Consider the following 57,671-nt stretch of genomic DNA (forward strand, 5'->3'; position numbering starts at 1 on the left):
TTGCCGCTCGCTTCCTTCAGATTCCGCGTCACCACGGACACCCTTGCGTTAAGCTAACTGTTACTTCTGCCTTCACAGTTCGGGACTTACACCCTATAGATTACACCCATGCCAGGCGCACTAAAAAGAGCGAATGAATAAAATTTTTCATTCGCTCTTTTTCTTATTTCCTGGTTTTAAACGTAAAGTTGTTCGATTTTTACCGTTTCCCTAACTTTCCAAAAAAAAGCATCAAGTGGTAGCCATGTTTATTAATTTAGGATATTCTTTCCATATTGATTGCAAAATTCATTGAAAAAACGAATGCAGTCTTTTAAACCATTATTTTTATCAAGGTAATAGCGTTCAAATTCATCTTCTTCATGAAATAATTGATTATATGTTTCGCTCAACTCTTGTAAAAATTCTAAATTGCGTCCTTGAACATCCGGTAAACAATTTGCTGCATCATGAAAAGATTTTTTTATTTGCTCTTTTTGTTCCTCAGTCATTTCCTTTACAAGGTTCATATATGCAATTGTTTTGAAGTATATAATTTTGCTTACTATATCAATAAATAAAGACCAATACATATCGCTTTCCGGCAATCTTCCATCTTTTCTTTGCACATATTTTTTGAAGTAAGTAACCGATTCATCCAATAACTGTTTTAACTCTTCAAAAGCCAAATCCCATTTTTGCGAAGTATCAATATAATCGAAGAGAATCCCATCCAATTCTTCTTGAAGCTGGACTAAATTCAATATGTCATTTCTTATTTGAATTTTTGGCATAAAATACCCCCTTGTATGCTCGTATTAAGTTTTACTATATCAATAAAATCCTTATTATTTTGAATGAAATAATAAAACGTGAAAAAAATGTATTAAATCTGTTTTTTTAGCTTCATTAATAGCAATTTCCGAATATGGGGGTATTTATAAAAAAGTACGATTCGATAGAATTTAAAAGCTACCATTTTCTATTGTCTCTTCATTATGATTACACACACTCATTATTTTATTAGAAAAATTATTTCATTATTCATTCTAATTAGATAATTATTGTTTTACACGCTTAATTGGTATGTCTTTTAATACAGAGTTGATTACCCAGCTTGCACAAATAAGCCCACAAACGGATGGACAAAAAGCGTTTGATGATGGGGGCATTTTAGCTTTTCGGATGGACGCATCGGGATTCCCTACTTCTTCAACAACATCCGGTCTTACGACAATTGGTGATTCATCTGAAAAGACTACCGTTATGCCTTTTTTTATACCTTCTTTTCTTAATTTCGTACGAATAACTTTTGCCATTGGATCTGTATGAGTTTTTGAAATATCTGCAATGCGGAATCTTGTTGGATCCATTTTATTTGCAGCACCCATACTGGAAATAATCTGGATATTTCGCTTTAAACATTCTTTCATTAAATGAATTTTATACATGATTGTATCTGAGGCATCAATGACATAATCAATATCATATTCAAATAGTTTTTCATACGTTTCTTCGTTATAAAACATGTGTAAATGAATAACTTCACATTCTGGATTAATATCTGCAATTCGTTCTTTCATAACTTCTGCTTTTGGTCTTCCAATCGTTGATAAATACGCAACCAATTGGCGATTAACATTTGTGATATCTACCACATCTTTGTCTACTAAAATAATTCGCCCTACACCACTTCGTGCACATGCTTCCGCAGCAAAAGAGCCAACTCCTCCAATCCCTAAAATTGCAACGGTTGTATTTTTTAATTTATCTAATCCTTCTTTTCCTATCGCAAGTTCGTTTCTAGAAAATTGATGTAACATACCTTTCTGCCTTTCATTCGAATTTTTCACATCGGAATTATATCATAAGTGTTGGTTAGAAGTGTATACGTTTATATTTCCAAAGTATTAATAACAAACAAAAACTCCTCCATCAAAATGGAGGAGTTTGAAGCGTGACGAATCCCGAAGATGCCGTAGTGCGTCATTAACACCGTTTTGAACCCGCTATCTCGCAGGTGGGTGCCCTCACTGACTTTTTAAACGTCCCCTATACTTTTGGCGTTCTGATGGGGCATGTTTGCCAAGTCAAAATATTGAGCTCCCTTTTTATTGTTGTTCGGTCAAAACTGTTAATATGGCATTCACAAACACTTCAGGATTCGTGTTGGTATTATCATAACATTAGTTGAAGTAAATTTCAATGAATATAGATTAAATTGTGTTAATTTTTTGTTTATTTTAATTAGAATTTGATTTTTTGCGTGCAAAAAACAAAAGAAAAATCAAATCCATTTATATTTTTAATATGAAAGGGCCTAGAAAGTCGAAATCTTTCCAGAACCCCTCACTCTTCATAATCATGGTTTTTTATAAATCTTTGTTCCTGAGATAGTCAAAACAAGTTTCACTATTCTCATCATAATTTATCTGTAACTTAGCGTGGAAGACAGTAACAAAGTAGCCGTCTAAAAATGACTTTTCAGACGGCCCCTTTTCTATGCTTATTTATTAAATACATTCACTTTTAAATGTAATTCTTCTAGTTGTTTTGGTGAAACTTCGCTTGGCGCATCAGTCAGCAAGCAACTTGCAGTAGCAGTTTTAGGGAATGCAATCGTATCTCTCAAGTTGTTGCGACCTGCTAAAATCATCACTAAACGGTCTAATCCCATCGCAATTCCACCATGAGGCGGCACACCGTATTCGAACGCTTCAAGTAAGAAACCGAATTGTTCTTTTGCTTGTTCCTCTGTAAATCCAAGAAGTTTGAACATTTTTTCTTGTAAATCTCTCTCATAAATACGTAATGAACCGCCGCCTAATTCATAACCGTTTAACACGATATCATAAGCTTGTGCTCGAACTTGATCTGGATTTGTATCCATTAATTCAATATCCTCATCAAATGGACGAGTGAACGGATGGTGAGCAGCAGTATAGCGTTTTTCATCTTCGTCCCACTCAAGTAATGGCCAATCTGTAACCCAAAGGAAAGCAAATTGTGATTCATCGATTAAGCCTAACTCTTTTCCTAGTTTATTGCGCAATGCACCAAGAGAAGCGGCAACAATAGAAGCATCATCTGCTCCGAACAATAATAAGTCTCCAGGTTCAGCACCAGTCGCATTTTTGATATCTTCTACAATTTGACCTTCAAAGAATTTCGCGATAGGACCAGTGAAACCTTCTTCCGTCACTTTAATCCAAGCTAATCCTTTCGCACCGTAGATCGCCACAAATTCTGTCAATGCATCAATATCTTTACGAGTAAACTTGTCGTTTGCCCCTTTAACATTGATTGCTTTTACAACGCCGCCTTTTTCAACCGCGCTCGTAAATACTTTGAAGTTGCTATCTTTTACAATGTCCGTAAGGTTGATTAATTCTAAGCCAAAGCGAACATCTGGTTTATCGGAACCAAAACGATCCATCGCTTCTTGGTAAGAGATGCGTGGGAATGGAGTTTGCACTTCAATTCCTTTTACTTCTTTCATGACAGCAGCTAACATGCGTTCTGTCATATCGATAATTTCATCCATGGACATGAAAGATGTTTCAATATCCACTTGAGTAAATTCTGGTTGACGGTCAGCACGCAAATCTTCGTCACGGAAGCAGCGAGCGATTTGGAAGTATTTTTCGAATCCTGCCACCATCAATAATTGTTTGAATAATTGTGGTGATTGCGGCAATGCATAGAATTCTCCTTCATGCACGCGAGATGGGACTAAATAGTCTCGTGCACCTTCTGGAGTAGATTTTGTTAAAATTGGCGTTTCCACTTCCAAGAAACCGTCATTTTGCAAGAAGTTACGGATTGTACGCGTTACATCGGAGCGTAATTTAAATGTGTTATACATAACAGGACGTCTTAAATCTAAGTAACGGTATTTTAAACGTACATCTTCATTGATGTCGACATAATCCTCAATGGCAAAAGGAGGTGTTTTAGATGTATTAATAATTTTAATATCCGTTGCGACAACTTCTATTTTACCAGTTTCGATGTTTGGATTTACTTGGCTTGGATCACGAAGTACAACTTTTCCTTCTACTTCGACTACAAATTCGCTTCGAATTTTATCTGCAATTTCGCGGGCTTGTGGCGCTTCATCACCAAATACAACTTGTACAATACCAGTGCGGTCACGAACATCTACGAAAATTAAACTTCCTAAATCTCTACGACGTTGTACCCAACCTTTTAAAACGACTTGTTGTCCATGATGTTCTTCTCTTAATTCTCCACAATGATGTGTTCTTTGAGCCATTTTCTATTCCTCCAATTTTTTAATCTAATCTATAGAAAGCTGTTGTTTCAGATAATTTACGATTTCATTAATTTCTACTTTTTCTTGGTTTCCTGTTTCCATTTGTTTCACAACTACAACTCCCTGTTCAAGCTCCGTTTCGCCGATAATCACGACAAATTTCGCTTGAAGACGGTCAGCAGATTTCATCTGAGCCTTCATTTTACGCATCAAATAATCCATATCTGCAGAAATGCCTTTTAAACGGAAAGAGCTAATTAATTCCACAGCTTTTAATTTAGCTTCATCACCAAGGGCAATGACATAAACATCAAGCGCGTCATCTAACTCTAATTCAACCCCTTCTGCTTCTAAAGCAAGGAGCAATCTTTCAATCGATAAGGCAAATCCAATACCTGGAACATCTGGGCCGCCAATTTCTTCTACTAGCCCATTATATCTTCCACCACCGCAAAGAGTTGTAATTGCTCCAAAGCCTTCTGCAGTGCTCATTATTTCAAAGGCTGTGTGAGTATAATAATCTAAACCTCGAACAAGATTTGGATCTACTTCATATTCAATTCCTAGAACTTCCAAATATTTCTTCACTTGTTCAAAATATTCTCTTGATGTCGGTGTTAAGTAATCCGTTAATTTAGGAGCTGTTTGCATGAGCGGGTGCTCGCGGTCTAATTTACAGTCTAAAATGCGTAGTGGATTTTTTTCCAAACGATTTTTACAATCATCACAAAACTCATGAATGTGCGGTTTGAAATGATTGATTAGTGCTGTTCTGTGGGTATCTCTCGTTTCTTTATCTCCTAAAGAATTAATCATTAATTTTAAATCTTTTAAACCTACTGTTTGGTAAATGTCCATTGCAAAAGCAATGACTTCTGCATCGATAGCAGGGTCAGCACTACCAATCGCTTCAACACCAAACTGAACGAATTGACGGTATCTTCCAGCTTGTTGACGCTCATAGCGGAACATTGGACCCATGTAGGATAGTTTAATTGGTTGATCAGGTGCTCCATACATCTTATGTTCGACATAGGCACGAACCGTTGAAGCAGTTCCTTCTGGACGCAACGTTAATGAACGGCCACCACGGTCTTCAAATGTGTACATTTCCTTCTGAACAATATCCGTTGTGTCCCCTACACTTCGTTGAAATAACTCCGTATGTTCAAAAATAGGTGTGCGAATTTCTTTATATCGATAAACGCGAGCTAATTCTCGTAAAATGGATTCAATTTTTTGCCATTTAGGTGTGTTTTCAGGCAAAATATCCTGTGTGCCTCTAGGTACTTTAAAAGCCATTTCCTATCTCCTTTCTATAAACAAATTTTGGAACAAAAAAATGCTCTCATCCCTTATAACAAGGGACGAAAGCATATCACTTCCGCGGTTCCACCCTAGTTGATGTGTATGAACACACCCACCTCATAACGGATAACGGCCGTTTCCGTTTTTCCCTACTTAAATTTCAGGAAAAAGCCTCCCAAGTGTTCTTCGCAAATACCTTCTGTAGGAAAGATTGCAGCCAAAGTCTTTCCCTCTCTGAACATACAGTAAATGCTACTCTCTTGTTCAAAGGCTATCGACACATTTTCACATTAATTTTAATCATAATTGTGCAACGAAAAGTTGTCAACTATTTTCAAAAAAGTATAGATTTATACATGGATAACATTTTACAATAAATAAAGAGATTTTCACATTATTTGTTATTTGAAAGTTGGATGTTTATGAAGCGCAATATACTTATTCTTTGTATAGTAATACTCATTTCTTGTATAACTACATATTTTTCAGGCTTCGTATTAGCCAACAATGAAGAATCTCGCATTGTTTTTGCGGAGAAATTGCATTTGAGAGAAGGACCTGGTTTGTCGTTCGATATTATCGATACCCTTGAAAAAAACAAAAGATTGAAGGTATTGGATCGTCAAGGTGATTGGTTATATGTAGAGGTTAATGAGAAAAAAGGATGGGTCGCATCCTGGCTAACTCAATCAGAACAAATAAATAACGTCGAAAAATATGCTATCGCCCAAGTTAATCATTTAAATATTCGTTTGGAGCCGTCACTTTCTGCTCCTGTACTAGGTCAGTTACATACTGGAGAGCAAGTGGTGGTATTAAATGAAAGGAATGAGTGGGTTCAAATCCAGCATCAACAATTGACGGGATGGGTTTCATCCGAATTTATCACGATGAATGAAGGTACTATCGATGAATTAAATAACACGGTGAGTGAAAAAACCGAATCGGCTGAAGTAAAAGAATCAAATCATTTTACAATCGTTGTCGATGCTGTAATCGTAAGACAAAAACCAAACTTAAAATCGAAAAAATTAGGCATTGCGAAAAAAGGAGAACAATTCGCAATTCTAGCTCGAGACCACCATTGGATTCAAATCGATTTTAATGGAAAGAAAGGTTGGATTTATAGCTTTTACGGTACATTCGACAATTCTTCGATAGAGGAAGAAAAAGAAGAACAAACCATTACAATTATCTACAATGGGACAAATATTCGAAAAGAACCCACAACTTCATCGGACGTAATCATGAACGTCCAAGCTGGAGAACAATTTAAAATCATTAAGAAGGAACATGATTGGTATAAAATTCAACTTTCTGAAGATGCAACAGGTTATGTAGCAAGTTGGGTAGTTTCGACAAACGAACAATCCGTAAAACAAGATAAGAAAGATAATCGAAAGAAAGGCACTCTTAATGGCGTAACCATTGTGCTTGACCCCGGTCATGGAGGAAATGACCAGGGAACTGCTGGTCTAAGGAACACAATTGAAAAAGAAATTACATTAAAAACGGCGGAACTGTTAAAATCTAAATTGCAGCAAGCAGGAGCAGAAGTCTACTTAACAAGGGAATCTGATGTGTATGTGGGTCTACATAAGCGTGTATCACTCGCCCACCAACTTGCTGCGGATGCATTTATAAGCATCCACTATGACGCAACTGAAGATCGGACAATCTCAGGTTTTACCACATATTATTTCCACTCTTATCAAGAGTCACTTGCACAATTTGTTCATGATGGATTATCAGATCAGATCAAATTGCGGGATCGTGGCGTGCAACAAGGGAACTATTTAGTATTACGAGAAAATAAACAAAATGCGATATTAGTAGAATTAGGTTATTTAAGTAATCCAAGTGAGGAAAAAGTGATTAATACTGACCTCTTCCGTGAACAAGCAACAATGGGCATTTATGAAGGAGTACTCCAATATTTTGATGCACAGCTAAAATAAAAAATTGGCTTTCTGGAAAGTTCAATCTTTCTAGAAAGCCAATTTATTTTATTTCGATTCTAAAATAATTGTAACTGGACCATCATTCACAAGGGATACATCCATCATGGCTCCAAAAATGCCTGTTTCAACTTTTAAACCTTGTTCACGTAAGGCATCATTAAAGGCATTCCATAAAGGCTCTGCTTGCTCAGGTCGAGCTGCTTCTACAAAGCTTGGTCTTCTCCCTTTCTTCGTATCTGCATATAACGTAAATTGAGAAACAGATAAAATATCTCCGCCATGCTCTTTAATTGAGTGATTCATTTTTCCCTCTTCATCTTCATAGAGGCGAATCTCTGCTACTTTTTTTGCTAAATATCTCACATCTTCTATCGTGTCTGTATGTGTTATACCAACTAATAAAACATATCCTTTGTCAATTTTTCCCGTTACTTTTCCATCAACTGTTACTTTTGCTTCTTTACTACGTTGCAAGACCACTCTCATCGACAAACACACCTCAAACCAACTAATTAATAACCCGCTGTACGGAATAAATATCTGGCATTTGTTTAATTTTCTCTACAACTTTGTGTAATACAGAAATATTTGTAATAGCTATTGTTAAATGAAGCGTTGCAATTTTATCATGAGCAGCACGACCAGAAACAGCTAAAATATTCACTTTCGTCTCTGTAACCGCATGCATAACATCGTTTAATATTCCTGGGCGATCAAATGCAGATATTTCAATATCAACAGGATATTCTTTCTTCCCTTGTGCTTCACTATGCTCCCATTCCACTTCAATTAGGCGATCTTCCCCACCTGTTTGAACATTAGGACAGTCTATACGATGAACAGATACACCTCTACCCTTTGTAATAAATCCAACAATCTCATCTCCAGGAACTGGCGTACAGCAACGAGAAAGTCGAATTAACAAATTATCGATGCCTTTTACAATAACACCTAATTCACCATTCTGTTTCTTTTGTTTCGGGTTTTGCATTTCTTTTTGAATTTTTTCAAGAGCTTCTTCTTGCTCTCTCTCTCTCCGCTTTTTCTCAGCGAGGCGGTTCACCACTTGTTGAGGTGTAATTCCTCCTACACCTACTGCTGCATATAAATCTTCTTCATTTGTGAAATTTAACTTGTTCAAAACCCGTTGAATATTTTCTTCTGAAAGCACTTCTTTTACATCAAATTCTTGTGCTTTTATTTCTTTTTCAATTAAATCTTTTCCTTTGAGAACATTTTCTTCACGCAAGTGCTTTTTGAAGAATTGTTTAATTTTATTTCTCGCTTGAGAACTTTGAGCAATTTTTAACCAGTCTCTACTTGGCCCAAAAGATTGTTTAGAAGTTAAAATTTCAACAATATCCCCTGTTTTTAGTGGTGTATCAAGCGGTACCATTTTCCCATTCACTTTGGCACCAATTGTTCGATTTCCGACCTCAGTGTGCACTCGATAAGCAAAATCAATTGGAACACTTCCTGCAGGTAATTCAATAACGTCTCCTTTTGGTGTAAACACATAAACCATATCGGAGAATAAATCTAGCTTCAGCGATTCCATAAACTCTTCTGCGTTGGAAGATTCGTTTTGGAATTCTAAAATTTCGCGGAACCAAGTTAATTTTTGATCGATGCTTTCCTTACTTGGATTCAGTGATTTGCCTTCTTTATATGCCCAGTGTGCAGCAATCCCGTATTCTGCAATTTTGTGCATTTCCTTCGTACGAATTTGCACTTCCAATGGGTCGCCATAAGGGCCGATGACTGTTGTATGAAGGGATTGATACAAGTTTTGTTTCGGCATAGCGATATAATCTTTAAAGCGACCAGGCATTGGTTTCCAAAGTGTATGTACGATTCCTAGTACCGCATAACAATCTTTGATGCTATCTACAATGATGCGTACAGCCAATAAATCATAAATCTCATTAAACTCTTTATTTTGTAAAACCATTTTCCGATAAATACTATATATATGCTTTGGACGACCGTAGATTTCTGCATCAATTTCAACTTGATTTAATTGAGAGCGAATTTCGTCCATTACATTTTCTAAATACGCTTCCCGTTCCGTACGCTTTCTTTTCATTAAACTTACAATTCGATAGTATTGTTGAGGATTTAAGTAGCGAAGAGCCGTATCTTCCAATTCCCATTTCACCTTAGAAATTCCTAGGCGATGGGCAAGGGGAGCGAAAATTTCTAACGTTTCTTTCGCAATTCGACGTTGCTTTTCTGTAGATAAGTGTTTTAACGTACGCATATTGTGAAGGCGGTCGGCAAGTTTAATTAAAATCACACGAATGTCCTGTGCCATCGCAACAAACATTTTTCGATGATTTTCCGCTTGTTGCTCTTCCTTCGATAAATACTTAATTTTTCCTAGTTTTGTAACACCATCTACAAGCAAAGCTACTTCTTCACCAAACTCGGCTACTAAATCTTCCCGAGTAACAGAGGTATCTTCCACTACATCGTGAAGAAATCCTGCAGCTACTGTTTGTGGATCCATTTGAAGGTCCGCTAAAATTCCAGCAACTTGAATTGGGTGAATAATATATGGTTCCCCTGACTTTCGGGTTTGTTCTTTATGTGCTTCTTTTGCCACTTCATAAGCTTTTTTCACAAATTCGACGTGCTCATCATTCATATAAGTTTTTACTTTCGAAAATACATCTTCGGGCGTCAAAATTTGCTCCTTCGCCATGATTTGTCCACCTTCAAAAATTTTTCTGTTTTATATATAAAACTAATTGTAAAAAAGTATAAATAAAATGTAAAGCCAAGTCTTATCATATTGCGTTTATCTAACAAAATAATATACCGTTGTCAGATGAAAAAATATTTTATTAAAAAAATTTTCGCTTATTAAAGTAAAAGAATTCGCACAGTTATTCAAAGTGCGAATTCTTTTTGGGAAATCAATATTGAAGCAATGTTTTGATCGGGTAATTTCCAATTTTTTCGCGGCCATTTAATTCTGTTAGTTCAATAATGAATGCACAACCAGCAACGGTACCACCAAGTTTTTCAACTAATTGAATTGTAGCATCCACCGTACCACCTGTTGCTAGTAAGTCGTCAATAATTAACACTTTTTGTCCTGGGGAAATTGCATCTTTATGCATAGCAAGTACATTCGTACCATATTCTAATGCATATTCAACACTAACTACTTCTCTCGGCAATTTTCCTGGTTTACGCACCGGAGCGAATCCAATTCCTAATGCATACGCAACAGGACATCCGATAATAAATCCACGTGCTTCTGGCCCAACGATAATATCTGCTCCCACTTCTTTTGCAAATTCAACAATTTGATCAACCGCATATTTAAATGCTTCACCGTTATCCATTAACGGCGTAATATCTTTAAAACTAATTCCTTCTTTTGGAAAGTTTTGTACAATTGCAATATGTTCCCTTAAATCCATTCCATTTTCCTCCTTAGGAATAAGATAATTCCTTCATTCGATTATCAAACCATTGTTTTAACTCTGAATAAGTTGAGTATAAAAATTTTTGTTCCAATTCGATTTGCTGTTGTCGCAATTGATATGTGGTAGCTTCAGTTAAAGAACGTTTACTTGCAAATTCATTGACGGAAAGCAAACCATTTTCTATTGTAACAAAACCGAGCTCAAAAAACACCTTTGTCATAAACTTTATTGTATCCACATTTAAACCAAAATGTTTGGATAGTTGATGAATATGTTCGTTTAAGTTAAAGAATGGGCGATTTTTTAGAAATGTATAGTATTGAGCAAAATGCTTTCGTGTTGGCATGCCATTAAAATATTGGGAATTCGGTGTGTAAAATACCGCATAAATACGTTGCGGTTTTGCAATTTCAATTAGCTTTTCCATTGTATGAATACGTTTTGGTAAATCCAATAATACAATAAACGGTGAAAGAGAATTGTCAATTTCATCTTCAACTAATTGAATGGATGGTATGACTGCTTGAAAATATTGAATTGTTTCCTCACGAAAAGCAATAAAGGATGATTCTTCAATAGGAATGTTTCCCACCCAATGATTGACATTCACTTTTCCCCGATAATCAAATAACTGCCACTCAAGTGTCTGAACATCCGAAAGTAAAAATTGCGGTTTTTTTCTACCTTGCCATTCATTGATTTGCAAATCACCAACAATGGATAATTTCACTCCATAGGAAATTTCATTGAATAAATAACCTTTGTTAAAACCAACTGCATCAAGAATTCCATATGCATCTTCCAATTCCATTTTTATATGGTTCTCATTTGCACCGATTTTGCGCATTGAACGAATCGAAACTTGTTGTATAACAAAAATCGGCTTTTCAAATCCAACACCAAATGGTTTCAACTTCTGTAATTCTTCAATAGCTTCTACCGTTACTTCACTTAAATCGATAGGAACATCAATGTATAATGTCGGCGTTAATAATTCATCGGATAAACATGTTGTTGCTTGTTGATGAAGTCGTGCTCTCAATTCATCGATATGTTCAGCTGAAAGCGTCATACCCGCAGCCATTGGATGGCCGCCAAAATGCGGAAGAATATCCCGATTTTTTGCTAGTTCATTGTATAAATGAAATCCTTCGATGCTGCGTCCTGAACCTTTTGCTAATCCCAATTCTGAATCGATCGATAACACGATTGTCGGTTTATAATATTTCTCTACTAAACGGGAAGCAACAATTCCAATTACCCCCGGATTCCATCCTTCTTTTGCCACGACAAGCACTAAAGAATTGCTAATATCCGAATTATTTTCAATCATTTCTATTGCTTCTTCAGTAATCGAATTGACATACTCTTTTCTCTCATTATTTTTTTCATTTAGCAATTTAGCCCCCATTGTGGCACTTGCTAAATCTTCACTCATTAAAAACTCTACACCGGGTTTTGCATCACCTAGGCGTCCTATAGCATTTAATCGAGGACCAAAATAAAAACCGATAATTTCTTCATCGATTTCATGCTGCTTTACTCCTGATGCTTCACATAAAGCTTGAACCCATGGGTGATTTGACTTTCTCAATTTCTCTAACCCTTTACGAACAATGTATCGATTCTCTCCAGTTAAGGGGACAAGATCTGCGATTGTGCCAAGTGCAACGTATTCAAACAAATGCTCAGGCACCTCTCCATATAATGCGTGGGCAAGCTTAAAAGCTACGCCTACCCCTGCCAATTCACCAAAAGGATATTTCCCTTCTGGTACCCTCGGATGAATAATGACGTCTGCAGGCGGCAGCTCTTCCCCCGGTTCATGGTGATCTGTAACAATCACATCCATACCAAGCTCTTTTGCTATGCGTATCGGTTCGATGCCGCTAATTCCATTATCGACAGTAATAATCAGTTGGATTCCTTTCTCATGTGCCAATCTGAACAATTCTTCGTTTGGCCCATATCCATGTGTGAAGCGATTCGGAATCTCAAAATCTACATCTGCTCCTAAATCAAGCAATGTATGCAATATGACGGACGTACTCGTAATACCATCTGCATCATAATCTCCATAGATTAATATCTTTTCCCCTCGATGTAATGCTAATTCAATTCGTTCTACCGCTTCTTTCATCCCCGTTAACAAATAAGGATTATGTAGTTGGTCATCTTTCATATGTATAATATTTCTAGCTTCATCTAGTGTCTTCACTCTTGATGCTAATATTTTTGCAGTCAAACTAGAAATATGTAAATTGTTTTGTAATTGTTGAACAAACATTTCATCGGGAATTTGGATCTTCCATTTTTTTGATGATTGTATCATTACCTCACATCCTCACGAAGTCCATTATACCTAAATTTCATAAGTATTGGATAAAAAACTTATATTAATCTAGTAAAGTTTATCTTCCAATAATAAATAAAAGATACTCCCTAAACTAGAGAGTATCTGAAATAGATTATTAAACTACTGGCTCGTCTGAACCCCATTGCTTCTTCTCTTTTTTCTTCACTGTCGTACCTTTTTTGCTCATTTCGCGCACTTTTAGTGTATACCATAGTTGTGCTGCAATACAAATGGAGGAATACATTCCCGTTACTAATCCAATGAGTAAAGCGATTGAGAAATTTCGAATTGCTGGCGCACCAAAAATTAAGAGTGCAACAACAACTACGATTACCGTCAATACTGTATTTACGGAACGTCCCATCGTTTGACGGAGGGATTTATTGATGATTTCGGCAAGTTCTTCTTTCGATTTGATTTCGCCTTTATGGTCGATATTTTCACGAATACGGTCGAAGGTAACAATCGTATCGTTTATGGAATAACCGACAATGGTTAAAATTGCTGCAATGAAAGTTATGTCCACTTCTAAGCGCAATACGCTGAAAATTGCCACCATGAAGAATACATCGTGTAATAGTGAAACAATTGCACCTACACCCATTCTCCATTCGAAACGGAATGCCACATAAATGACAATACCAAGAGCGGCAAAACTTAGAGCGTAAATCGCATTTTTAACGAGTTCACGACCAACTGTTGGAGAAACTGTACTTACATTTGGTTCATGACCGTAGTCTTCCATCACTGCTGATTTTAAATCTAACGTTTCTTGTTGCGTGAAATCTTTTTTATAAGTGGCAACAGCAGTATCTTTATTTTCACCACTTATGACTAATTCATCTGCTGGGAATCCGATTTTCTCTAAATAATCGGCCATTTCTTCTTGGGTCGTCGGCTCATTTGAAAGTATTTCAACTCGCGTACCACTTGAGAAGTCAATGCCTAAGTTTAATTTAAAGATTCCAAGCATTACAACCCCGATCAACAAAATAATCATTGAAATAGCATAAAACTTTTTGCGGTTATGAACGAAATCAATGCGATCGAAGTTTGTTGTTAAATCTAATGTTTCTACACCTTCTGAAGCGTCATGAATTTTTGATTTTCGAACACCATAGAAGAATGGATTATCGAATTTGCCACTCTTAATGAGTAATCCAAGTAATACACGTGATAACCATACTGATGTTAAGAAACTTAATAAAATGGAAATAATTAACGTTGTCGCAAAACCTTTAACTGAGCTTGTACCAAAGTAGAAAAGTACAACCGCAGCTAGTAATGTTGTTAATTGTGCATCTATAATCGCGCTTAGTGATAGTTTAGATCCCATTTGGAATGCTTCTTTTGGTGATTTACCAACACGTATTTCTTCTCGAATACGCTCTGCTGTTAAAATATTCGCGTCCACAGCCATACCAATACCAAGTACAAGAGCTGCAATACCTGGCAACGTTAATACTGCACCAATTAAATTTTGAATAAGCAGTACTAAATAGGCAAATACCGTTAACGTGATAATCGAAATAAAACCAGGTAATCGATAGTAAAACAACATAAAGATGAAAATTAATAGAACACCAACAATACTAGCGAATACAGTGCTATTTAAAGCTTGTTCCCCAAACTGAGCGCCCACTGATGTTGCATAAATTTCTGTTAATTTTACAGGAAGTGCCCCCGCATTTAACATACTTGCCAAATTTTTCGTTTCCTCAACAGTAAAATTCCCTGAAATCATAACGTCTGTTGTATTTAAAGTTTCTTTTACAGACGCTGCTGAAATAAATTTCGGATCAGGCTTTGTTGCTTCTTCTTTATATGAGTCTTCTCCTTCAACAAAATCCATCCAAATAACAAGTAAGTTCTGACCTGGTGGCATTTGAGAAATTTTCGATGTAATGTCTGCAAATTTTTGTGCATCTTTTAACGTCAATGTAACGATTGGTCGATTTTGTTGGTCGAAGGAAGCCGCAGCACCGCCTTCTTTCAAATCAGAACCGTCTAACAGTAAATTATCGTTTACATCACGAAATGTTAAATTCGCCGTACTTGATAACATTTCCCGAGCAGATGATTGATCGTCTATTCCAGCAAGCTGAACACGAATCCGATTCTCACCTTCAACCTGAATACTCGGCTCGCTGACACCGAAAGCATCGATACGCTTTGATAAAGCGGTCGTCGTATCTGCTACGATACTTTGAGTAATTTTTTGCCCTTCTTTTAAGGGTTCAACTTCATACAAAACTTCAAATCCGCCTTGTAAGTCAAGTCCAAGTTTTACATCTTTTAATACTCCTTTTACTGTGAAGCCCATCGCACCAAAAAGTACGATTACAGCCAGTACAAAGGAAACGATCCGGCTTTTTGAATTCATTGATAAATCCTCCTTGATGCAATGTACAATAGCTTGTACATACATAAACACGTGCAAGCATATCTTTACAATAATCTCTTGAATTAGTACTCCGAAATTTTTTTCGTGATATTTCCACCAAATGAAGAATAAACTTGGAGTGGATAAGCTCAATCGAAATTATTGCAAAAATATACCTTTCCTTTTCTTATGTAACAAACTAATTATGAAACACGAAAGTCAACCTGTCAAACCGAATCTATACATTTTCTTTGTCAGAATTGTTATTATTTGTAGGATTTAATAATTCTCTCAATTCTTCTTGATTTACTTCAGAAAACCAATTTGTGCTTTGGAATTGTTGGATTTGCAAATAATTCACGATTTCTGAAGCTTTTAATGAAAAAATTGTTGATACGGCTTCATGAATTCGAATTTCATCCAAATTTTTCTTTCGCCACTTTTTTTGAAGACAATAATTCCAAATTTCTTCAATCGTAATACCTTCATACCCGTTTAAGTTCATTTCTTCTAATTTGCTCTTAAGCACAGGCAAAACTTTTGAAAATAAGCGCTCATGTTCGACCATAGGCAAATCACTCCATCGTTCTGTATTAACTGTTTTTAGGAAAGCATACAAATATTGTAACGAATAATAGAATAATTGAGAAGGGATTGTATGGATGGCATCATTTGTTAGAGGAACTATTTTTCTCACAGTTGTCATTTTTTTGTCAAAACTATTCGGTTTTATTTATAGAATGCAATTTATGAGGGTAGCTGGCGAAGAAGCTGTTGGAGTTTATATGACTGCCTATCCAGCGTATATATTCTTCGTTTCAGTATTACAGCTAGGCATCCCTATTGCTGTAGCGAAAGTAATTGCAGAACTATATGCAAAACGCCAAATTGGACAACTTCATTCCGTCATGAAAACAGCATTTAGATGGTCAATTTTATCCATTATCTTATTTACACCGATTCTTATATTATTTATTCCATATTTGGCAGAAACGCTATTACATAATAAAGGAACAAAAATTACGCTATATATTGCGTTAGGGGCTGTACCAATTATTGTATTTTCCGGTTTAATTCGAGGATACTTACAAGGTATTGCCATCATTTCAGCAACAGCCTGGTCCCAAATGATCGAACAGCTGGTACGCATCGTTTTAATCTCTTTAGCATTGCCATTTTTCGTTGTGCCGGACAACCCTGAATTAACGGCTGCATATGCAATGGCAATTACTGCAGTTGGTGAATTTATTTCGTTTATTTATTTATACATTCATTATTTCATGAAAAAGAAAAAACTAAAAAAACCCTCCTCACAAAAACCATATCCGGCAATGCCTTTACTGCGTATTGCCGTTCCAAGTGCAGGAAGCAGATTGTTTGGCACATTCACATGGTTTTTGGAACCAATCGTCTTTTTGAAGGCATTAACCATTGCAGGATTGACAGCTGCAGGAGCAACGACTTTATACGGAATTATTTCTGGTGTACATGTACCGTTATTATTATTCCCTTCTTTTATTCCTAATGCTTTAGCGATCGTTTTAATTCCAGCAGTGAGCGATGCTGTAGCAAGGAGTAATACAAGGTTACTGAATAATCGCATCGGAATAAGTTTACGCCTTTCATCCATCATTGGTGCCTACGCTGCGACATATTTCTTTTTGCACGGTGATGAACTTGCTATGCGGCTCTTTCACTTAGAGGAGAACCGTGGATTTATGAAAATTTTAGCTCCAATTTTCTATTTTTATTATATCCAAAGCCCTCTACACTCCATTTTGCAAGCAATGGATGAAGCAAAACCTGCCATGATGAACTCCATTTATGGCGGAATCGGGAAATTATTCGTCATGTTTGTACTAGCATCTCAACCATTTATTCAAGAATATGGTGCAATTATCGCAATTGGATTTGGTGTATTAGTAACATCTTTTTTACATATGGCAACACTACGGGCGCACAAAATGATTAGTTCCGGTTTCCGATTCTTTGCAATTCCTTATGTGATTTTTATTCTTACTTGTATTATTCAAAGTTATATTTTCAGTAAAATTTCCTTTAATTTTTGGACAAATAGTGCTTTAACCATTATTGTTTTAACAATCTTTCTACTAGTAACAAATCAATTAAAATGGAGCGATTTTCGATTTTTACGTTCCATTCTTATTCGTCGACTTTAATTGTACGTGCAAATCGTAATTTTCATAACAACAATAAAAAATGTCTTCCGGCTTTTCATAGCCCTTCTTTTTTAAGTTTTCCAACAGCCATTCTCTATCTTTTTCAAGGAATTTTAGATGCCGATCTATTATATATCCATCAACAATCAGTGGAAAGATGAGCGGGTCATCATCTTTTAAGAAAATCGATAGTCTACCAGACGGTTCAAGAAATGCATATTTAATTTGCTGTACGGAAGGAATGCGTTCTTCACGCATTTGTTGAAATAAATCGTCTAAATTATATCGTTGCTTTCTCATTTCTTCTTGATTAATAACACCATCTTCCACAATTATCGATGGATCTCCATCAATTAAATCACGGATTTTCTTACTTTTTAATGCAATCAACGAATTTAAATACTGGATGGCGAGCAAAATAAGAATTGGAAAAACATTTTCAAATAACGGTTTATCTAAATCATCTAAAGCAAAAGCAACACATTCAGCAATGAGCACAAATACCACTAAATCCATAATGCTTAGTTCGCCTACTTCCCTTTTACCCATGAGGCGAAAAACGACAAGCACGAGCAAATATAAAAAGACCGTTCTGAAAAGAATTTGTAAATACACTTCCATACATCCCACATCCTTTCTTTCCTATTGTTGGCCAAGCGATTGTCAACTATACAAAAAAAGGGCTGTCCAGAAAGTCAATCACTTTCTGAACAGCCCTACTCCTTACTAGTAATACTCTCTTAAAAACTTTGCTCCTGCGGTGGTCACATCAAAATGTCACCAACCTCGTCGCAAAGGGGGCGTCTTGAAATGACTTTTCAGACGCCCCCTTTTATTCGTTGTCTATGGATTAATCGTTGATAACTCGTCCAATTGCTTGACGCTCAAATTTTAAGCGAGTTTTGCCATCAACTAGAAGATATACAGCAGAATCTTCTAAAGCATCTACTTCACCGTGAAGTCCACCGATTGTTACGACTTTATCTCCACGCTTTAAATTATTTTGCATTTCTTGTGTCGCTTTTTGTCGTTTTTGAGCAGGACGAACTAAAATAAACCACATTGCAACAAACATGATAATGATTGGTAATAAGTTATATAATGTTTGCATCCAGTATATCCCCCTTTCTATCTCTCACCTCATAAGTATAGTATAAAACGAAGGTAAAAATCGATTTTATTTTCTATTTTATTAGAAAAATTTCTTAAATTATTCAAAGTTTGCTTCTTTGCTTAAAAGTTTTTCGCATTTGGTTTATTAAATCCATATTGCTCAAAAAATTCATTGCGGAAATCAAGCAATCGATCTTCTCTAATTGCTTGTCTTACTTGTTCCATCAATCTCAATAAGAAATAAAGGTTGTGGTACGTTGTCAGTCTTAATCCAAAAATTTCTCCAGTTCGAATTAAATGACGAATATAAGCTCTTGAGTAATTTTTACATGTATAACAGTCACAGTTTGGATCAAGTGGTCCAAAATCTTTCGCATATTGAGCGTTTTTAATAACAAGACGGCCTTGCGAAGTCATTAGCGTTCCGTTTCGAGCAATTCTCGTTGGCAATACGCAGTCGAACATATCAATACCTCGGATTGCCCCTTCAATTAAAGCATCCGGTGAACCTACCCCCATTAAATAGCGTGGTTTATTTTCAGGAAGTAGCGGTGTTGTAAATTCTAATACTCGGTACATCACATCTTTTGGTTCACCTACGGATAATCCACCTACAGCATATCCAGGGAAATCCAATTCTATAAGAGCTTCCGCAGATCGTTTTCTTAAGTCTTCAAATTCCCCACCTTGCACAATACCAAATAACCCTTGTTCTTCTGGACGCTGGTGTGCTTCTTTGCATCGTTTCGCCCAACGTGTTGTTCGATCCACGCTCTGCAACATATATTCATAAGTTGCTGGATATGGTGGACATTCATCGAACGCCATGATGATGTCCGCTCCTAAATCGTTTTGAATTTGAATGGATTTTTCAGGGCTTAAAAATAGCTTATCTCCGTTTAAATGGTTCCGGAAATAAACTCCTTCTTCTTCAATTTTTCGAAGGTCGCTTAACGAAAATACTTGGAATCCACCTGAATCGGTTAATATAGGGCGATCCCAATTCATGAATTGGTGCAAGCCGCCCGCTTCTTTTACGATTTCGTTACCAGGTCTGAGCCATAAATGATACGTGTTGGATAAAATTATGCCCGCGCCCATCTCTTTTAACTCTTCAGGTGACATCGTTTTCACCGTTGCTTGTGTTCCAACGGGCATGAATGCTGGTGTTTCAAAGGAACCGTGTGGCGTATGGACAATTCCTAGCCTTGCTCCTGATTGTTTACATGTTTTGATATGTTCATATCGAATTGCAGGTTGTGTCATTTGTAAATTCCTCTCTTCATCTAAAGTATAAACAGTACTTCGATTGTTGAGTGTTATGCTTTTGGCCGAATAAACATCGCATCACCAAAACTAAAGAATCGATATCGTTCTTTAATCGCTTCACTATAGGCATGGAAAATCGTCTCTTTTCCAGCCAATGCACTCACAAGCATTACTAAAGTTGATTTAGGTAAATGGAAATTCGTAATTAAACCATCAATACATTTAAATTCATAGCCTGGATAAATAAATATATCTGTCCATCCTTGTTCCGCTTTGATTTTGCCATCATATTTGGAAGCGACAGTCTCAAGGGTTCTTGTAGATGTAGTACCGACTGCTATGACATTGCCACCTTGTTCTTTCACTCGATTAATCGTTTCAGCAGCACTTTCACTAATGCTATAAAACTCTGAATGCATTTCATGTTCTTCGATTGTTTCACTGCTTACAGGTCTGAATGTTCCAAGACCAACATGAAGGGTAATAAAGACAATTTCAACCCCTTTATTGCGAATTTTTTCAAGAATTTCTTCAGTGAAATGAAGTCCTGCTGTTGGAGCTGCTGCAGAGCCAATTTCTTTTGCATAAACTGTTTGATAACGCTCTCTATCTTCCAATTTTTCATGAATATATGGTGGTAGTGGCATTTCACCTAATTTTTCTAACACTTCATAAAAAATGCCCTCGTAACTAAACTCAAATATTCGTCCACCATGATCAAGAACGTCCGTACAAGTCGCACGCAACAGTCCATCGCCAAAAGAAATTGTCGTGCCTATTTTTACCCTCTTTGCAGGTTTGACTAATGTCTCCCATCTATTCTTTTCCAATTGTTTTAACAATAAAACTTCGATATGAGCTCCCGTTTCTTCTTTTATGCCAAAAAGTCGAGCCGGCATTACACGGGTATCATTCAATACAAGACAATCACCCGCATTAAGCTCATCTACAATATGAGGAAATTGATGATGTTCAATTTCTTTTGAAAAAGGATTTACGATCAGCAATCTACTTGCTGCACGATCTTTTAGTGGTGTTTGAGCAATCAATTCTTCTGGTAAGTTGAAATCAAATTCTTCAATTTTCATACATAACTTCCTTTTACTTTGTTTCATCGTAATAAGTATAACCAAGATGTTCAAAAGCTAATTTTGTCGCCACACGTCCTCGTGGCGTACGTTGAATAAATCCGATTTGCATTAAATATGGCTCGTACACATCTTCTATCGTGATGCGTTCTTCTCCGATGGAAGCCGCTAATGTATCTAATCCAACGGGTCCACCATTAAATTGTACAATCATACTTCGTAGCAATTTATGGTCGATTTGATCTAAACCGTATCGATCCACTTGAAGTAATTCAAGAGCTTGTTTCGCAAGATCAAGGGTTATCATTCCATCCCCTATCACTTGTGCATAGTCTCTTACCCGCTTCAACAAGCGATTAGCAATACGAGGAGTTCCGCGAGAACGCCTTGCAATTTCCTCTGCAGCTCTGTCATCAATCTCTACTTCAAACAGTTTACTACTTCTTTTTACAATTTCAATTAATGAATGTTCATCATAATAATCAAGTCTTAATAATACACCAAAACGATCTCGTAAAGGAGCTGATAAAGAACCTACCCTTGTTGTAGCTCCTACTAATGTAAAAGGCGGCAAGTCCAATCGAATAGAGCGGGCGTCATGCCCTTTCCCAACGACGATATCAAGGCAAAAATCTTCCATCGCTGGATACAGCACTTCTTCAATTGATCGGGAAAGGCGATGAATTTCATCTATAAAGAGGACATCCCCAGGCTCTAGTGAACTAACAATAGCCGCTAAATCTCCTGGTCGTTCAATTGCAGGCCCACTTGTAAGCCGAATGTTTACATCCAGTTCATTTGCGATCACATTAGCTAGAGTGGTTTTTCCCAATCCTGGCGGACCGTATAGCAACACATGGTCTAACGATTCTTGTCGGAATTTTGCCGCTTCAATAAAGATCTTTAAGTTATCTTTTACTTGATGCTGCCCGATATATTGAGAAAGCCTTTCAGGTCTCAAAGATAATTCAATTTGGTTATCCAATTCATTTGCTTCACTTGAAACGATTCGATTCACTTGCCGCCCTCCTTGTTACTTTGTCGTTAACAAAAGTTTTAATGCATATTTCATATAATTTTCCGTCGTTTGTAAATCTTCCTTTTCACTTAATAAAGGCTTAATTTTCTCTAATTCTTTTTCGGAATATCCGAGTGCATGAAGAGCCAACATTGCTTCTTCTAATTCATGTTGATATGGATTCACACCAAATAGCGGCAATTCATCTTCAGCACTTGGAAGTTCCACATGCTCAAGGAGCGAACCAAGTTTCCCTTTTAAATCTAGAATCATTTGTCTAGCAGTCTTCTTCCCGACACCAGGAAATTTAACTAAATACTTTTCATCTTCCATTTCAATGGCTGTAATAACATGCGAAGGATTTCCACTTGCAAGAATTGATAACGCACTCTTTGGACCGATACCGGAAACTTGTATAAGTTTTTTAAATAATTCTCGTTCTTCTATCGTTTTAAAACCATACAATTGCTGAGCATCTTCTCTTACATGCATATGTACAAATACTCTTTGTTTTTCTTCATTCACACGAAAAGCAAACGGATTCGGTGTGATGATTGCGTATCCAATCCCGCTCTGTTCTAAGACGACATATTCAGGTGTAATGCGCGTCACTTGTCCGATGATATAATCGTACATTTTCATTCCTCACATTCGGAGTGTTGGTATAAACACATTATTGAAACAAAAGAAAGACCGTCTTTTATGACGGTCAACTATTTACTATTCTATTTTATATTAACATAATCTCGTATTTTATCCTACTTCAAACATTTCTTGAATTTTATCAGTTGTTGCCATCAGTTCAGGCCAATGCCTTAACGCCTTTTCTGTAAATGGCATTATATATTCTAAGAAAGCATCTTTCTCATAATCACCTAGATGCAAGACATATTGCCATTCTCTTAACAGTTCATTAGGGTATTGCAAGTAATGTAATTTTGAAAGACAAATTTCCCTTAAATATTTATTTTCATTTAATAATGTTTCAATATCATAATCTACATTTGGTAGTGCCCGGTGCATCCATAAAATCATCTCTTCCGCCGCATCGCCAACAACCGCTAAATCAAAATCAATTAATTTCAATCCATCTCTTGTCATTAAAAAATTGTGGTGCACAACATCGCCATGTAGCAATGTCATCTTTGTTGGAAAAGAACCTGGGTTTTGACGTATCTTTTTTAACGCTTTATTCGCATAGAGAACAATATCGTAATATTGATGACGCAAATATTTTACCAGCTCATTTTCTTGCAATAAAAACCGTTCAAGTCTAGCATTCCATTTTTGAATGAGTTTCTGTTTTGGAATGACAGAATAATGGCTCCATTCAATCTGTTCATTCGTTTCATGTAATGCCTTTAGTATTTTCACTGCTTTCTTTCTATGTTTTGTCTTGGAAAAATCCGCGCTATAACTATTCTTTTGCCAACTTTGAACAAGCAAATAAGGCTCTTCTGATTTTTTTAATGGAATGATATAAGGAAACTGAATTTTTTCTAATTCTTCATGAATTAGCGCTACTTTTTCAAATACATGAAATTGATCATATTTTTTTATGAATAGTGTTTCGTTACCTGCATGTTGCTTCCATATATTATTTTTAATTTGCATTTAGTATGACCACGGTTTAAAATGTGGTGCACAAGGATTCATTCTCGGTGGATAATATTGCTGCATACTTGGGTCGAATCCTTGATCCATTTGTGGATACATTGATTGTGGCATAGATTGAAACATCGGTGGATACATCCCTTGATTCATAGGATGATAACCTTGTGGCATTTGATAATAGTCGTATGATGGCATTGTTGCTTGTTCAAAAACATTGTAGTCCTGATGTCCTTCTTGCATTTGGCTATTATAATCCTGACTCAATGTTTTTTCCCCTTCTTTTTGCTCATCTTGTGAAGTAGATTCAAAGAGCCAATCTGTATCATCATTCTGAGTTGTATGATATTCTGTTGCCATTTGTGTCATCATAGGATTTTCTGCTTCGCTTCCGTCATACATTCCTGCTTCGTACGGATAACTGTATTGCATATCCGGAGCTGGTTGACCGGAGTATGGCATACCTTGTGAATAATCCATTCCATACGGCATCATTTGTTGATAATCCATTCCATAATGCATTGGATATTCAGGGCATGGCGGCAACATATGTTGGTTTGTGAAATATGGTTGAGCATGATGTTGCATATGGTCTTGCGCTTCTCTACAACCGCAACGCTCTACTTTGTGCGGTTTACAGTTGCAAGGATGTTGCGGCATGCATGGAATATAAATAGGTTGTGGCACCGGAACATATTCAATGTGAGTTTGAGGAACCGGTACATATTCTTTCTCTACTACTTTTTCCTTCTCTTTTTCCTTTTCTTCTTTCATTCCTTCTGGTTGTGGAATTTTGATGAATATCGGCTGTGGCATAACTGGTTGTGGGATTGGCATTATTTGTGGATGTTGCATGTGTCGTTGAATATTCAGATGTGGTGAAAAATCAAAGTGGAATTCTGTCTTTTCGTGTGGATGCATTTGTTGAATCGGCATCGGAACAATTTGTGGTACTGGTGGTGTTGGAGGAATTTCAGGCAATTTCATTTCTTTTTCTACTGGTTGTTTTTTCGGTGGTGTTTCGATTGGTTTCGCTTTCGGCGGAATCTCTACTTTTTTATCTTTTGGCGGTGTTTCAATCGTTTTTGCTTTATCTGGCATTTCTTTATGTCCATACGAATGTTTCCGAGTTGAATGATCATCTGGTAAAATAATTTCCATACCAGGCACAATATAATCTGGATTTGCTAAATGTGAATTTAATCTTTTTAACTCCTCAAAATCGATACCATATTGCTTAGCAATTTTCCAAAGAGTATCTCCTTTTTGAACAATGTGAGTTCGCACAAACATCCTCCTTTTCTCGTTTTATAATATGACAATGAATCAAAAAAGACACAAAAATAATTCCCTTTACTACTCCTCGTGTTAAACTATGTTTAACAGGCTTATCCGTATACACATTATTTTATTAGAAGGTGTGATTGTATGAAAAAAATGCTTGGTGAAGAACGGAGAAATGAATTGCTAAATATCCTAAAGAATTCAAAAGAGCCCATTACAGGTACACAATTAGCAAAATATGCAAATGTTAGTCGACAAGTGATTGTTAACGACATGAATTTATTAAAAGCGCGAAATGAACCGATTATTGCAACAAGCCAAGGATATTTATATATGAATCAAGACGATACAACGGCTTTATTTGAAAAAAAAATTGTTTGTATACATAATGCTAAAGAAACAGAAGATGAATTGTTGACGATTGTAGATTGTGGGGTAACAGTAAAAAATGTAATTGTTGAACATCCGGTGTATGGAGAAATTACAGCTTCGATGATGTTATCATCCCGCATTGACGTAGAAAAGTTTCTTCAAAAAGTGAAGGAAACAAATGCAACTTACCTTTCTGTCTTAACGCAAGGAACCCATTTACATGTCATTTCAGCGCCGACAAAAGAACAAATTGAAGAAGCCGAAAAAAGGCTGCGTGAAAAGGGGTATTTGATAGAAGAATAGTTCTTTAAAAAATTGTTGAAGGAAAAGTAATAGGCAGAACAATTATTAAGAATTAAGGCTGGTTAGAAAACAATATTACTTTCTACCAGCCTGTTTATGTTTATAAGAATCTTTCCATATCTTCTTTATTTGGTATTTTACAAGATTGATTTTTTCCAAAAATATAACGATGTTTTGCAATAAAATCGTAAACTGTATCCCGAAGAATAGGTGGGAATATCATCAATATAGAAAAAACTTTCCAAAACCCTTCTAGCCCTAGAGAAATGCGCAATACGGCCGATGATTTCGCATAATAACGTTGATTTTCAATTAAAATCATGCTATTTAAATCTTTTGGAACTTGATACTGATTACATAACAATTTTCCTACTTCACTTTGTAGAGATGCAAACTGAAATTTTTTTTGAGGGTCTCGTTTCATGATAAAATGAACACTTCGACTGCAAAAGTTACACTCACCGTCAAATAAGATGATTGACTTCAACATGATCACTCCGATGCATTATATGTATAATAAGTTCCGAGTGATTTCACTTTACAGCCAAGAGCATGTAACTCCTCAAAGGCTCCTCTCATCATCGGTTCACTTTCATCTGCAAGCACATCAATAATAAAGAAATAGTTTCCTAATCCCGTTTTTAGTGGTCGTGATTCAATTTTGCTCAAGTTCAATTTTCTCCAGGCAAAAACCGAGAGCACTTGATGCAACGCTCCGGAAACAACATCTTGAGGCAACGTCAACATTAGCGTCGTTTTCGGTTGACCATCTGATTTTTCGATTGGTAAACGAGTATTGTGCTTTGATAATACAACAAATCGAGTATGGTTAAAATGGAAGTCATGAATATTGTGTTCCACAATTTCCAATCCATACTTTTCAGCAGAAGACGCATTGCCGATTGCTGCAATACATTTATCTGGATTCTCAGCGACCATTTTTGCCGCCTGCGCAGTGGAGGTAGTTTGATGCAACGGAACATGGCTAAAACGATAAAATAAATATTTATGGCACTGAGCTAAAGCATGTGAATGGGAATAAATACCCTCTAGTTTTTCCCAATTATCTTTTTGCGCTTTATTGACCATTAAATGCTGTTGAATTTTTAATTTAATTTCCCCGATGATATATAAATTTGCTTCATGAAATAAATAATCAATTGTTAGTGGTACACTGCCTTCTAAAGCATTTTCCAAGGGTACAACCGCATAATCCACTAAATCATTTGTTACTGCGTCAATGCACTCTGGAATCGTTCGATAAGCAATGTTCCATTCATTCGGGAAAAGTGAATTTGTTGCTAAGTACGTAAATGAAGCTTCCGGTCCTAAATAGGCAATCCGGTACTTCCATTCATTGTTTGTCACCATTAAGCCTCCCATCAATCAATAAATGGCTTATTTTAAAGAATGAGTTATAATGCCCCCGAGCTTATCACTTCAGCAGACTCGACAAATTCTAACTCATTCATTTTTTTGATTAATTCATTTAAGTCCATCATCATACTTGTAACGTCTAGTGATAGGGTAACATTGGCACGACCTTGAATCGGAATGGTTTGATGAATGGTTAATATATTGCAATGAGCTTCAGTAATAATTTCCAATACTTTTGCTAATGTTCCTTTTTGGTCTTGCAACTGAATAATCATCGTTAAAATTCTTTCTTTTACGATGGAGTGAAAGGGAAAGACAGCATCCCGATATTTATAGAAGGCACTTCTAGAAAGATCCACTTGCCTTACCGCATCCCATATGGAGTTGACCTTTCCTGTCTCCAACAATCGCTTTGCCTCTAATGTTTTTTGCATGGCATCGGTGAGCACGTCTTCCCGCACTAAATAATAGCGTTGTTCAGCAACATTTTTCATCACCATCCCCCCTACTATTCCACAAATTCGAATTCATAATCTAAAATGCGTACTGTATCTCCGTCCTTTGCACCTCGTTCTCTTAATGCATCATCCACTCCTAAATGACGAAGCTGTCTTGCAAATCGACGAATCGATTCATCACGGCTGAAGTCAGTCATTTTAAATAATCTTTCAATTGTATATCCACTAAGCACATATGCTCCATCATCATCTCGAGTAATTTCAAATTCTTGCTCTTTCGCCTCGTGTTTATATAAAACAGTTGCATCACTTTCTTCAACTATATCATGCAGTTCAAAGTGAGGAGTTACTTCTAATAGATCTGCAATTTCATGTAATAATGGTTTAAGCCCTTTTCGCGAAATCGCTGAAATTGGAAACACTTTTATGTCGTCGCCAATTTTCTTCTTAAATTCAACTAAATTTTCTTCTGCACAAGGCATGTCCATTTTGTTCGCTACGACAATTTGAGGTCGTTCTGTAAGGCGTAAATTGTATTGTTTTAACTCCTCATTTATCGTCACATAATCCTCGAATGGATCGCGTCCTTCCATTCCAGACATATCGATAACATGCACAATTACTCTAGTTCGCTCAATATGGCGCAAGAATTGCATCCCTAACCCCACACCTTGGTGGGCTCCTTCAATTAAGCCCGGTAAATCTGCCATGACAAAGCTGCGACCATCATCTGTTTCAACTACTCCTAGATTTGGAACAATCGTTGTAAAATGATAGGCACCGATTTTTGGCTTTGCTGCGGAAACAACGGAAAGCAGTGTCGATTTCCCAACGCTAGGGAATCCTACAAGTCCAACATCTGCTAATACTTTCAATTCCAATATAACATTTAATTCTTGCCCAGGTTCTCCTTTTTCTGAAAGTTCAGGTGCAGGATTTGCTGGTGTGGCAAAGCGCATATTTCCTCGGCCACCTCTGCCCCCTTTTGCAATAATAGCGCGTTGTCCATGTTCAACTAAATCCGCAATGACGTTTCCAGTTTCTTCATTGATCACTACCGTTCCAGGTGGAACTTTTACAATTAAATCTTTTGCATTTTTTCCATGCATCCCTTTGCTCATACCATTTTCGCCTCGGGGTGCTTTAAAATGGCGGTTATAGCGGAAATCCATTAATGTACGTAATCCTTCATCCACTTCAAAGACGACATTGCCACCATTTCCGCCGTCTCCACCAGCTGGACCACCATACGGTACATATTTTTCACGGCGAAAGGCAACCATTCCATCTCCGCCATCTCCGCCCTTAACATATATTTTTACGTGATCTACAAACATAATTTCACTCCTTAAAGGTTAAAACATATTTCCAATCATTTATGGATTCTTTTTCAGTGGTAATGTCCAAATTGTTACTATATTTCTCCGAGCTAAAAGGTTCAATATTCCATTTTCCATGTAAATCAAAGGTGATTCGTAAGATTTCCTCTTTGGATTCAATCGTAAGCAACAACTCTTGTTCACTGTATGGATCTAAATGAGGATAAACATGTTGAATCGTCTTTTCTAAGTATTCTACAGTTTCTTCATCTTTTTTCACCTTTGGAGCAGTCGTCACATCTATTTTTAACTTTAATTCAATTGAGGGAAATCGATAATGAAAAGTTTGAATCCATTCAACGGTTTTAGGACAATTTAATCTATTTAAAATTGATAATGATTTATAATGATTACAGTAATTTTCTATAATCTTTTTTGCGTCATCAATTCGGTTTAAATCTAAGTGCATTTTAATTAATTGCAACTGATTAATAAAATCATGATTAGCTGCTCTTAATATTTCATTTACAGTTAGCTTAGTCAATTTCCCCACTCCCATACAATAATGCTCGGCAATACCTATTTAAGTATAGCAATTTTTTCTTTATATTTCTTCTATTGGAAGGAGTTTTTTTAGATAGAAAAAAGGACTGCATTTGCAGTCCTTTCATAATCAATCAAATTATGCTTCTTGTGCAACAGGGTATACACTTACTTTTTTCTTATCGCGTCCCATACGTTCGAAGCGTACAATTCCGTCAATTTTAGCGTAAAGTGTGTCGTCTCCACCGCGGCCTACGTTAGCACCTGGGTAAATTCTTGTACCGCGTTGACGGTAAAGAATTGAACCACCAGTTACAAATTGACCATCCGCACGTTTTGCACCAAGGCGTTTTGCTTCAGAGTCACGACCGTTCTTAGTAGAACCTACCCCTTTTTTAGAAGCGAAAAATTGAAGGTCTAATGATAACAATAATTTCATTGTGTTCCACCTCCTACTTGCCTGTAGTTGATTTGGATATATTGACCGTAATTTTGTACCATTGAATAAACTTGTGCAGTCATTACTTGCACAATCAATTGTAATTTTTCATCTACTTCTGAATCTATATCCGTTGGCAAGTCTACTTTTAAGTAGCCTCCACCTTCATTTGCCTGCTCGATTTTCGGTTCAATATTTAATAGTGCATAAATAGCATTGACCGTACCAATCGCAATGGTCGATGCACCTGCACATACTAAATCTTTCCCTGATTCATCGTATTCAGCATGTCCAGAAAATTCAAAGGCAGATACACGGCGATTTTCGTCGTGATGTAGGGTTACCGTAATCATCCGGTCACCTCTTATGCGTTGATTGATTCAATTACTAATTTAGTATAAGGTTGACGGTGACCTTGTTTACGACGATAGTTTTTCTTAGGTTTGTATTTGAAAACAGTGATTTTTTTACCACGGCCTTCTTTCACAACTTTCGCTGTTACAGTTGCGCCTTCAACAGTTGGAGTACCAACTTTCACTGTTTCGCCACCAACGAAAAGAACTTTATCGAAAGTTACTACCTCGTTTGGCTCAACACCTAATTTTTCTACGTAAATTTCTTGTCCAGCTTCAACTTTATACTGTTTTCCACCAGTTTCGATAATAGCGTACATTACTTGCACCTCCTCTAGTCTAAGACTCGCCTGTAAGAAAGGTGATCATCATGATACTTTATAACCTTTCCAGAGCGGTTGTAGCACAGGTGCTACAAACAATAACATATGAAATGTTATCATACTGAATGTGTTAAGTCAATCGATTCAATACATATTTTTCAAAGGCGATTCGGTATTTTCGATAACGCCATTCTTGTATGATATGAAACCATAAGAAAATACTAAGAACAAATAAAAATAGTGTTTTTGGCAACAGAATAAATGTAATGATTACCGTCAACGTAATTAGTATGAAAGAGATTGCTAAAAACAATTCATATACTTTCGCTTTTTTACAAAAAAGTAAAATAAGCGCGAAAACAATTCTTCCTCCATCGAGAGGCCATACAGGTATTAAATTGATGCACAATAAAACGATTTGAATTTTAATAAAAGGCTTGGCCAATAAAGGATCTAGAAAAGGAGCCATCAACATACAACAAAATGTAGCGACAGGTCCTCCTAAGCTAATAAGGAGTTGCTTGTGAGGCGACAACGAGTAGCCACCTTCAAGTTCAATTTCCCCACCATACGGCATGATTACACATCGCTTGACTTTTACCCCTAACAGCCAAGCTATTAGAATATGTCCAAATTCGTGAATTAATAATGAAGTTAGAATAAGTGCATAATAGGAAACATTTCCATAAAGTATCATGCCAAATAAAAGGGGTAAAAATAATGGATGAATCGTCATACGCATCATGGTCGCATATGCTCTTTCATCCATAGTAATGTTTCTTCTAAATTAAGAATGTTCCCATCCTTCTCTACTTGAATGTACAAATCCCCTGGCTCTTTTTTCCCGATTGTGCCTCCCCTTTCAATAGATGTGTAAGGCAACAATGAAAAAGAATCCACATTTCCATAAGTCACAGTCGTATCATCCTCATAATATACTGAAATCGTTTTCCCCGTATCTTTTGAATATCCCGTATATACGACTAGACCATGATCAATCGCAATTAAGGGTACCGATTCTTCGTAGGTAAATAAGTACCCTTTGAAGTATGGCTTAACTTGTACAAATGTTAATAATTCTTGATTAATAGGCTCTGAGGAAACAGCAATCGTGTCATGTGCTTTCTTATCAAATATCTCCCTTAAAACATTTCTCATGAACGTTAAATCTTCAGAACTATATACAATTTTTTTCACATCAATGGAGATTCTTCCCGTTTCATGTAAGAAGTTACCAATCAGCACACCGGTACAAAGCAAAAATGAAGCGATCCATTTCCATTTTTTGTTCATACCCTCATCCATTCTCATTTTTCCTTAGTATATGAAAAATATGAAAATACGATTCTATATGTTGAAAAATGAGAATAAAGGGATGAATAATAAGACTGCTCAAAAAGTTAACATACGTTGTTGATTCTTTCTCGACTTTGCGGAAATCAATTTAAATTGCTATCAACAAAGCTTCAGAACCCTTTTTGTACAGTCTTTTTTCTCCTCTGTATTATTTTGAAAAGATTGAAATTAATTTTCTAAATACTCCTTTATGCTGTTCTTCAAGCGTCATCAATGGAACCGATTCTCCTAAAATTCTTCTAGCGATGTTACGATATCCCAATGAAGCTTTATTATTTGGATCCATCACGATTGGTTCACCTTTATTTGAAGAAGCAATAACGTCCTCACAATCGATTATAATTCCTAATAAATCAATGGATAAATGCGTTGTAATTTCATTGATATCCATTGCATCACCTTGGTTCATTAAATCTTTTCGAACTCGGTTAATGATAAGCTTCGGAGGATCAATTTGCTCTTGTTCGAGTAAACCGATAATTCGATCTGCATCACGCACTGCCGAAATTTCTGGAGTTGTAACAACAATAGCGCTATCCGCACCAGCTACAGCATTGCGATAACCTTGCTCTATCCCTGCAGGACAATCAATTAAAACATATTCAAATTCTCGTTTTAATTCTTCAATTAAACTTTTCATTTGCTCAGGTGTCACGGCATTCTTATCAGTTGTTTGGGCAGCTGGCAGTAAAAATAATTTATCGTCTACACGTTTGTCTTTTACTAAAGCTTGATGAATTTTGCAACGCCCTTCAACCACATCTACTAAATCGTAGATGATGCGATTGTCTAAACCAAGAACAAGGTCTAAATTTCTGAGGCCAATATCCGTATCCACTAAGCATACTTTTTTCCCTTGAAGTGCTAGAGCAGTACCTAGGTTAGCTGTTGTTGTCGTTTTGCCAACTCCGCCTTTACCTGAAGTTATTACAATAGCTTCCCCCACATTAGCTACCTCCTTTTGTGTTTAGTAATGGTCGTATATTTCGCACTTCTTGTAATCGATCATATGAAATATTTCCATTTTTATTTATATATGCAAATAATTGCTCTGCATGTTCTTTTATAATTGGTTTTTCATTCGACATCACTTCAATCACATCTGCTATGTAAACATGAGTTGGTTCGAACCATGAAGCAGCTACAATGGCCTCACGATTTCCGTCAATCCCTGCATGAGCGATGCCTTTTAATTTTCCCAATACGAATATATTACCACCAGCTTCAATTTTTCCATTTGGATTGACATCGCCAACAATAATAATATCACCTGGCGCTTGAATGACTTGTCCTGAACGAACAATGCCTACATATGTATCACATTGATTTTCTTTAATTTTTGCATTGTTTTCATCCACTGTAATGACATTGCTAAACACTTTCGATACGACCATTTTACCAGGTTGCTCAATAATTTTAATTATTTCTTGTTTTTGATGTTCAAGAAGGTAGCGATAGCCTATATCGAGAGAGACATTCACTCTACCATCAATTCCACCTTCTGATACTTTTTTCTCAAGTTCTTCAACCAGTTCTGCGTAGGCGCACTGATCATCAAGCCGAAGCACTAAACCGTCTTTTGTCCCTTTCATATGGACAAGCTGTTTTTTCATAAGAGTGACACCTCTCGCTTGATTAAAATTAAGATAGTTCGCGAGCTTTTTGCAATACTCGCGCATCTATTAAATATTTAAATGCCCAACCAAGCATAATTAAGTAGAGTAAATTAGCTAGAATTGAAGGGATTAATCGAATCAATAAAAACTCTTTAAAAGGCAAAGTGGTAAATTGAATAAAATGGAAGAAATAGTATAAAATAAGTTCCATCAATGCAACTAAAACTACTGACAGAATTGTCGTAATACTTAAATGTTGGTGGATATATTTTACAGACCAACCAGCTGTATAGCATACCAGTGGGTACAACACAGTGTATAAACCAATGATATCAATGTAAAACACATCGTACAAGAGTCCAAAAAACAAACCGTACGTTACCGCACGTTTGCGACTGTAATAAATAGAAATAAAAATTAAATAAAGTATAAGAAAACGAGGAACTAAATAAATTATCTCCCCGTTCCATTCAATCGGTGAGAACAATGCGAATTCAGGTTCTAATAAAAATAATACAATTGCAATAAAGGGAATCGTTAAGCGGATCCACATTATTCTTCACCCTCACCCGGTATGCCCGTATTATTTGTTAAGTCTGCATTTGTTCCATCACCATCAGAACCGTCGATGACCGTTGCACTACGCTTTGCAATAATGACTTCTTCTAACATTGAAAAATCAGCAGATGGACGTATATATGCCATTTTCGTTAAACCAAAGTCTTCCGTTGTCACTTCTGTAATTTCTCCAATGAGTATTCCTTTTGGGAAAATACCTCCTAAACCTGAAGTAACAACTTTTTCACCTACACTAATTTCTATACTGGAATCAATTCTTTTTAATATTAATTCATTACGCTCTTCGTCATATCCTTCAATTAAGCCAAAAGCGACCACTTTTTCACCTTGAACCATTGCTGAAACTCGGAAATTTGGATTGTTTGTATACAATAATTCCACTTCAGAAGTAAAAGGAGTAACTAAGCTTATTTTACCAATTAATCCTTTAGTCGTCATAACCGCCATGTTTTGCTTTACACCATGGGAAGAGCCTTTATTGATAATAATTTTTTCTTCCCACTGATCAGGATTTCTTGCAATGACTGTTGCACGAAGCGGATCGTAATCTCGTAAGCTATCTTTTTTTTCCAATAGTTCCCGCAATTGTTCGTTTTCCGACTTTAAAGTATTTACTTCTGCCTGTAAAACTGCAAAATCTTCCAACCTCATTTTCAAGCGCTGGTTTTCTTCATAAGTATTTAATAATGATTGAATATTATAAAAGATACCTGTTATGTAATTAGCTGGCTTAGCAACAACACTTTGTGCTAAGCCAACTGAATCTTTAATGAATTGTTCGGGGAGAGTCGCATTTTGACGATCGCGTAATGAAAAGCTGATCAATGCCACAAGTAAAATCATACCAACTAAAAGTATAATGAGTTTTTTGTTCGAAAAATGTGGCATTGCTATCCCCCCTTATTTTTTCAACTGCTGAGATCGAATTAAATCAATATGTTCTAACGCTTTTCCTGTACCTAACGCAACACAATCTAACGGATTTTCAGCAATAAATACAGGCATTTTTGTCTCGTCACTTATTACTTTATCAAGATTTTTTAAGAGCGCTCCACCACCTGTAAGAACGATTCCTCGTTCCATGACGTCTGCAGAAAGTTCTGGTGGGGTTTTTTCTAATGTTTTCTTCACGCCATCAATTATAGCTGCAATGGCTTCTTTTAATGATTCAGAAATTTCACTAGCTGAAATTTCAATTGTTTTCGGTAACCCTGTCAATAAATCTCGGCCACGAATTTCCATCTTTTCATCCATTTCATCAACACGTGCTGTACCGATTTCCATCTTAATCTGTTCCGCTGTTCTTTCTCCAATCGTTAAGTTATATGTTTTACGGATATAGCTTATGATTGCTTGATCCATTGCATCCCCAGCAATTCGAACAGATTCGCTTGTCACGATGCCACCTAAGGAAATAACGGCAACCTCCGTTGTTCCTCCTCCTATATCAACTACCATAGAACCAGTTGGATCCCAAACTGGAAGTTCTGCTCCGATGGCAGCTGCAAATGGCTCTTCAATTGTAAAGGCTTCTTTTGCTCCTGCTTGGCGAGCTGCATCAATAACTGCTCGCTGTTCAACAGAAGTAATACCATATGGTACACAAATCATCACATTTGGCTTTTTCCAATTTGAGCCAGAATTTTTCAACGCCTGCTTTAAATAATATTGAATCATCGCAGTCGTAATATCGAAATCTGCAATAACACCATCTTTCATTGGTCGAATAGCTACTATGGAGCCAGGTGTACGACCAATCATATTTTTCGCATCATTTCCGACTGCAACTATATCACCTGTTTTTGTATTTTTCGCCACAACAGATGGTTCACGTAACACAATTCCTTTTCCTTTAACAAAAACTAAAGTATTCGCTGTACCAAGGTCTATACCTACATCTTTTTGTCCTAATCCAAACAAGTTTTGTACTTCCTTTCTATTTACGCCTTTCTTTCTCTAAGACTGTCCAAAATCATAAGTTTTATTATAGCGGATAATGTCGAAAAATTATAGTGTTACAAATAGTTTTTACCCGCTTTTCATGCAACACATATAATTTTCGCATTTATCATTGTATTGTGAAATAGTGATTGAAACAATGAAAAAAACATTATTTGAAATTACAATCTCATTACAAATCCACCTTTTATTAGACGAACTTTACGAAAACAGGTTCGTTGAAATGAAATCGTCACGAAAAAAGCCGAAAATCCAAAAAAATGGGGGACTTTCGACTTTTTTGGAATCAACCTGTCATATTTGACTTATGAATTAAATATAACCTTGCTCTTTTAAACTAACGTATTGATGATCACCAATAATGACATGATCAATTAGTTCTATTCCAATTATAAATCCCGCTTCCTGAAGCCTTTTTGTCACTTCAATATCTTCGGGACTTGGTGTTGCATTCCCACTCGGATGGTTGTGGGCACAAATAATTGAAGCAGCTGAACGTTTCACAGCTTCTTTAAATATTTCACGTGGATGGACGATGGACGAATTCAAGCTTCCAATGAAAATCGTTTGCTTATGAATCACCTGATTTTTCACATTTAAATACAATGCTACAAAATGCTCTTGTTGTAAAGAACCTATTTCAGGCATCAAAAAAGATGCGGCATCTTTTGGTGAGCGAATCGTAAAGCGTGAATCCATTTGCTTTTGAGATAGTCTTCTACCTAGCTCAATTGCTGCCAATAATTGCACCGCTTTCGCTTGACCAATTCCTTTTATTGATACAATTTCTTCCAACGTAGCATGTTTTAATTCATGTAATTTTTCAAAATAATTGAGCACACGATTTGCCAATGATAAGACCGACTCTTGCTTCGTTCCCGTTCTCAATAAGATAGCAATCAGTTCTTGGTTTGATAAGCTCTGCGGCCCCTGTTTTATTAGCCTTTCCCTCGGACGATCATCGATATGTAAATCGCGTATCATCAAATCAGGAAAAGTGCCGATGGACATCTCATCACATACCCCCTATAGTTCGATAATTTTTAATTCCATCATTTTTTCAAATAGGGATGCAATCGGAAGTCCAACAACCGTATTATAATCACCTTCTATTCGGTCGATAAATAATGCACCAGCTGTTTGAATCCCATAACCACCAGCTTTATCGAAAGGGTCATTTGTTTGAACATACATTTCAATCATCGGTTTCGGCAGGTTTTTAAAATATACGTCGGTTACTTCTACAAAGGATTCCGCTTGCCGATCTTTTGTTATGATAGCCACAGCAGTCATCACTTGATGGCGATTCGATGAGAGTTTTTCTAAATGGCGAATCGCTTCTTCCTTTGTTTTTGGCTTGTGAAGAAGCTCGTCATTGAACACAACGATAGTATCTGCACCAATAATTGTTTTTCCAGGGCAATGACTTGCAACATCTTGCGTTTTTAATAGTGCCACTTTTTGAACATAATCTTTGAAGTCCCTCGCTTGCACTGAAGTCTCTTCCACGCTGCTCGCCATTATTTCAAAAGGGACTCCTAGCTTTGCAAATAATTCTTTTCTTCTTGGTGAGGCTGACGCTAAAACGAGTTGATGACTTGTTCTAAATTTCATTTCCATTCCTCCTATACATAATATAGCCTAGGAATGGGATTTTGAAAAATTCATCGTACTTTAGGAAATAACAAATTTGACTGCAGTTTGTATCTTTAAAATTTAATTTTCAAACAGTCATTTTCTGTAAAATAGTGGGCTAACAGATGCATTCGAATAATTGATAAATCACTTGATATACTTGATAATGCGAAGGATATTGTTTGCCAATCGGGAGGAAAATCTTCTTTATTTTCGACACCTTCAAAATTAAATTTTGCAGGATCATTACTTTTCAGTAAAGAAGGAAGATTTTTTAAAGCTGGTTCAGAACAACCTGCAGCGGATAATGTAAAAGGCTTGGCAAAGGAAGGAGGATCATCAGATTTCACGACCCCTTCTTTCGTAGTCGAAACACTGGACCAAACATAATAATTCCCATCAATTTCAACGACAGCGCTTGTGTTTAAACTAGCATAGCCATATACAAAATCTGTTGCAGCTTCAAAACTTGAAAAAACTCCATGCTGATTGGCATAAAATTGCTCACTGTAGCCATCCTTCACATCTTCTTCATTCTCTTCTGTTTGTTGCGAGCTAACGGGAATTAATTCATTTTGATGTTTCTGCTCGGTATAAGTTGAATTCATGGAATTTAGTATAAGAATGAATAATAGAACACCTACAATCCCTGTAATAGAACCTAATAGAGCAGCCCTTACGATTTCTCGTCGCCCAATGATATGTGGAAATTTCATCGAATCACCCTTTTCAATTCAACAATCACCATTTCAAATCTGTAGTCGAACAATGTCTATATTATTTCATATGTTTATTTTTAATTGAAAATGATAATGGAACAAATCTAAAAGATAATTATTTGTAAGAAACCATTAGAAAAGGGTTTATCAATATAATAGGATTTCTAGGGTCTTGAGACATTAAATCATATTCTTAATTGATTGCGTATTTCTGCTAATAAATAAAGGGAACCGGTCACGAATGTAATCCCTTCAAAATTTACACTTGATTGAATAAATGGGATACAGTCTTTCAATATTACTTTTTTCTTCGCCTTTGAAAGATGTAGTAAATCTTTAGCTTTCGCAGCTCGAGTATTTTGAAAATCGACAAAATAAAATTCATCGCTAATTGTTTCTAAGGAGCGCAACACTTTCTCAATATCTTTATCTGCAACCATTCCTAGAACGAAACGAATCCTTTTATTTGGTAACTGTTGTTTAATCGTTTCGATAAGTTTCTCAATGCTAGCTGGATTATGGGCTCCATCAAAATAGACATTCGGAAACACTTGTTCAAAACGAGAAGGTAAACTTGTGCAACCCACTGATTGTCGAACCAAATCGATCTGAACTTCAATTTGTAAGATTTTCGCCATCTCTATAAAAGCAGTAATTGCAAGTGCCATATTTTCTCCTTGGTGGGCACCTAGCAACTTTCTCTTGAGTTTTTCAATTATTATTTTTTCCTTGAAATTTATATACTTTTCCCCTTGTTCATCTGCCTCAACAGTAAACGTCTCGTCATAAGCATACAAAGGTGATTGTTGAATATGGGCTTTTTGTTTCACAACAGTTAAAGCTTCTTCTGGTAATTTCCCAATCACCACAGGTTTCCCATATTTCACAATTCCTGCTTTATGCTGTGCAATTTGCTTAATCGTATGACCTAGAATTTGAGTATGCTCTAGGGCGATGCTAGTGATAATTGAAACTAATGGATTGACTACATTTGTGCTGTCTTCTAATCCGCCTAAGCCCGTTTCAAGAAGCACTAAATCTACTTGCTCATTAGCAAAATGAAGAAACGCTGCACATGTAAGGAGCTCAAAATCTGTTAATAATCCGCTGATTCCTGCGTGATTCATTTGTTGAAAAACAACGTCCATTTGCTTTTGTGTAATCGGTTTGCCGTTTATTTGAATTTGATCGTGTACATCCACCACACATGGTGACATAAATTTTCCAACGGATAGTCCATGATTTAGCGCCATTTGTTCTAAAAAGGCGATGGTTGAACCTTTTCCATTCGTACCTGCAACATGTACTACTTGAAGCTTTTCTTGTGGATTATGAAGCAATGTCAACGCTCTTTTTATCGACTCTAATCCCGGTTTTATCATACTGTCACTATGAACATTCCATCTTTCTTTATATTGTTCAAAATTGAGAATCATACGCTTCTTCCTTCATCTTTAAATATTTCCGAACTTCCGCAATGAATAAAATAGAACCTGTTATGATGAGTAATTCATCTTTCTCCAGATTCTTCAACTGCTGTTCTATAAGCATCTTCCAGTTTTCATTTACAACCTTAAAAGGATGCCCTGAACAACTTGCCAAATTCTTTGCTTTCGCAGCGCGCGGTATAGGTATCTCTGTGAAATAAATCGCTTCTGCAACTTTGTCTAACATGGAAATGCTCTCTTTATAATCTTTATCGTTCATCACAGAATAAATAAACTTATACTTATAGTCTGGATATTGATTTATAAGAGTATCAATGAGCGCCCTAGTTCCTTCCGGATTATGAGAGCCATCTAATATAACTTGTTTACCAAACCGTTCGAAGCGCCCAGGCCAAAACGCTTTTTCTAATGCTGATTGAATGTGATGATCTGTAATCTTAGAAAAACCGATACTTCTTAGTATAGTTATTGCAGTTAATGCACAACTGGCATTTACGATTTGATGGGCACCCATCATCTTTAATGATATATCTAACTTCACATTGCCTAAATGGTACGTAAAATGCTGATTTGATGTATTCAGCGTAATATTCGACACGAAAAAGTCTTCCCCATAAACAAATATAGGAGCTAGTTTTTGTTCTGCTTCGTGACGAATAATATTCATTGCTTCTTCATCCTGAACGGCGGTAACCACAGGTATATTTTTTTTAATAATCCCCGCTTTTTGATAGGCAATTTCTGTTAAAGTATCCCCAAGTATTTCAGTATGATCTAGAGATACTGTTGTAATAATAGAACATAATGGTGTGATGATATTTGTACAATCGAAACGGCCACCTATTCCAGCTTCAATAAGTGCAATATCAACTTCTTCTTCTGCAAAATACATAAACGCGATAAGTGTCATTAGTTCAAAAAAGCTAGGATAATGCTCTCCCAGTTCATCAATAATTTTAAATAGCTGATTCGCAAGGGATAAAAATCGTTCATCTGTAATATCTATACCATTAATGGTGATTCGTTCATTCACCCGTTCTAAATGCGGTGATGTAAAGGTTCCTACTTTATATTGAGCATGTTGTAAAATTTCCTTTAAATAATTTAAAGTAGAACCTTTCCCATTCGAACCAGCAATATGTATGAACGTGACTTTTTCATGGGGATTGTTAATAAGTGGCAAAATTTTGTTCATTGCCTGAAAAGGTTCCCCTTTATGCTTTTCAGCCTTTAAACCAAACATAAAATTCGTACATTCTTCCATTGATGTAAACAAATAACCCCGCCTCCTAACCATCATAATTTTACTCCAAAAGGAATGGCGTATCATCAAAGAAATGATTTTTGATAATAAATAAACTGCCTATGTAGATAACTCACTAGCTTGTGAGGATACATCTTTTGTTTGCGCAGATACAATCCCTAGTCCTGTAAATATCAATCTACTTGTGCAGATAACATCCTTGCTCGTGCGAGTGGATTTTCCGCTTGCGCAGATAACACACTAGCTTGTGCAGTTGGATTCCACACTCGGGTAGATAACACCCCTGTTTGTGCTGTTGAATCCTCCACTTGTGCAGATCCACTCTTGTTCGTTCACATTACACCAACTAGCTCAGATACAATTCCCTCTCGTTTGAATATATCCCTAGCATGCACAGATTACTCCACCGGCACATGAAAAAAATTCGCCAAGCCGAAAAAATACTTCAGCTTGAGCGAATTTCAAAATCAAAAAAATGATTACATTTGCTTCAATTCATCCAAACGTTTTTTCACTGTATCATATTTTTCTTGATAGTCAGCAAGTTTTTCACGTTCTTTAGCAACTAGTGCTTCCGGAGCTTTTTTCACGAAGTTCTCGTTGGAAAGCTTGCCAGATACTAATTTTACTTCCTTCGCCCATTTATCTAACTCTTTTTCAAGACGTGCAATTTCTTCTTCTAAGTTAATGAGCCCTGCTAACGGCAAGAATAGCTCTGCGCCTGTCACAACTGCTGTCATCGATTTTTCAGGTGTTGCAACCTGTTCCCCAATCACTAATTGTTCTGGATTACAGAACTTCTCAATATAAGCTTTATTGTCCTCTAGAATTTTTACTGTTTCCGCATCTTTCGCTTTAATAAATAAAGGAACTTTTTTGCTGATTGGAGTATTCACTTCTGCACGGATATTTCGAACTGAACGTATAATGTCCATAAGAAGTTTCATATGATTAGATTCTTCTTTGAAATTAAATTCTGGTCTTACTTTTGGCCACTCAGCAACAGTGATGGATTCGCCTTCATGTGGAAGGTGTTGCCAAATTTCTTCTGTAATGAATGGCATCATTGGATGAAGTAGGCGCATTGTATTGTCAAGCACATACGCAAGTACGGAGCGAGTTGTAAGTTTTGCCGCTTCATCGTCTCCATATAGTGGAAGCTTCGCCATTTCAATATACCATGAACAGAAGTCATCCCAAATGAAGTTGTACAATTCACGCCCAACTTCACCGAACTCATAACGTTCAGCTAAGTCTGTTACTTTTTCAATCGTTTCATTTAATCGTGTCAAAATCCATTTATCGCTAACACTCAATTCACCGGATAAATCAATTTCTTCGTATTTTAAACCGTTCATATTCATGAGTGCAAAGCGAGATGCATTCCAAATTTTATTTGCAAAATTCCAAATCGCTTCGACTTTTTCATTCGTATAACGTAAGTCTTGACCTGGTGTAGAGCCAGTTGCTAAGAAGTAGCGTAGAGAGTCTGCACCGTACTGGTCAATCACATCCATTGGGTCTACACCGTTTCCAAGGGACTTACTCATTTTACGTCCTTCCCCGTCACGAACCAAACCGTGGATGAGCACATCTTTGAATGGTCGTTTGCCGGTAAATTCAATACCTTGGAAAATCATGCGGGATACCCAGAAGAAGATGATGTCATAACCTGTAACAAGCGTATTTGTTGGATAATAGCGTTGATATAATTCATGATTTGTATCCGGCCAACCCATTGTTGAGAACGGCCATAATGCACTAGAGAACCACGTATCTAATACGTCCGGATCTTGCGTCCAATTTTCCGCATCTTTAGGTGGTTCTTTTCCAACATAAATTTCACCCGTTTCATTATGATACCAAGCAGGAATTTGATGGCCCCACCAAAGCTGACGAGAAATACACCAGTCTTTAATATTTTCCATCCAATGAATATACGTATTTTCAAAGCGTGGTGGAACAAAATTCACTTTATTTTCTTCATCTTGTTGAAGTTTCAATGCCGCTTCTGCAAGAGGCTTCATTTTTACGAACCATTGTTTAGATAAATAAGGCTCAACTATTGCCCCAGAACGCTCAGAGTGTCCAACGGAATGCGTATGTTCCTCAATTTTTATTAAGTAGCCTTGTTGTTTTAAGTCTTCCACAATTTGCTTGCGGCATTCAAATCGGTCTATACCTTGATATTTGCCAGCATTTTCGTTCATTGTACCGTCTTCATTCATTACTAAAATTCGTTCTAAATTGTGACGGTTTCCTACTTCAAAGTCATTTGGATCATGGGCTGGTGTAATTTTCACAACACCTGTACCAAATTCCATATCCACATATTCATCTGCTACGATTGGAATTTCACGATTGACAAGCGGTAAGATTACTGTTTTGCCGATGTACTGTTTATAACGTTCATCTTCAGGATGAACAGCTACAGCAGTATCCCCAAGCATTGTTTCAGGTCGTGTAGTAGCAACTTCCAAATAACCAGAGCCGTCCGCAAGCGGATATTTCATATGATAGAAGGCACCAGGGATTTCTTTATAGATTACTTCGATATCAGATAAAGCAGTTTTTGCTTCCGGGTCCCAGTTGATGATACGTTCGCCTCGATAAATGTATCCTTTTTCATAAAGACGTACGAACACTTCTTTTACAGCATCAGATAAACCTTCATCCAATGTGAAACGCTCTTTTGTATAGTCCAATGACAATCCTAATTTTGCCCATTGTTCACGAATATGGCTAGCATATTCTTCCTTCCATTCCCACGTTTTTTCAAGAAATTTTTCACGACCCAAATCGTAGCGACTTTTTCCTTCTTCACGCAACTTCGCTTCTACTTTTGCTTGTGTTGCAATTCCAGCATGGTCCATACCTGGAAGCCATAATGCATCATATCCTTGCATCCGTTTCATGCGAATAATAATATCTTGCAATGTTGTATCCCAAGCGTGACCAAGATGCAGTTTTCCTGTTACGTTTGGTGGTGGAATAACAATGGAATATGGTTTTTTGTCACTATTTGGATCTGCTTCGAAAAATTTCCCTTCTAGCCACCATTTATAACGACCTTGTTCAACTGAATTTGGATCGTACTTAGTTGGCATTGTCACGTTTTCTGACATGAATGTTCCTCCTTTAGTTGATTGATTTTTGGCAAAATAAAAAAACTCCTTATCCCAAAAAGGACGAAGGAGTTTCGCGGTACCACCTTTTTTCCATTTAGACAATAAATGTCTAAATAGCGCTCATTTCGATAACGGTGTTCAACCGACTTTTACTACTTCAATTTCATAAAAGTTGCTCCATGGCTACCTTCAAATGCGTGCATGCGGAAACTTTTCAGCTACCGTTTCCTCTCTTTAGCATGCAACATCATTTTACTCTTCCAATTCATCGCATCAATGTGTATTCAACTGCTTAAATCATTGTATAAAATTTAGCAGCAGTTTTCAAGTTTGAAGGAAATGAAAGGAGTGATTTCCATGTCATTATTCCACAAAAGACGAAAAAGTTATAATCCTTGGTTATTACCACCTTGGCTTCGAAAAATACGTTTTTTTGCAAAAAGCATTTGTATCCCAATTACAGTTTTTCAAGCTATTCGCGTCGTTTTTATTCCTACGACAGGTGATGTATTACTGCTGTTTCTACTTGCCCTCATTTCATGGTTGTTATGGACGGATATTATCTAAATTTCAATACGCTATAATTTTCAGAAAGCTCATTATAGAAGTCATCTGAATCAGAAGGAAGCTTAAACTTTTCATCAATGAATAGTTTACTAGATGATTCATTAACTAATTTTACTTCTTCCGTTTCTTTTCGAATTTTTTTTGCTTCTTCCACAAAGTTATATTCTTCAGGTGGTTCTACGGAAATGGACGGATTTTCATGTAGAGTAAATTCATCAGAATCCTGTAATCGTTGATTTTCATTCATTTTCGACGAATGGTCAGTAGTTTCAATCGTTCTTTGAGTTGTTTGTTGCAATGGTTCATTTACTAGTGGATGTTCTAATGTAGATGGCGGCTGGTCAGTTTTGGCTCTTTCTAATACTTCTCCTGTATTAGCCGCCACAACGGCTACTCGTTCAGCTACCTTCTCTTCAGATTCTACTTGGAATAATGCACCTACTACCGGTTCATCAAATGTGCATTTTACTTCCCATTTAAACGTACAGCTTGAGCCATCATATACAAAAAAGGATATATCATCAACAAGCAATTCTGGTCGACAATCTTTTGCAACTTTCTCACGAGGTAAATCAACTTCTAAAGGCAATGCATATTCAAAGTAACCTTCATCACCTTTTAAATCTAAATGTTCAATTAACGTACCTTCGCTATAATCTGGCTTTATTTTTGGATTAAACTTCACTGTTGCTTTAATATGATAAATGCCTGTTAAACGAAGAGATTCTTCTAATTCTGTTTGTTGCCAACGCGGGATGACTTGGACCGAAACAACTTCTTCTACAATCCCATAAGCTTCTGGAAAAATAAATTGCGTCATCATTTCCCAATTGATTTTTGCCATATGTTTCCCTCCCGTAATACTCTATGCCCGAGAATCGGAAGTATGATTAAAGAATTAAAAATCCCTCATTACTTTTTAAAAATAAAAAAGAGTGTCTCTTCCTTATCAACGGAAAAGACACTCTAATTATTATCGAGCTAATTTTGCAAATACTTTGTGGAATGCATCTACCGTTTTTGCGATATGTTCTTCCGTATGTGCAGTTGAAATAAACAATCCTTCAAATTGGGAAGGTGGTAAGTATATTCCTTCTTCGAGCATGAGTCGATAGAATTCAGCAAATAATGTTAAATCGGAAGTTTGGGCAGATTTAAAATCAACTACATCTTCATTTGTTAAGAATAATCCAATCATACTTCCCGCGCGATTTATTGTATGCGGAATGTTATATTTTGTTGCGGCTTCACGAATTCCAGCTTCCAATTGGTCACCTAATTTTTTAAAGTAGTCATAAGATTCAGGTGTTAAACGGGATAATGTTTCAATTCCAGCAGTCATTGCGAGAGGGTTACCTGATAATGTTCCTGCTTGATACACTGGTCCACTTGGCGCAACCTTTTCCATGATTTCCCGCTTACCAGCATAGGCACCTACAGGAAGTCCGCCTCCCACAACTTTTCCAAGGCATGTTAAATCTGGATCAATGCCATAGTAACCTTGAGCGCAGTGATAATCGACGCGGAATCCTGTCATGACTTCATCAAAAATAAGCAATGCGCCATATTGTTTCGTAATTTCACGTAAACCTTCTAAAAATCCTGGTTTCGGTGGAACAACCCCCATGTTCCCTGCAACAGGTTCTACAATAACCGCGGCAATGTTGTCACCTAATTTTTCAAATGTTGCTTTTACTGCTTCTAAATCATTATAAGGAACCGTTGTTGTATTTTTTGCAACGTCTGCAGGTACGCCAGGGCTGTCAGGTAAACCAAGTGTTGCAACACCTGATCCCGCTTTAATTAATAATGAATCTCCATGGCCATGGTAAGAACCTTCAAATTTCATTATAATGTTGCGGCCTGTGTATCCTCGAGCTAGTCGAAGAGCAGCCATCGTCGCTTCTGTCCCAGATGAAACAAAACGAACCATTTCAACTGAAGGTACTCTTTCAATAACGATTTTGGCTAATTTGTTTTCTAATACTGTCGGTGCACCAAAAGAAGTTCCTTTTGCTGCTTGTTCTTGAATTGCTTTCACAACTTCTGGATGAGAGTGCCCTAAAATTAACGGCCCCCAGCTAAGCACATAATCGATATATTCGTTGCCGTCAATGTCACGAATAATAGCACCTTCCCCAGATTCAATAAATATCGGTTCTGCATTAACAGATTTGAATGCACGAACAGGGCTGTTCACCCCTCCAGGCATTAAATTTACTGCTTCTTTAAATGCTTTCACTGAATTTTCATAGGTACGCATTTTACTTCTCCTCCAACCAACGAGCTACATCTTTAGCATGATAAGTAATGATTAAGTCAGCACCCGCACGCTTCATTCCAAGTAAAGTTTCTAACACAACAGACTTTTCATCAATCCAGCCGTTTTGTGCTGCTGCTTTCACCATCGCATATTCTCCAGATACGTTGTATGCAACTACTGGAACTGGGAAATTGTTTTTCACATCTCGAATAATATCCATGTAAGCTAGAGCTGGTTTAACGATTAAGAAATCAGCTCCTTCTTCAATGTCGGTTTCAGCTTCACGGAACGCTTCTAAACGATTGGCTGGATCCATTTGATATGTTTTGCGGTCGCCAAATTTCGGTGCTCCTTCCGCTGCTTCACGGAATGGTCCGTAATAGCTTGAAGCATATTTTACAGCATAGGACATGATTGGAACATCTTGGAATCCCGCTTCATCTAAAGCATGGCGAATGGCCACTACAAATCCATCCATCATATTGGAAGGTGCAATGATATCAGCTCCTGCTTTCGCTTGAGAAACAGCTGTGCGAGCTAATATATCAAGGGATGGGTCATTTAAAATTTTGTCCCCTTCCACTAAACCACAGTGACCATGATCAGTAAATTCACATAAACATGTATCTGCAATGACCATCAATTGAGGATATCTCTCTTTAATTTGTTGTGTCGCTTTTTGCACAATTCCATGGTCATGGAAAGCACCTGTTCCTTGTGCATCTTTATCAGCAGGAATTCCGAATAAAATCACTGATGGGATTCCAAGTGATACCACTTCATCAATCTCAGCATCTAAATTATCCAAAGAAAGTTGGTAGACACCTGGCATAGATTTTACTGGATTTTTAATGTTTTCGCCCTCAATCACGAAAATAGGGTAAATTAAATCTTCTTTGTATAAATGGTTTTCTCTTACCATAGAACGAATTGTAGCGTTTGCACGTAATCTACGATGTCTTCTGAATTCAAATTGTGACATTATGATTCCTCTCCTTTTATAATCGCTTCAATAACTGATTGCATTGTATATTTCTTCGGAAAATATGTAACAACGGCACCATATTTTTCAACGGCACCTTTAGTTATGTGACCAATGCAAGCGATTTTCATTTGGTTCCATCCTACTTGTGAAACTGCAAATTTATTGAAACAATCTACCGCTGACGGACTGGCAAAAATAACAATTGGATCATTATTCGTTTGAATCGTCTTTACTAGCGTTTCAATGGATTTCCTATTTTCAATCGTTTTATATACCGTCCATTCGTCAATATGAAATGGCAGCCCTTTCTTTATGGTGTCCTTTGCTAATTCCCCTCTAATAAATAAACATTTTGGTGACGTACCACTTACAAAAGGGAATTCTTTTACAAATGTATCAGCGCTGAAAATAGTAGGCATGAAATGAACCGTAAAGCCATATTGTTCTAACATTTTGGCCGTCTTTTCTCCTACAGCAGCAATTTTACTAGAAAAATGTGCCAAGTTAAAATGATGACGTTCTATTTTTTTATAAAAAAACTCAACACCATTTTGACTCGTAAAAATAAGCCAGTCATAGTTTAGGCAAGAAAATAATCGCTCTTTGTCCTCAATACTAATTACTTCTTCAGTTTGTATGAGCGGACAAACTACCGCTTCTCCCCCAAGCTGATCGATTTCGTCTATAATAGACAACGTTTTTTTTGAACCAGTTAGGATTATAGTTTTTCCTTCCAAAGGTTTATGCATTGTTCTCCGCCTTCACCTTAGCGATTAAATCATAAGCACCTTGATCAGTTAAAAGTTGAGCAAGTTTATTTCCAATTTCTACTGGGTCATTTCCTTGAATTGTTTCTTTGTAACAAATCGCTCCATCAGGTGATGCCACAAGTCCCGTCATTGTGATGACATCTCCATCAACCGTTGCATATCCAGCAATCGGTACTTGACAACCTCCATCCATCGCAGCTAAAAACGTCCGCTCAGCAGTTACCGCTTTCTTAGTGTTATTATCTGTTAATTTCGCTAGTTCTGTTAAAAGTTCTTCATCATCTTCACGACATTCAATTCCTAATGCTCCTTGAGCAACAGCCGGTAAGCAAATGTCAACATCCAAATATTCTGTTACAACTTCGCTTGACCATCCCATACGTTTTAACCCTGCTGCAGCAAGAATAATCGCATCATAACCTTCCGTCTCAAGTTTTTTCAATCGGGTATCGATATTTCCTCGAATCCATTTGATTTCAAGGTCTGGTCTCACTTGTAATAGTTGAGCACTGCGTCGTAAAGAACTTGTCCCTACAACTGCCCCCTCTGGTAAATCATTGAACTTAATATGATTTTTTGAAATAAGGGCATCACGAGGGTCTTCGCGGAATGGAATACAGCCGACTGTTAAACCATCCGGTAATACTGCTGGCATATCTTTCATCGAATGCACCGCAAAATCAATTTCTTTATCTAACAATGCTTTTTCAATCTCTTTTACGAATAATCCTTTTCCTCCTACCTTTGATAATTGAACGTCTAATATTTTATCACCTTTAGTGACAATTTCTTTGATTTCGAATTCAAAAGGAATACCAGCTTTTTTACATTCGTTAATAAACCAATTTGTTTGGGTTAATGCTAATTTACTTTTTCGAGAACCTACAATAATTTTTCTCATGATGAACCTACCTTTCTGCTAATACCATATATGAAATTGGGATAGCTTACTTCCCAAAAAGAAATTAATGAGTACAACGAAATAAGCATAAACTTGAGTCCAAGCAAATGACAGTCCCGTAATTATTCCTCGCTGCTTTAACATAATGATAGCTACATATATGACAAGCACTATGAAAGAACCGATGATTTTTGCATCAAAAAACGAAATTGCTCCCTCCACTTTCATAAATGCTGATTCTAGTCCTAATAGCAAACTAATCACCATGATTGGAAGGCCAATAATGATTGAATAATTCATCCAAGTCGCCATTTGAGATAAGGAGGGTAAACGAGACCAAAGTTTTGTATATTTTTTCTTTTTTAATAGGTGGTATAAAATTAAGTATAGCACTGAAAAGACAAATGAAATGGAAAATGCTGCATACGATAAAATGGCAAAACCAATATGTATAAACAGCATTTCAGATTCCATGGTTTTTAATACTGGATTCAAATTATTTGGTGCAAACAGTCGAATTGTCATAAAAATAAATCCGAGTATATTAATAAAAAACACCGGTAAATCTGTTCTTGCTATGCAATGCAAGAAGATTGACAGCGTTACAAGTAACCAAGCATAAAAATAAATCCCTTCAGAAAGCGATAATATAGGGAATCGTTTAGTCTCCAACACGCTTAATACGATAAAAGCCGTTTGCAATATCCAAACAATGGATACTAACCAAAATGCAGTTCTACGAATGATTTCTTTTTTATAAAAATAATCGACAAAATAAAACATTATACTTATCGCATATAGTATAACCATTATTTGGTAAAGGTTACTCATCACTTCAGTCATACGAAACCCTTCTCCATCTTATACGTCATTATGATTAAAATTTAAAACAAAAGCGCTTCCGTATCATTAGTTTACCACATCGATACGAAAACGCCTCAAAATTCTTACTTAAAATGATAATTTTGGTTGATTTTCAATTCCGTCTTGAATTCGTTCTTCTTCAGTTTCTAACTTCAATTGTTGACTCTGAATTTCTTCTTGAACTAATTCTTCAATTCCAAAAATTTGTTGATACAATTGAAGTTTTTGATTGGCTTTTGGAGAGTTAGCAATTTCCTTCGCTTGAAGAATTGGTTCTTTTAACAATTGATTGATGATGGATTTCGTATGTTTATTTAAAATTTTACGTTCCCGTTCAGTTAGATTTGGCATTTTATTTTCAATACTTTTCATCGTTTCTTGTTGAATCATATTTGCTTTTTTGCGCAATGCCGCAATAACCGGTACTACTCCAAGCGTTGCAAACCAATCTTTAAATTCAACAATTTCTTGTTCAATCATTTTTTCAATTTGTTGAGCGGCCTGTTTTCGTTCTGCTAAATTCGCTTCTACAATTCCCTGTAAGTCATCAATATCATATAAGAATATGTTAGGTAATTCGCCTACTTTAGGATCGATATCTCGTGGAACTGCGATATCAACTAAAAACAAAGGTTTTCCTTTGCGTAAACGCTCTACAAACTGCATTAGTTCATAATCAATTACATACGTTGTTGAACCTGTTGATGTAATTAAAATATCTGTATCAAGCAAAGTACATTGCAATTCCTTAATCGATTTAGCATGTCCTTCAAATTTTTCAGCTAAAGACACCGCTTTTTCAAAAGTACGATTTAATACCGTTACTTTTCCAACGCCGCTTCCATACAGATTTTCCATAGCAAGCTCGCCCATTTTACCAGCGCCTAAAATCGATACATGTTTATTTTTTAGGGAACCAAATATTTTCTTTGCCAGTTCAACCGCAGCATAAGATACTGAAACGGCATTTTCGTTAATCGTCGTTTCTTTATGAGCTTTTTTCGCAAAAGTAATTGCTTGTTTAAACAAGCGGTTAAAAATCGTACCCGTCGAACCAATTTCTTGTGCCTCTAAAAAGCTTTTCTTGACTTGTCCAAGAATTTGAGTTTCTCCCAATACCATCGAATCGATTCCTGCAGTTACTCGGAATAAGTGTACTAACGATTGATCATTTTCACGAATAAATAAATAGCTCTCAAATTCCTCAATCGGAATGTTAAACCAGTTGGATAAAAAACGTTTTATATAATAACGTCCTGTATGCAGCTGATCAACTACCGCATAGATTTCCGTTCTATTGCAAGTCGACACGATCACGTCTTCTAATATGCTTTTTTCTTTTTTTAACGCAGCCATCGCTTGTGGTAATTCACTTTCAATGAACGACAACTTTTCACGAATTTCGACTGGCGCAGTTCTATAATTCAAGCCTACAACTAGTGTGTGCATGAACTTAACACCTCTCACGAACTATTTCATAACCTCTATTCTAACATAAAGAAAGCGCTATCTAAACGCTAATTATGAAAAAGTTATGAAATAAGATTTTTTACTTTAAAATAATTCTAATATAAGAATAACAAAATTTGATTCCTGTTTCAATATAATAACCTTTATACATAGTATTCAACAAATTCCGACAATTTACTCTTCTTGAACATATATAAAAGGTTGACCTATAGGATGCTAGGTCAACCTTTATAAAATTGGAAGTTCTTACTGTTTCATAAGCTTCATAAACATTTTCAATTATGTATGGAATCACATGAACTTTTGTATTTCAGTCCATGTTTCTTCCACTCCTACTCCCGTTTCCGCAGAAAACAGGATGATTGGATCTCCTTTTTCCATTTCTAATGTTTCTCTTACCACTTTTTTATGTTTATCCCACTTGCCTCTTGGAATTTTATCTGCTTTCGTTGCAACTACAATCGCAGGAATATTGTAATGTTTTAAGAAATCATACATCATTTGATCGTCTGCAGTTGGAGGATGGCGCAAATCAACAATTAAAATAACAGCTTGTAATACGCTTCGACCAGTAAGGTACTTTTCAATCATTTTCCCCCAAGCTTCCCGCTCTTTCTTAGACACTTTGGCGTAACCATAGCCTGGAACGTCCACAAAAAACAATTGATTTTCGATTTTATAAAAATTTAACGTTTGTGTTTTACCAGGCTTTGATGACGTACGAGCAAGGGATTTTCGATTAATCATCTTATTGATGAATGAAGATTTTCCAACATTCGAACGGCCCGCCAAAGCAAATTCAGGTAGACCGTCGTCTGGATATTGTTCCGGTTTGACAGCACTAATTACCATTTCCGCATGACTAACTTTCATTTAAAAACCTCCAACAAGGGCGATATTCAACACTTCTTCTGCCGATCTAACCGGTTTAAATACTAATTCTTCTCGAACTGCTTCAGGAATATCGTCAATATCTCGCTCGTTGTCTTGAGGAATGATGATAATTTTTAATCCTGCACGATGAGCTCCTAACGATTTTTCTTTCAGTCCTCCGATTGGAAGCACTCGCCCTCGCAATGTAATTTCTCCAGTCATTCCGACTTCTTTTTTGATAGGTTTATTGGAAATGGCTGATACAAGTGCTGTTGCAATAGTAATTCCCGCTGACGGACCGTCTTTTGGTACTGCTCCTTCAGGTACGTGTATATGAATATCATGTTGTTCAAAATAATCTGCATCCAAATTGAGGCGTTTGGATAAAGAACGAACGTAAGAAAGAGCAGTTTGAGCAGATTCCTTCATCACATCTCCAAGCTTACCTGTTAAAATCAGTTTTCCTTTACCAGGTGTTAAAGATACTTCAATTTGAAGTGTATCACCACCAACGGATGTGTAAGCCAATCCTGTCGCTACACCAACTTGGTTTTCCGTTTCCGCTTGACCGTAATGGAATCGATGTTTACCAAGCATTTCAATCAATGTTTTCGAATTGACAGTAACCCGTTTTCTTTCGCCAGAAACAATGACTTTTGCCACTTTTCGGCAAACTGCAGCAATCTGACGTTGAAGACCACGAACGCCAGCTTCTCTCGTATAGTATCGAATTAAATCAACAATCGCTTCATCTTTAAAGATAAGTTGTGATTTTTTCAAACCGTTTTCATCAAGTTGTTTAGGAATAAGATGATTCTTAGCGATTTTGATTTTTTCAATCTCTGTATAACCAGCAATCGATATTACTTCCATACGATCTAATAGTGGTCCTGGAATTGTGCTTAAATCATTCGCTGTAGCAATAAACATTACTTGCGATAAATCATAAGGTTCTTCGATGTAATGATCGCTAAAAGTATGATTTTGCTCAGGATCCAATACTTCAAGCATTGCTGCTGAAGGATCACCTTTGAAATCATTGGACATTTTATCAATTTCATCCAATAAAAACACAGGGTTAATTGTACCAGCTTTTTTCATTCCTTGTATGATACGACCAGGCATCGCTCCAACGTAAGTGCGTCTATGTCCGCGAATCTCAGATTCATCACGTACACCACCAAGAGAAATGCGAACAAATTTACGATTTAAACTCTCCGCTATCGATCTTGCTAGAGAGGTTTTCCCTACCCCAGGTGGTCCCACTAAACATAAAATTGGTCCACGAATGGAATTTTTTAATTGGCGTACAGATAAATACTCTAAAATGCGCTCTTTTACTTTCTCCAGTCCATCATGATCGCGATTTAGAATTTCTTCTGCCAAATTAACATCAAGTCGATCTTCCGTTTTTTCTTTCCACGGAATTGTGACTAACCATTCAATATAGTTTCGAATGACGCCGCTTTCTGCGCTGGCAGCCGGTAATTTTTCATAGCGTTCAAGCTCTTTTAGTGCCACTTTTTGTGTGGATTCAGGCATTCCGGATTCTTCAACACGTTTTCGAAGATCAGCAACTTCTCCTGTTTTTCCTTCTCGATCTCCAAGCTCGGCTTGAATCGCTTTCATTTGTTCGCGTAAATAATATTCTTTTTGAGTACGTTCCATCGCTTGCTTTACTTTTGTATTGATTTTCTTCTCTAAATTTAATACTTCTTGTTCATCATGCAAGCGAATCATTAAGTGGTCTAATCTTTTCTTAATATTGAAAATGCTTAATACTTCTTGTTTCTCAGAAATTTTAAATGGTAAGTGGGAAGCGATAATATCTGCTAGTCTTCCTGGTTCCTCGATGTCTAAAACAGATTCAATTGTTTCAGCAGTAATTTTATTTGAAGATTTCGCATACTTTTCAAAATAATTAACTACTGTGCGCATTAACGCTTCCATTTCCACGTCTTTTTCTTTCGAATCTTCATGCAATTCAATATCTACAGTTGTAAAATCATCGTTTTCTTGGTAATGAACAATTTTCCCACGACAAATGCCTTCCACTAAAATGCGCAACGTGCCGTTCGGTAATTTCAACATTTGTTTTACAGAGACATAAGTCCCAATCATATACAAATCTTCTTTTTCAGGTTTTTCTACCCGCAAATCCTTTTGCGTCGTTAGGAAGATTTTATTATCATTCATCATGGCATGTTCTAATGCAGCGACCGAACGTTTCCTACCAACATCGATATGTAATACCATTGAAGGAAATACGAGCAGTCCACGCAAAGGAAGTAGTGGTACATTTTTCTTTAATTCAGTCATGCGGGTTATTCACCTCCATTTGATACTAAAGAATGCACCCGCTTCTAGGCAAATTTAGTATGTGAAAAATTAAAAACATTTCACTTGGTTTTACATAGCAATTTCGATAAATTTAATCTTTCATAACAGCATTTACTATTCTCTGTTACATCAATTATTATTCCCGGTAAAATGTTATTTTGAACAATTTGACGCTCAATAAAATGATTTGCAAGTATTTGTAAAAATATGTAATTTTGATATTTGTTACAAAGAGCTGACTAACGAGATATGCATAAGCAAATTCGCAGTCAGCTCTTTATTTTAATGGTCATTATTACTGTTACTTGTAACTACTTTATGCGGAAGTTTTTTTATTGTCCTTCAAATCTTTTAATTCTGTACCGTCTTTTAAAATTAATTTTGGTTGCGCTTTGTCCGTAATCGTTTCTTTTGTAATAATACATTTCACGATATCATCGCGTGATGGCAATTCATACATCATATCAAGCATCGTATTTTCAATGATGGAACGAAGCCCACGGGCACCTGTTTTTCTTTCAATCGCTTCCTTCGCAATCGCTCGAAGTGCTTCCTCTTCAAATTCTAATTCCACATTATCTAATTCGAGCATTTTTTGATATTGTTTCACTAATGCATTTTTTGGCTCTGTCAAAATTCTAACGAGCGCTTCTTCATTTAACTGTTCAAGTGAAGCAATGACTGGTAAGCGACCAATAAATTCTGGAATTAAACCAAATTTCAATAAGTCTTCTGGAATTAATTGAGAAAGTAAAGATTCGCTTTCCACATTTTTATTTTTCATATCGGAACCAAAGCCAATCACTTTTTGTCCTAATCGACGTTTAATAATGCTTTCAATTCCATCGAAAGCACCGCCAACGATAAATAAGATATTTGTTGTATCAATCTGTAAAAACTCTTGATGTGGATGTTTACGACCACCTTGAGGAGGAACGCTAGCTACCGTACCTTCTAAAATTTTTAATAATGCCTGTTGCACACCTTCTCCAGATACGTCTCGTGTGATGGAAGGGTTCTCTGATTTTCGTGCAATTTTATCGATTTCATCTATATAAATAATCCCTTTTTCTGCTCGCTCAATGTCATAGTCAGCAGCTTGGATTAGTTTTAACAGGATGTTTTCTACGTCTTCACCAACATAACCAGCCTCGGTTAATGAAGTGGCATCGGCAATCGCAAATGGCACATTTAAAATTCTTGCTAAAGTTTGAGCAAGTAAAGTTTTCCCACTACCAGTTGGTCCAATTAAAATAATATTGGATTTAGATAGTTCCACATCATCTAATTTACTATTTGAATTGATTCGCTTGTAGTGGTTATATACTGCAACAGCAAGAGCTTTTTTAGCTCGCTCTTGTCCAATAACGTATTCATCTAAGATGCTTAAAATTTCCTTTGGCTTTGGAACATCTTGAAAATCGATTTCCTCTTCTGTACCTAATTCCTCAACAACGATTTCGGAACATAGCTCGATACATTCATCACAAATATAAACACCAGGCCCAGCTACTAATTTTCGCACTTGTTCTTGTGGCTTACCACAGAAAGAACACTTTAAATTGCCTTTTTCATCATTAAATTTAAACAATTTGCTTCACCCCTATTCAAGCAACAATCTTACAGGATATTGAGCACATTAGCAAATAAGAAGTTTCCAAAGCTAATGGAATATTTTGTATAGCTTATGTATGTAAAAATTATTTAGTCATTGGTATAAAACAAGGCACGGTGGTATATGCCGTACCTTGTTATTGGAACTATTCAATTAATTACAATCCTTCTATGAGGAAAGAATAAATTATTCAGTAATTTTCGCATTCTCAACTAAGAATTCTACAGTTTTTTGATTGCGAATATCATTTTCTAACATTTCAGTAGTTCCGCCTAAAGCAGTAATAATTTTTTCTTTATCCATTTTGAATTGGTCAGCCATTTTTTCAAGCTCTTTGTCGATATCTTCTTGTGTCACTTCGATGTTTTCTGCTTTAGCGATTGCTTCTAGTGTTAATGAAATGCGCACGCGAGTTTCAGCATCTTCTCTGAATTGTTCATGCAAGTCTTCCTCTGTTTGACCAGAGAATTGATAATAAAGGTCTAAAGATATTCCTTGCATTTGTAGGCGTTGAGCAAATTCATCAATCATACGGTGAATCTCGTTGTGGATCATTGCTTCTGGAATTT

55 protein-coding genes, 1 other RNA gene and 3 other annotated features (1 of these 59 running past the window's edge) are annotated in these 57,671 nt (G+C 36.5%); of the genes, 4 read left to right on the top strand and 52 right to left on the bottom strand.

Annotation, left to right across the window (positions count from 1 at the left end; translation table 11 throughout):
- Positions 1-251 precede the first annotated feature (251 nt).
- The 5 genes from HF990_RS07880 to hisS all read right to left on the bottom strand — a co-directional run bounded on the left by HF990_RS07880 (position 252) and on the right by hisS (position 5,557).
- Complete coding sequence (locus HF990_RS07880) at positions 252-773, bottom strand: hypothetical protein (protein ID WP_016838380.1); 522 nt, start codon at positions 771-773, stop codon at positions 252-254.
- Positions 774-1,040: 267 nt separating this feature from the next.
- Positions 1,041-1,802 (bottom strand): tRNA threonylcarbamoyladenosine dehydratase, encoded by a 762-nt coding sequence (locus HF990_RS07885; RefSeq protein ID WP_168412377.1) that lies wholly within the window; start codon positions 1,800-1,802, stop codon positions 1,041-1,043.
- Between the two features lie 137 nt (positions 1,803-1,939).
- Positions 1,940-2,146, bottom strand: a non-coding RNA gene (gene ssrS, locus HF990_RS07890) — 6S RNA.
- A gap of 339 nt (positions 2,147-2,485) precedes the next feature.
- Positions 2,486-4,255 (bottom strand): aspartate--tRNA ligase, encoded by a 1,770-nt coding sequence (gene aspS, locus HF990_RS07895; RefSeq protein WP_168412378.1) that lies wholly within the window; start codon positions 4,253-4,255, stop codon positions 2,486-2,488.
- A 24-nt stretch (positions 4,256-4,279) separates the two neighbouring features.
- The gene (hisS, locus tag HF990_RS07900) at positions 4,280-5,557 is read right to left on the bottom strand and encodes a histidine--tRNA ligase (RefSeq protein WP_168412379.1); all 1,278 of its coding nucleotides are present in this window, start codon (positions 5,555-5,557) and stop codon (positions 4,280-4,282) included.
- 58 nt (positions 5,558-5,615) lie between these two features.
- Positions 5,616-5,840, bottom strand: a binding site (T-box leader).
- 145 nt (positions 5,841-5,985) lie between these two features.
- Between hisS and HF990_RS07905 the strand changes: the two genes are divergently transcribed.
- Positions 5,986-7,521, top strand: coding sequence for an SH3 domain-containing protein (locus HF990_RS07905; protein ID WP_168412380.1), 1,536 nt, complete (start codon positions 5,986-5,988; stop codon positions 7,519-7,521).
- Positions 7,522-7,569: 48 nt separating this feature from the next.
- Here the strand turns inward: HF990_RS07905 and dtd are convergent, their stop codons facing one another.
- The 6 genes from dtd to HF990_RS07935 form a co-directional block, all read right to left on the bottom strand.
- Positions 7,570-8,010: a D-aminoacyl-tRNA deacylase gene (gene dtd / locus HF990_RS07910; protein WP_016838385.1), complete on the bottom strand. Its 441-nt coding sequence runs from the start codon at positions 8,008-8,010 to the stop codon at positions 7,570-7,572.
- A 22-nt stretch (positions 8,011-8,032) separates the two neighbouring features.
- On the bottom strand, positions 8,033-10,228 hold the full coding sequence (locus HF990_RS07915) for a RelA/SpoT family protein (protein WP_016838386.1): 2,196 nt from the start codon (positions 10,226-10,228) through the stop codon (positions 8,033-8,035).
- Between the two features lie 214 nt (positions 10,229-10,442).
- Entirely contained in the window at positions 10,443-10,955 is a 513-nt protein-coding gene (locus HF990_RS07920) for an adenine phosphoribosyltransferase (protein ID WP_016838387.1), read from the bottom strand.
- A gap of 13 nt (positions 10,956-10,968) precedes the next feature.
- On the bottom strand, positions 10,969-13,293 hold the full coding sequence (recJ, locus tag HF990_RS07925) for a single-stranded-DNA-specific exonuclease RecJ (RefSeq protein ID WP_016838388.1): 2,325 nt from the start codon (positions 13,291-13,293) through the stop codon (positions 10,969-10,971).
- A 139-nt stretch (positions 13,294-13,432) separates the two neighbouring features.
- Positions 13,433-15,700 (bottom strand): protein translocase subunit SecDF, encoded by a 2,268-nt coding sequence (gene secDF, locus HF990_RS07930; protein WP_016838389.1) that lies wholly within the window; start codon positions 15,698-15,700, stop codon positions 13,433-13,435.
- Positions 15,701-15,938: 238 nt separating this feature from the next.
- The gene (locus tag HF990_RS07935) at positions 15,939-16,268 is read right to left on the bottom strand and encodes a post-transcriptional regulator (protein ID WP_016838390.1); all 330 of its coding nucleotides are present in this window, start codon (positions 16,266-16,268) and stop codon (positions 15,939-15,941) included.
- A 94-nt stretch (positions 16,269-16,362) separates the two neighbouring features.
- On the opposite strand from HF990_RS07935, the gene HF990_RS07940 reads away from it, so the two are divergent.
- Positions 16,363-17,880 (top strand): putative polysaccharide biosynthesis protein, encoded by a 1,518-nt coding sequence (locus tag HF990_RS07940; RefSeq protein ID WP_168412381.1) that lies wholly within the window; start codon positions 16,363-16,365, stop codon positions 17,878-17,880.
- Here the strand turns inward: HF990_RS07940 and HF990_RS07945 are convergent.
- The 8 genes from HF990_RS07945 to safA all read right to left on the bottom strand — a co-directional run bounded on the left by HF990_RS07945 (position 17,851) and on the right by safA (position 25,272).
- On the bottom strand, positions 17,851-18,501 hold the full coding sequence (locus HF990_RS07945) for a DUF421 domain-containing protein (RefSeq protein ID WP_016838392.1): 651 nt from the start codon (positions 18,499-18,501) through the stop codon (positions 17,851-17,853). The two genes, HF990_RS07940 and HF990_RS07945, sit on opposite strands and share 30 nt — an antisense overlap.
- A 229-nt stretch (positions 18,502-18,730) precedes the next feature.
- Complete coding sequence (gene yajC / locus HF990_RS07950; RefSeq protein WP_016838393.1) at positions 18,731-18,991, bottom strand: preprotein translocase subunit YajC; 261 nt, start codon at positions 18,989-18,991, stop codon at positions 18,731-18,733.
- Positions 18,992-19,113: 122 nt separating this feature from the next.
- Positions 19,114-20,259, bottom strand: coding sequence for a tRNA guanosine(34) transglycosylase Tgt (tgt, locus tag HF990_RS07955; protein WP_016838394.1), 1,146 nt, complete (start codon positions 20,257-20,259; stop codon positions 19,114-19,116).
- 53 nt (positions 20,260-20,312) lie between these two features.
- Positions 20,313-21,350, bottom strand: coding sequence for a tRNA preQ1(34) S-adenosylmethionine ribosyltransferase-isomerase QueA (gene queA / locus HF990_RS07960; RefSeq protein ID WP_016838395.1), 1,038 nt, complete (start codon positions 21,348-21,350; stop codon positions 20,313-20,315).
- Between the two features lie 13 nt (positions 21,351-21,363).
- A complete protein-coding gene (gene ruvB, locus HF990_RS07965) occupies positions 21,364-22,368 on the bottom strand; it encodes a Holliday junction branch migration DNA helicase RuvB (RefSeq protein ID WP_168412382.1) in 1,005 nt (334 codons plus the stop codon).
- Between the two features lie 15 nt (positions 22,369-22,383).
- Entirely contained in the window at positions 22,384-23,004 is a 621-nt protein-coding gene (gene ruvA / locus HF990_RS07970; RefSeq protein WP_016838397.1) for a Holliday junction branch migration protein RuvA, read from the bottom strand.
- A 117-nt stretch (positions 23,005-23,121) separates the two neighbouring features.
- On the bottom strand, positions 23,122-23,982 hold the full coding sequence (locus tag HF990_RS07975) for a phosphotransferase (protein ID WP_168412383.1): 861 nt from the start codon (positions 23,980-23,982) through the stop codon (positions 23,122-23,124).
- On the bottom strand, positions 23,983-25,272 hold the full coding sequence (gene safA, locus HF990_RS15225; protein WP_210730778.1) for a LysM peptidoglycan-binding domain-containing protein: 1,290 nt from the start codon (positions 25,270-25,272) through the stop codon (positions 23,983-23,985).
- 135 nt (positions 25,273-25,407) lie between these two features.
- Here safA and HF990_RS07985 point away from each other — a divergent pair, with 135 nt between their 5' ends.
- On the top strand, positions 25,408-25,938 hold the full coding sequence (locus HF990_RS07985; protein WP_168412385.1) for a transcription repressor NadR: 531 nt from the start codon (positions 25,408-25,410) through the stop codon (positions 25,936-25,938).
- A 100-nt stretch (positions 25,939-26,038) separates the two neighbouring features.
- Here the strand turns inward: HF990_RS07985 and HF990_RS07990 are convergent, their stop codons facing one another.
- The 22 genes from HF990_RS07990 to HF990_RS08090 form a co-directional block, all read right to left on the bottom strand.
- Positions 26,039-26,428 (bottom strand): thiol-disulfide oxidoreductase DCC family protein, encoded by a 390-nt coding sequence (locus HF990_RS07990; protein ID WP_311733635.1) that lies wholly within the window; start codon positions 26,426-26,428, stop codon positions 26,039-26,041.
- Positions 26,429-26,430: 2 nt separating this feature from the next.
- A complete protein-coding gene (pheA, locus tag HF990_RS07995; RefSeq protein ID WP_016838402.1) occupies positions 26,431-27,306 on the bottom strand; it encodes a prephenate dehydratase in 876 nt (291 codons plus the stop codon).
- Between the two features lie 47 nt (positions 27,307-27,353).
- Positions 27,354-27,809, bottom strand: coding sequence for an ACT domain-containing protein (locus HF990_RS08000; RefSeq protein WP_016838403.1), 456 nt, complete (start codon positions 27,807-27,809; stop codon positions 27,354-27,356).
- Positions 27,810-27,823: 14 nt separating this feature from the next.
- Complete coding sequence (gene obgE / locus HF990_RS08005) at positions 27,824-29,110, bottom strand: GTPase ObgE (RefSeq protein WP_168412386.1); 1,287 nt, start codon at positions 29,108-29,110, stop codon at positions 27,824-27,826.
- A gap of 4 nt (positions 29,111-29,114) precedes the next feature.
- Entirely contained in the window at positions 29,115-29,636 is a 522-nt protein-coding gene (locus HF990_RS08010) for a Spo0B domain-containing protein (RefSeq protein WP_016838405.1), read from the bottom strand.
- A 138-nt stretch (positions 29,637-29,774) separates the two neighbouring features.
- A complete protein-coding gene (rpmA, locus tag HF990_RS08015) occupies positions 29,775-30,065 on the bottom strand; it encodes a 50S ribosomal protein L27 (RefSeq protein ID WP_026019082.1) in 291 nt (96 codons plus the stop codon).
- Positions 30,066-30,070: 5 nt separating this feature from the next.
- On the bottom strand, positions 30,071-30,427 hold the full coding sequence (locus HF990_RS08020; RefSeq protein WP_016838407.1) for a ribosomal-processing cysteine protease Prp: 357 nt from the start codon (positions 30,425-30,427) through the stop codon (positions 30,071-30,073).
- 11 nt (positions 30,428-30,438) lie between these two features.
- Positions 30,439-30,747 carry a 50S ribosomal protein L21 gene (gene rplU / locus HF990_RS08025; RefSeq protein ID WP_016838408.1) on the bottom strand — a complete coding sequence of 103 codons (309 nt, stop codon included), beginning with the start codon at positions 30,745-30,747 and terminating at the stop codon, positions 30,439-30,441.
- 12 nt (positions 30,748-30,759) lie between these two features.
- Positions 30,760-30,837, bottom strand: a sequence feature (ribosomal protein L21 leader region).
- Positions 30,838-30,880: 43 nt separating this feature from the next.
- Positions 30,881-31,519, bottom strand: coding sequence for a M50 family metallopeptidase (locus HF990_RS08030; RefSeq protein ID WP_247595861.1), 639 nt, complete (start codon positions 31,517-31,519; stop codon positions 30,881-30,883).
- On the bottom strand, positions 31,492-32,043 hold the full coding sequence (locus HF990_RS08035) for a peptidoglycan DD-metalloendopeptidase family protein (RefSeq protein WP_026019083.1): 552 nt from the start codon (positions 32,041-32,043) through the stop codon (positions 31,492-31,494). The genes HF990_RS08030 and HF990_RS08035 overlap by 28 nt, the downstream gene beginning before the upstream one ends.
- A 211-nt stretch (positions 32,044-32,254) precedes the next feature.
- Positions 32,255-33,052: a septum site-determining protein MinD gene (gene minD, locus HF990_RS08040; RefSeq protein ID WP_016838412.1), complete on the bottom strand. Its 798-nt coding sequence runs from the start codon at positions 33,050-33,052 to the stop codon at positions 32,255-32,257.
- 1 nt (position 33,053) lies between these two features.
- On the bottom strand, positions 33,054-33,719 hold the full coding sequence (locus HF990_RS08045) for a septum site-determining protein MinC (RefSeq protein ID WP_168412387.1): 666 nt from the start codon (positions 33,717-33,719) through the stop codon (positions 33,054-33,056).
- A gap of 28 nt (positions 33,720-33,747) precedes the next feature.
- Positions 33,748-34,275, bottom strand: a complete 528-nt coding sequence (mreD, locus tag HF990_RS08050; protein WP_016838414.1) for a rod shape-determining protein MreD — start codon at positions 34,273-34,275, stop codon at positions 33,748-33,750.
- Entirely contained in the window at positions 34,275-35,189 is a 915-nt protein-coding gene (mreC, locus tag HF990_RS08055; protein WP_096551349.1) for a rod shape-determining protein MreC, read from the bottom strand. The genes mreD and mreC overlap by 1 nt, the downstream gene beginning before the upstream one ends.
- Before the next feature lie 12 nt (positions 35,190-35,201).
- Positions 35,202-36,221, bottom strand: a complete 1,020-nt coding sequence (locus HF990_RS08060) for a rod shape-determining protein (protein ID WP_016838416.1) — start codon at positions 36,219-36,221, stop codon at positions 35,202-35,204.
- A gap of 351 nt (positions 36,222-36,572) precedes the next feature.
- Positions 36,573-37,271, bottom strand: a complete 699-nt coding sequence (gene radC / locus HF990_RS08065; RefSeq protein ID WP_016838418.1) for a RadC family protein — start codon at positions 37,269-37,271, stop codon at positions 36,573-36,575.
- 15 nt (positions 37,272-37,286) lie between these two features.
- Positions 37,287-37,874, bottom strand: a complete 588-nt coding sequence (locus HF990_RS08070) for a Maf family protein (RefSeq protein ID WP_016838419.1) — start codon at positions 37,872-37,874, stop codon at positions 37,287-37,289.
- Between the two features lie 95 nt (positions 37,875-37,969).
- Positions 37,970-38,611 (bottom strand): hypothetical protein, encoded by a 642-nt coding sequence (locus HF990_RS08075; RefSeq protein ID WP_016838420.1) that lies wholly within the window; start codon positions 38,609-38,611, stop codon positions 37,970-37,972.
- 188 nt (positions 38,612-38,799) lie between these two features.
- Entirely contained in the window at positions 38,800-40,050 is a 1,251-nt protein-coding gene (locus HF990_RS08080) for a bifunctional folylpolyglutamate synthase/dihydrofolate synthase (RefSeq protein WP_016838421.1), read from the bottom strand.
- Entirely contained in the window at positions 40,034-41,338 is a 1,305-nt protein-coding gene (locus tag HF990_RS08085; RefSeq protein ID WP_016838422.1) for a bifunctional folylpolyglutamate synthase/dihydrofolate synthase, read from the bottom strand. Before HF990_RS08085 ends, HF990_RS08080 begins: the two co-directional genes overlap by 17 nt.
- A gap of 161 nt (positions 41,339-41,499) precedes the next feature.
- Positions 41,500-41,634 carry a hypothetical protein gene (locus HF990_RS15230; RefSeq protein ID WP_016838423.1) on the bottom strand — a complete coding sequence of 45 codons (135 nt, stop codon included), beginning with the start codon at positions 41,632-41,634 and terminating at the stop codon, positions 41,500-41,502.
- A gap of 171 nt (positions 41,635-41,805) precedes the next feature.
- Positions 41,806-44,451, bottom strand: a complete 2,646-nt coding sequence (locus tag HF990_RS08090; RefSeq protein WP_168412388.1) for a valine--tRNA ligase — start codon at positions 44,449-44,451, stop codon at positions 41,806-41,808.
- Positions 44,452-44,507: 56 nt separating this feature from the next.
- Positions 44,508-44,732 (bottom strand) — a binding site (T-box leader).
- Between the two features lie 79 nt (positions 44,733-44,811).
- Here HF990_RS08090 and HF990_RS08095 point away from each other — a divergent pair.
- Complete coding sequence (locus tag HF990_RS08095) at positions 44,812-45,021, top strand: hypothetical protein (RefSeq protein WP_016838425.1); 210 nt, start codon at positions 44,812-44,814, stop codon at positions 45,019-45,021.
- Here the strand turns inward: HF990_RS08095 and HF990_RS08100 are convergent.
- The 11 genes from HF990_RS08100 to tig form a co-directional block, all read right to left on the bottom strand.
- Positions 45,014-45,865 (bottom strand): hypothetical protein, encoded by an 852-nt coding sequence (locus HF990_RS08100; RefSeq protein WP_168412389.1) that lies wholly within the window; start codon positions 45,863-45,865, stop codon positions 45,014-45,016. The two genes, HF990_RS08095 and HF990_RS08100, sit on opposite strands and share 8 nt — an antisense overlap.
- A gap of 129 nt (positions 45,866-45,994) precedes the next feature.
- A complete protein-coding gene (hemL, locus tag HF990_RS08105; RefSeq protein ID WP_168412390.1) occupies positions 45,995-47,284 on the bottom strand; it encodes a glutamate-1-semialdehyde 2,1-aminomutase in 1,290 nt (429 codons plus the stop codon).
- Between the two features lies 1 nt (position 47,285).
- Entirely contained in the window at positions 47,286-48,266 is a 981-nt protein-coding gene (gene hemB / locus HF990_RS08110; RefSeq protein WP_016838428.1) for a porphobilinogen synthase, read from the bottom strand.
- A complete protein-coding gene (locus tag HF990_RS08115; RefSeq protein ID WP_168412391.1) occupies positions 48,266-49,018 on the bottom strand; it encodes a uroporphyrinogen-III synthase in 753 nt (250 codons plus the stop codon). Before HF990_RS08115 ends, hemB begins: the two co-directional genes overlap by 1 nt.
- Positions 49,011-49,940, bottom strand: a complete 930-nt coding sequence (hemC, locus tag HF990_RS08120) for a hydroxymethylbilane synthase (RefSeq protein ID WP_168412392.1) — start codon at positions 49,938-49,940, stop codon at positions 49,011-49,013. Before hemC ends, HF990_RS08115 begins: the two co-directional genes overlap by 8 nt.
- Positions 49,941-49,958: 18 nt before the next feature.
- Positions 49,959-50,783, bottom strand: coding sequence for a cytochrome c biogenesis protein CcsA (gene ccsA, locus HF990_RS08125; RefSeq protein WP_016838431.1), 825 nt, complete (start codon positions 50,781-50,783; stop codon positions 49,959-49,961).
- Positions 50,784-50,891: 108 nt separating this feature from the next.
- A complete protein-coding gene (gene hemA, locus HF990_RS08130) occupies positions 50,892-52,253 on the bottom strand; it encodes a glutamyl-tRNA reductase (protein WP_016838432.1) in 1,362 nt (453 codons plus the stop codon).
- 312 nt (positions 52,254-52,565) lie between these two features.
- Positions 52,566-53,147, bottom strand: a complete 582-nt coding sequence (gene yihA, locus HF990_RS08135) for a ribosome biogenesis GTP-binding protein YihA/YsxC (RefSeq protein ID WP_016838433.1) — start codon at positions 53,145-53,147, stop codon at positions 52,566-52,568.
- Positions 53,148-55,466 (bottom strand): endopeptidase La, encoded by a 2,319-nt coding sequence (lon, locus tag HF990_RS08140; protein WP_016838434.1) that lies wholly within the window; start codon positions 55,464-55,466, stop codon positions 53,148-53,150.
- A gap of 337 nt (positions 55,467-55,803) precedes the next feature.
- A complete protein-coding gene (gene clpX / locus HF990_RS08145; protein ID WP_016838435.1) occupies positions 55,804-57,078 on the bottom strand; it encodes an ATP-dependent protease ATP-binding subunit ClpX in 1,275 nt (424 codons plus the stop codon).
- A gap of 210 nt (positions 57,079-57,288) precedes the next feature.
- Positions 57,289-57,671: the final stretch of a trigger factor gene (tig, locus tag HF990_RS08150; protein WP_168412393.1), read on the bottom strand. It continues 910 nt past the right edge of the window; the window shows 383 of its 1,293 coding nt (coding positions 911-1,293); its start codon lies off the right edge, out of view; the stop codon is at positions 57,289-57,291.

The sequence above is a fragment of the Ureibacillus thermosphaericus genome, from assembly GCF_012396605.1.
In the GTDB taxonomy this organism is placed as follows: domain Bacteria; phylum Bacillota; class Bacilli; order Bacillales_A; family Planococcaceae; genus Ureibacillus; species Ureibacillus thermosphaericus.

What these genes read in the sequence shown, in the direction of transcription:
- HF990_RS07880 (WP_016838380.1), bottom strand. Translation starts at nt 773, where the DNA reads ATGCCAAAAATTCAAATAAGAAATGACATATTGAATTTAGTCCAGCTT.
- HF990_RS07885 (WP_168412377.1), bottom strand. Translation starts at nt 1,802, where the DNA reads ATGTTACATCAATTTTCTAGAAACGAACTTGCGATAGGAAAAGAAGGA.
- aspS (WP_168412378.1), bottom strand. Translation starts at nt 4,255, where the DNA reads ATGGCTCAAAGAACACATCATTGTGGAGAATTAAGAGAAGAACATCAT.
- hisS (WP_168412379.1), bottom strand. Translation starts at nt 5,557, where the DNA reads ATGGCTTTTAAAGTACCTAGAGGCACACAGGATATTTTGCCTGAAAAC.
- HF990_RS07905 (WP_168412380.1), top strand. Translation starts at nt 5,986, where the DNA reads ATGAAGCGCAATATACTTATTCTTTGTATAGTAATACTCATTTCTTGT.
- dtd (WP_016838385.1), bottom strand. Translation starts at nt 8,010, where the DNA reads ATGAGAGTGGTCTTGCAACGTAGTAAAGAAGCAAAAGTAACAGTTGAT.
- HF990_RS07915 (WP_016838386.1), bottom strand. Translation starts at nt 10,228, where the DNA reads ATGGCGAAGGAGCAAATTTTGACGCCCGAAGATGTATTTTCGAAAGTA.
- HF990_RS07920 (WP_016838387.1), bottom strand. Translation starts at nt 10,955, where the DNA reads ATGGATTTAAGGGAACATATTGCAATTGTACAAAACTTTCCAAAAGAA.
- recJ (WP_016838388.1), bottom strand. Translation starts at nt 13,293, where the DNA reads ATGATACAATCATCAAAAAAATGGAAGATCCAAATTCCCGATGAAATG.
- secDF (WP_016838389.1), bottom strand. Translation starts at nt 15,700, where the DNA reads ATGAATTCAAAAAGCCGGATCGTTTCCTTTGTACTGGCTGTAATCGTA.
- HF990_RS07935 (WP_016838390.1), bottom strand. Translation starts at nt 16,268, where the DNA reads ATGGTCGAACATGAGCGCTTATTTTCAAAAGTTTTGCCTGTGCTTAAG.
- HF990_RS07940 (WP_168412381.1), top strand. Translation starts at nt 16,363, where the DNA reads ATGGCATCATTTGTTAGAGGAACTATTTTTCTCACAGTTGTCATTTTT.
- HF990_RS07945 (WP_016838392.1), bottom strand. Translation starts at nt 18,501, where the DNA reads ATGGAAGTGTATTTACAAATTCTTTTCAGAACGGTCTTTTTATATTTG.
- yajC (WP_016838393.1), bottom strand. Translation starts at nt 18,991, where the DNA reads ATGCAAACATTATATAACTTATTACCAATCATTATCATGTTTGTTGCA.
- tgt (WP_016838394.1), bottom strand. Translation starts at nt 20,259, where the DNA reads ATGACACAACCTGCAATTCGATATGAACATATCAAAACATGTAAACAA.
- queA (WP_016838395.1), bottom strand. Translation starts at nt 21,350, where the DNA reads ATGAAAATTGAAGAATTTGATTTCAACTTACCAGAAGAATTGATTGCT.
- ruvA (WP_016838397.1), bottom strand. Translation starts at nt 23,004, where the DNA reads ATGTACGATTATATCATCGGACAAGTGACGCGCATTACACCTGAATAT.
- HF990_RS07975 (WP_168412383.1), bottom strand. Translation starts at nt 23,982, where the DNA reads ATGCAAATTAAAAATAATATATGGAAGCAACATGCAGGTAACGAAACA.
- safA (WP_210730778.1), bottom strand. Translation starts at nt 25,272, where the DNA reads ATGTTTGTGCGAACTCACATTGTTCAAAAAGGAGATACTCTTTGGAAA.
- HF990_RS07985 (WP_168412385.1), top strand. Translation starts at nt 25,408, where the DNA reads ATGAAAAAAATGCTTGGTGAAGAACGGAGAAATGAATTGCTAAATATC.
- HF990_RS07990 (WP_311733635.1), bottom strand. Translation starts at nt 26,428, where the DNA reads ATGTTGAAGTCAATCATCTTATTTGACGGTGAGTGTAACTTTTGCAGT.
- HF990_RS08000 (WP_016838403.1), bottom strand. Translation starts at nt 27,809, where the DNA reads ATGAAAAATGTTGCTGAACAACGCTATTATTTAGTGCGGGAAGACGTG.
- obgE (WP_168412386.1), bottom strand. Translation starts at nt 29,110, where the DNA reads ATGTTTGTAGATCACGTAAAAATATATGTTAAGGGCGGAGATGGCGGA.
- HF990_RS08020 (WP_016838407.1), bottom strand. Translation starts at nt 30,427, where the DNA reads ATGATTACGGTAACCCTACATCACGACGAAAATCGCCGTGTATCTGCC.
- rplU (WP_016838408.1), bottom strand. Translation starts at nt 30,747, where the DNA reads ATGTACGCTATTATCGAAACTGGTGGAAAACAGTATAAAGTTGAAGCT.
- HF990_RS08030 (WP_247595861.1), bottom strand. Translation starts at nt 31,519, where the DNA reads ATGGATGAAAGAGCATATGCGACCATGATGCGTATGACGATTCATCCA.
- HF990_RS08035 (WP_026019083.1), bottom strand. Translation starts at nt 32,043, where the DNA reads ATGAACAAAAAATGGAAATGGATCGCTTCATTTTTGCTTTGTACCGGT.
- HF990_RS08045 (WP_168412387.1), bottom strand. Translation starts at nt 33,719, where the DNA reads ATGAAAAAACAGCTTGTCCATATGAAAGGGACAAAAGACGGTTTAGTG.
- mreD (WP_016838414.1), bottom strand. Translation starts at nt 34,275, where the DNA reads ATGTGGATCCGCTTAACGATTCCCTTTATTGCAATTGTATTATTTTTA.
- mreC (WP_096551349.1), bottom strand. Translation starts at nt 35,189, where the DNA reads ATGCCACATTTTTCGAACAAAAAACTCATTATACTTTTAGTTGGTATG.
- radC (WP_016838418.1), bottom strand. Translation starts at nt 37,271, where the DNA reads ATGTCCATCGGCACTTTTCCTGATTTGATGATACGCGATTTACATATC.
- HF990_RS08070 (WP_016838419.1), bottom strand. Translation starts at nt 37,874, where the DNA reads ATGAAATTTAGAACAAGTCATCAACTCGTTTTAGCGTCAGCCTCACCA.
- HF990_RS08075 (WP_016838420.1), bottom strand. Translation starts at nt 38,611, where the DNA reads ATGAAATTTCCACATATCATTGGGCGACGAGAAATCGTAAGGGCTGCT.
- HF990_RS08080 (WP_016838421.1), bottom strand. Translation starts at nt 40,050, where the DNA reads ATGATTCTCAATTTTGAACAATATAAAGAAAGATGGAATGTTCATAGT.
- HF990_RS08090 (WP_168412388.1), bottom strand. Translation starts at nt 44,451, where the DNA reads ATGTCAGAAAACGTGACAATGCCAACTAAGTACGATCCAAATTCAGTT.
- HF990_RS08095 (WP_016838425.1), top strand. Translation starts at nt 44,812, where the DNA reads ATGTCATTATTCCACAAAAGACGAAAAAGTTATAATCCTTGGTTATTA.
- HF990_RS08100 (WP_168412389.1), bottom strand. Translation starts at nt 45,865, where the DNA reads ATGGCAAAAATCAATTGGGAAATGATGACGCAATTTATTTTTCCAGAA.
- hemL (WP_168412390.1), bottom strand. Translation starts at nt 47,284, where the DNA reads ATGCGTACCTATGAAAATTCAGTGAAAGCATTTAAAGAAGCAGTAAAT.
- hemB (WP_016838428.1), bottom strand. Translation starts at nt 48,266, where the DNA reads ATGTCACAATTTGAATTCAGAAGACATCGTAGATTACGTGCAAACGCT.
- HF990_RS08115 (WP_168412391.1), bottom strand. Translation starts at nt 49,018, where the DNA reads ATGCATAAACCTTTGGAAGGAAAAACTATAATCCTAACTGGTTCAAAA.
- hemC (WP_168412392.1), bottom strand. Translation starts at nt 49,940, where the DNA reads ATGAGAAAAATTATTGTAGGTTCTCGAAAAAGTAAATTAGCATTAACC.
- ccsA (WP_016838431.1), bottom strand. Translation starts at nt 50,783, where the DNA reads ATGACTGAAGTGATGAGTAACCTTTACCAAATAATGGTTATACTATAT.
- hemA (WP_016838432.1), bottom strand. Translation starts at nt 52,253, where the DNA reads ATGCACACACTAGTTGTAGGCTTGAATTATAGAACTGCGCCAGTCGAA.
- yihA (WP_016838433.1), bottom strand. Translation starts at nt 53,147, where the DNA reads ATGAAAGTTAGTCATGCGGAAATGGTAATTAGTGCTGTCAAACCGGAA.
- lon (WP_016838434.1), bottom strand. Translation starts at nt 55,466, where the DNA reads ATGACTGAATTAAAGAAAAATGTACCACTACTTCCTTTGCGTGGACTG.